Annotated in this window: 54 protein-coding genes and 1 pseudogene (1 of these 55 running past the window's edge); 22 read left to right on the top strand and 33 right to left on the bottom strand. The window is 71.1% G+C overall.

All coding sequences use genetic code 11. The features are described from left to right. A protein-coding gene (locus tag ACIPJI_RS06325; RefSeq protein WP_402244811.1) for a nucleoside deaminase crosses the window boundary here: on the top strand, positions 1–45 show its end. It extends 405 nt beyond the left edge of the window; the window shows 45 of its 450 coding nt (coding positions 406–450); its start codon lies off the left edge, out of view; its stop codon occupies positions 43–45. A gap of 9 nt (positions 46–54) precedes the next feature. Here ACIPJI_RS06325 and ACIPJI_RS06320 read toward each other — a convergent pair whose 3' ends face one another. From ACIPJI_RS06320 to hemL, 8 genes are all read right to left on the bottom strand, one after another. Next, the gene (locus ACIPJI_RS06320; protein WP_307707710.1) at positions 55–570 is read right to left on the bottom strand and encodes an SRPBCC domain-containing protein; all 516 of its coding nucleotides are present in this window, start codon (positions 568–570) and stop codon (positions 55–57) included. A 37-nt stretch (positions 571–607) separates the two neighbouring features. Beyond that, on the bottom strand, positions 608–1,693 hold the full coding sequence (gene ccsB / locus ACIPJI_RS06315) for a c-type cytochrome biogenesis protein CcsB (RefSeq protein ID WP_307707709.1): 1,086 nt from the start codon (positions 1,691–1,693) through the stop codon (positions 608–610). Further along, positions 1,690–3,363, bottom strand: coding sequence for a cytochrome c biogenesis protein ResB (locus ACIPJI_RS06310; RefSeq protein ID WP_356624368.1), 1,674 nt, complete (start codon positions 3,361–3,363; stop codon positions 1,690–1,692). The genes ccsB and ACIPJI_RS06310 overlap by 4 nt, the downstream gene beginning before the upstream one ends. A 4-nt stretch (positions 3,364–3,367) precedes the next feature. Next, on the bottom strand, positions 3,368–4,105 hold the full coding sequence (locus ACIPJI_RS06305) for a cytochrome c biogenesis CcdA family protein (RefSeq protein ID WP_189467105.1): 738 nt from the start codon (positions 4,103–4,105) through the stop codon (positions 3,368–3,370). A gap of 31 nt (positions 4,106–4,136) precedes the next feature. Further along, the gene (locus ACIPJI_RS06300) at positions 4,137–4,736 is read right to left on the bottom strand and encodes a TlpA disulfide reductase family protein (protein ID WP_307707707.1); all 600 of its coding nucleotides are present in this window, start codon (positions 4,734–4,736) and stop codon (positions 4,137–4,139) included. A gap of 68 nt (positions 4,737–4,804) precedes the next feature. After that, positions 4,805–6,052 (bottom strand): hypothetical protein, encoded by a 1,248-nt coding sequence (locus tag ACIPJI_RS06295; protein ID WP_402245762.1) that lies wholly within the window; start codon positions 6,050–6,052, stop codon positions 4,805–4,807. Positions 6,053–6,199: 147 nt separating this feature from the next. Next, positions 6,200–6,847: a histidine phosphatase family protein gene (locus tag ACIPJI_RS06290; RefSeq protein ID WP_307710447.1), complete on the bottom strand. Its 648-nt coding sequence runs from the start codon at positions 6,845–6,847 to the stop codon at positions 6,200–6,202. Positions 6,848–6,993: 146 nt separating this feature from the next. After that, positions 6,994–8,310, bottom strand: coding sequence for a glutamate-1-semialdehyde 2,1-aminomutase (hemL, locus tag ACIPJI_RS06285; protein WP_307707706.1), 1,317 nt, complete (start codon positions 8,308–8,310; stop codon positions 6,994–6,996). Between the two features lie 116 nt (positions 8,311–8,426). Between hemL and ACIPJI_RS06280 the strand changes: the two genes are divergently transcribed. Next, on the top strand, positions 8,427–8,981 hold the full coding sequence (locus ACIPJI_RS06280) for a hypothetical protein (RefSeq protein ID WP_182327717.1): 555 nt from the start codon (positions 8,427–8,429) through the stop codon (positions 8,979–8,981). A 151-nt stretch (positions 8,982–9,132) separates the two neighbouring features. Here ACIPJI_RS06280 and ACIPJI_RS06275 read toward each other — a convergent pair whose 3' ends face one another. After that, complete coding sequence (locus tag ACIPJI_RS06275) at positions 9,133–9,729, bottom strand: DM13 domain-containing protein (RefSeq protein ID WP_356624370.1); 597 nt, start codon at positions 9,727–9,729, stop codon at positions 9,133–9,135. A gap of 273 nt (positions 9,730–10,002) precedes the next feature. Between ACIPJI_RS06275 and ACIPJI_RS06270 the strand changes: the two genes are divergently transcribed. Continuing rightward, positions 10,003–10,878 carry a glycosyltransferase family 2 protein gene (locus ACIPJI_RS06270; protein WP_356624372.1) on the top strand — a complete coding sequence of 292 codons (876 nt, stop codon included), beginning with the start codon at positions 10,003–10,005 and terminating at the stop codon, positions 10,876–10,878. Between the two features lie 82 nt (positions 10,879–10,960). On the opposite strand, the gene ACIPJI_RS06265 is transcribed toward ACIPJI_RS06270, so the two are convergent. Beyond that, positions 10,961–11,542, bottom strand: coding sequence for a TIGR03086 family metal-binding protein (locus ACIPJI_RS06265; protein WP_402244807.1), 582 nt, complete (start codon positions 11,540–11,542; stop codon positions 10,961–10,963). A 95-nt stretch (positions 11,543–11,637) separates the two neighbouring features. On the opposite strand from ACIPJI_RS06265, the gene ACIPJI_RS06260 reads away from it, so the two are divergent. The 3 genes from ACIPJI_RS06260 (at position 11,638) to ACIPJI_RS06250 (ending at position 13,902) form a co-directional block, all read left to right on the top strand. Next, a complete protein-coding gene (locus ACIPJI_RS06260) occupies positions 11,638–12,513 on the top strand; it encodes a helix-turn-helix domain-containing protein (protein WP_356624377.1) in 876 nt (291 codons plus the stop codon). Positions 12,514–12,558: 45 nt separating this feature from the next. Further along, positions 12,559–13,101 carry a GNAT family N-acetyltransferase gene (locus ACIPJI_RS06255; protein ID WP_356624378.1) on the top strand — a complete coding sequence of 181 codons (543 nt, stop codon included), beginning with the start codon at positions 12,559–12,561 and terminating at the stop codon, positions 13,099–13,101. Positions 13,102–13,176: 75 nt separating this feature from the next. Continuing rightward, positions 13,177–13,902 carry a Mut7-C RNAse domain-containing protein gene (locus ACIPJI_RS06250; protein WP_356624379.1) on the top strand — a complete coding sequence of 242 codons (726 nt, stop codon included), beginning with the start codon at positions 13,177–13,179 and terminating at the stop codon, positions 13,900–13,902. Positions 13,903–14,052: 150 nt separating this feature from the next. Here ACIPJI_RS06250 and ACIPJI_RS06245 read toward each other — a convergent pair. Beyond that, a pseudogene (locus ACIPJI_RS06245) lies at positions 14,053–14,613 on the bottom strand (TetR family transcriptional regulator); the annotation flags it as partial. A 155-nt stretch (positions 14,614–14,768) separates the two neighbouring features. Between ACIPJI_RS06245 and ACIPJI_RS06240 the strand changes: the two are divergent. Continuing rightward, positions 14,769–16,271, top strand: a complete 1,503-nt coding sequence (locus tag ACIPJI_RS06240) for an FAD-dependent monooxygenase (RefSeq protein ID WP_402244805.1) — start codon at positions 14,769–14,771, stop codon at positions 16,269–16,271. An 18-nt stretch (positions 16,272–16,289) separates the two neighbouring features. On the opposite strand, the gene ACIPJI_RS06235 is transcribed toward ACIPJI_RS06240, so the two are convergent. Then, positions 16,290–16,829: a hypothetical protein gene (locus ACIPJI_RS06235; RefSeq protein ID WP_402244803.1), complete on the bottom strand. Its 540-nt coding sequence runs from the start codon at positions 16,827–16,829 to the stop codon at positions 16,290–16,292. Between the two features lie 121 nt (positions 16,830–16,950). Between ACIPJI_RS06235 and ACIPJI_RS06230 the strand changes: the two genes are divergently transcribed. After that, positions 16,951–17,715: an SDR family oxidoreductase gene (locus tag ACIPJI_RS06230; protein WP_307707697.1), complete on the top strand. Its 765-nt coding sequence runs from the start codon at positions 16,951–16,953 to the stop codon at positions 17,713–17,715. Beyond that, the gene (locus tag ACIPJI_RS06225) at positions 17,715–18,254 is read left to right on the top strand and encodes a GNAT family N-acetyltransferase (protein WP_356624385.1); all 540 of its coding nucleotides are present in this window, start codon (positions 17,715–17,717) and stop codon (positions 18,252–18,254) included. Before ACIPJI_RS06230 ends, ACIPJI_RS06225 begins: the two co-directional genes overlap by 1 nt. 66 nt (positions 18,255–18,320) lie before the next feature. On the opposite strand, the gene ACIPJI_RS06220 is transcribed toward ACIPJI_RS06225, so the two are convergent. Continuing rightward, positions 18,321–19,514, bottom strand: a complete 1,194-nt coding sequence (locus ACIPJI_RS06220) for an RtcB family protein (protein WP_356624386.1) — start codon at positions 19,512–19,514, stop codon at positions 18,321–18,323. Positions 19,515–19,698: 184 nt separating this feature from the next. Between ACIPJI_RS06220 and ACIPJI_RS06215 the strand changes: the two genes are divergently transcribed. The 3 genes from ACIPJI_RS06215 (at position 19,699) to ACIPJI_RS06205 (ending at position 22,988) form a co-directional block, all read left to right on the top strand. After that, the gene (locus tag ACIPJI_RS06215; protein WP_356624387.1) at positions 19,699–20,550 is read left to right on the top strand and encodes a DUF3558 domain-containing protein; all 852 of its coding nucleotides are present in this window, start codon (positions 19,699–19,701) and stop codon (positions 20,548–20,550) included. A gap of 191 nt (positions 20,551–20,741) precedes the next feature. Beyond that, entirely contained in the window at positions 20,742–21,455 is a 714-nt protein-coding gene (locus ACIPJI_RS06210) for a DUF3558 domain-containing protein (protein ID WP_356624389.1), read from the top strand. Positions 21,456–21,587: 132 nt separating this feature from the next. Then, on the top strand, positions 21,588–22,988 hold the full coding sequence (locus ACIPJI_RS06205; protein ID WP_402244800.1) for a DUF2637 domain-containing protein: 1,401 nt from the start codon (positions 21,588–21,590) through the stop codon (positions 22,986–22,988). A gap of 43 nt (positions 22,989–23,031) precedes the next feature. On the opposite strand, the gene ACIPJI_RS06200 is transcribed toward ACIPJI_RS06205, so the two are convergent. Next, positions 23,032–23,229: a hypothetical protein gene (locus ACIPJI_RS06200; protein ID WP_356624392.1), complete on the bottom strand. Its 198-nt coding sequence runs from the start codon at positions 23,227–23,229 to the stop codon at positions 23,032–23,034. 130 nt (positions 23,230–23,359) lie between these two features. Then, positions 23,360–25,093 (bottom strand): lysine--tRNA ligase, encoded by a 1,734-nt coding sequence (gene lysS, locus ACIPJI_RS06195; protein ID WP_356624394.1) that lies wholly within the window; start codon positions 25,091–25,093, stop codon positions 23,360–23,362. 200 nt (positions 25,094–25,293) lie between these two features. Between lysS and argS the strand changes: the two genes are divergently transcribed. Beyond that, a complete protein-coding gene (gene argS / locus ACIPJI_RS06190) occupies positions 25,294–27,057 on the top strand; it encodes an arginine--tRNA ligase (protein WP_402244798.1) in 1,764 nt (587 codons plus the stop codon). A 30-nt stretch (positions 27,058–27,087) separates the two neighbouring features. Here the strand turns inward: argS and ACIPJI_RS06185 are convergent, their stop codons facing one another. Beyond that, a complete protein-coding gene (locus tag ACIPJI_RS06185; protein WP_402244796.1) occupies positions 27,088–28,518 on the bottom strand; it encodes a helix-turn-helix domain-containing protein in 1,431 nt (476 codons plus the stop codon). Between the two features lie 208 nt (positions 28,519–28,726). On the opposite strand from ACIPJI_RS06185, the gene ACIPJI_RS06180 reads away from it, so the two are divergent. Further along, entirely contained in the window at positions 28,727–29,455 is a 729-nt protein-coding gene (locus tag ACIPJI_RS06180) for a DUF4232 domain-containing protein (protein WP_402244794.1), read from the top strand. A gap of 58 nt (positions 29,456–29,513) precedes the next feature. On the opposite strand, the gene ACIPJI_RS06175 is transcribed toward ACIPJI_RS06180, so the two are convergent. Beyond that, entirely contained in the window at positions 29,514–29,786 is a 273-nt protein-coding gene (locus ACIPJI_RS06175; protein WP_159688898.1) for a DUF1876 domain-containing protein, read from the bottom strand. A gap of 206 nt (positions 29,787–29,992) precedes the next feature. On the opposite strand from ACIPJI_RS06175, the gene ACIPJI_RS06170 reads away from it, so the two are divergent. From ACIPJI_RS06170 to ACIPJI_RS06160, 3 genes are all read left to right on the top strand, one after another. Then, positions 29,993–31,486: a carboxylesterase/lipase family protein gene (locus ACIPJI_RS06170; protein WP_402244792.1), complete on the top strand. Its 1,494-nt coding sequence runs from the start codon at positions 29,993–29,995 to the stop codon at positions 31,484–31,486. A 179-nt stretch (positions 31,487–31,665) separates the two neighbouring features. Beyond that, complete coding sequence (locus ACIPJI_RS06165) at positions 31,666–32,535, top strand: glycoside hydrolase family 19 protein (RefSeq protein ID WP_373465421.1); 870 nt, start codon at positions 31,666–31,668, stop codon at positions 32,533–32,535. A gap of 203 nt (positions 32,536–32,738) precedes the next feature. Beyond that, positions 32,739–35,513, top strand: a complete 2,775-nt coding sequence (locus ACIPJI_RS06160) for an alpha/beta hydrolase family protein (RefSeq protein WP_402244790.1) — start codon at positions 32,739–32,741, stop codon at positions 35,511–35,513. A gap of 10 nt (positions 35,514–35,523) precedes the next feature. Here ACIPJI_RS06160 and ACIPJI_RS06155 read toward each other — a convergent pair whose 3' ends face one another. Then, positions 35,524–35,910, bottom strand: coding sequence for an ATP-binding protein (locus ACIPJI_RS06155; RefSeq protein WP_402244788.1), 387 nt, complete (start codon positions 35,908–35,910; stop codon positions 35,524–35,526). 126 nt (positions 35,911–36,036) lie between these two features. On the opposite strand from ACIPJI_RS06155, the gene ACIPJI_RS06150 reads away from it, so the two are divergent. Then, positions 36,037–36,861 carry a Scr1 family TA system antitoxin-like transcriptional regulator gene (locus ACIPJI_RS06150; RefSeq protein WP_402244787.1) on the top strand — a complete coding sequence of 275 codons (825 nt, stop codon included), beginning with the start codon at positions 36,037–36,039 and terminating at the stop codon, positions 36,859–36,861. Next, positions 36,858–37,094 (top strand): DUF397 domain-containing protein, encoded by a 237-nt coding sequence (locus ACIPJI_RS06145; RefSeq protein ID WP_402244784.1) that lies wholly within the window; start codon positions 36,858–36,860, stop codon positions 37,092–37,094. Before ACIPJI_RS06150 ends, ACIPJI_RS06145 begins: the two co-directional genes overlap by 4 nt. On the opposite strand, the gene hemB is transcribed toward ACIPJI_RS06145, so the two are convergent. The 7 genes from hemB to ACIPJI_RS06110 all read right to left on the bottom strand — a co-directional run bounded on the left by hemB (position 37,078) and on the right by ACIPJI_RS06110 (position 44,800). Further along, positions 37,078–38,079 (bottom strand): porphobilinogen synthase, encoded by a 1,002-nt coding sequence (gene hemB / locus ACIPJI_RS06140; protein ID WP_307707682.1) that lies wholly within the window; start codon positions 38,077–38,079, stop codon positions 37,078–37,080. The two genes, ACIPJI_RS06145 and hemB, sit on opposite strands and share 17 nt — an antisense overlap. A 68-nt stretch (positions 38,080–38,147) precedes the next feature. After that, positions 38,148–39,002: a class I SAM-dependent methyltransferase gene (locus ACIPJI_RS06135; protein ID WP_402244782.1), complete on the bottom strand. Its 855-nt coding sequence runs from the start codon at positions 39,000–39,002 to the stop codon at positions 38,148–38,150. 133 nt (positions 39,003–39,135) lie between these two features. After that, complete coding sequence (locus ACIPJI_RS06130; protein WP_307707680.1) at positions 39,136–40,803, bottom strand: bifunctional uroporphyrinogen-III C-methyltransferase/uroporphyrinogen-III synthase; 1,668 nt, start codon at positions 40,801–40,803, stop codon at positions 39,136–39,138. After that, entirely contained in the window at positions 40,800–41,759 is a 960-nt protein-coding gene (hemC, locus tag ACIPJI_RS06125) for a hydroxymethylbilane synthase (RefSeq protein WP_356624405.1), read from the bottom strand. The genes ACIPJI_RS06130 and hemC overlap by 4 nt, the downstream gene beginning before the upstream one ends. Beyond that, positions 41,756–43,480 (bottom strand): glutamyl-tRNA reductase, encoded by a 1,725-nt coding sequence (locus tag ACIPJI_RS06120; protein WP_402244779.1) that lies wholly within the window; start codon positions 43,478–43,480, stop codon positions 41,756–41,758. The genes hemC and ACIPJI_RS06120 overlap by 4 nt, the downstream gene beginning before the upstream one ends. Then, positions 43,477–44,202 carry a redox-sensing transcriptional repressor Rex gene (locus ACIPJI_RS06115; RefSeq protein ID WP_037774055.1) on the bottom strand — a complete coding sequence of 242 codons (726 nt, stop codon included), beginning with the start codon at positions 44,200–44,202 and terminating at the stop codon, positions 43,477–43,479. Before ACIPJI_RS06115 ends, ACIPJI_RS06120 begins: the two co-directional genes overlap by 4 nt. 322 nt (positions 44,203–44,524) lie before the next feature. Beyond that, positions 44,525–44,800, bottom strand: coding sequence for a glutaredoxin family protein (locus ACIPJI_RS06110; RefSeq protein ID WP_307707677.1), 276 nt, complete (start codon positions 44,798–44,800; stop codon positions 44,525–44,527). A gap of 104 nt (positions 44,801–44,904) precedes the next feature. Between ACIPJI_RS06110 and ACIPJI_RS06105 the strand changes: the two genes are divergently transcribed. The 3 genes from ACIPJI_RS06105 (at position 44,905) to ACIPJI_RS06095 (ending at position 48,535) form a co-directional block, all read left to right on the top strand. Beyond that, positions 44,905–45,846, top strand: coding sequence for an HAD family phosphatase (locus ACIPJI_RS06105; protein WP_307707676.1), 942 nt, complete (start codon positions 44,905–44,907; stop codon positions 45,844–45,846). 376 nt (positions 45,847–46,222) lie between these two features. After that, positions 46,223–47,068 (top strand): ECF subfamily RNA polymerase sigma factor, BldN family, encoded by an 846-nt coding sequence (locus ACIPJI_RS06100; RefSeq protein ID WP_402244777.1) that lies wholly within the window; start codon positions 46,223–46,225, stop codon positions 47,066–47,068. A 270-nt stretch (positions 47,069–47,338) separates the two neighbouring features. Beyond that, positions 47,339–48,535, top strand: a complete 1,197-nt coding sequence (locus ACIPJI_RS06095) for a DUF5667 domain-containing protein (RefSeq protein ID WP_356624410.1) — start codon at positions 47,339–47,341, stop codon at positions 48,533–48,535. Between the two features lie 95 nt (positions 48,536–48,630). Here the strand turns inward: ACIPJI_RS06095 and ACIPJI_RS06090 are convergent, their stop codons facing one another. From ACIPJI_RS06090 to ACIPJI_RS06055, 8 genes are all read right to left on the bottom strand, one after another. Then, positions 48,631–49,818: a lysophospholipid acyltransferase family protein gene (locus ACIPJI_RS06090; protein ID WP_402244775.1), complete on the bottom strand. Its 1,188-nt coding sequence runs from the start codon at positions 49,816–49,818 to the stop codon at positions 48,631–48,633. Positions 49,819–49,833: 15 nt separating this feature from the next. Beyond that, positions 49,834–50,940, bottom strand: coding sequence for an NAD-dependent epimerase/dehydratase family protein (locus ACIPJI_RS06085; RefSeq protein WP_356624414.1), 1,107 nt, complete (start codon positions 50,938–50,940; stop codon positions 49,834–49,836). 198 nt (positions 50,941–51,138) lie between these two features. After that, positions 51,139–51,237 carry a 30S ribosomal protein bS22 gene (locus ACIPJI_RS06080; protein ID WP_003948845.1) on the bottom strand — a complete coding sequence of 33 codons (99 nt, stop codon included), beginning with the start codon at positions 51,235–51,237 and terminating at the stop codon, positions 51,139–51,141. A 122-nt stretch (positions 51,238–51,359) separates the two neighbouring features. Beyond that, positions 51,360–51,572, bottom strand: coding sequence for a helix-turn-helix domain-containing protein (locus ACIPJI_RS06075; protein ID WP_014046653.1), 213 nt, complete (start codon positions 51,570–51,572; stop codon positions 51,360–51,362). 128 nt (positions 51,573–51,700) lie between these two features. Further along, on the bottom strand, positions 51,701–52,504 hold the full coding sequence (locus ACIPJI_RS06070) for a phosphatase (protein WP_356624416.1): 804 nt from the start codon (positions 52,502–52,504) through the stop codon (positions 51,701–51,703). A gap of 97 nt (positions 52,505–52,601) precedes the next feature. Continuing rightward, positions 52,602–53,780 (bottom strand): acetoin utilization protein AcuC, encoded by a 1,179-nt coding sequence (locus ACIPJI_RS06065; protein ID WP_307707670.1) that lies wholly within the window; start codon positions 53,778–53,780, stop codon positions 52,602–52,604. Beyond that, positions 53,731–54,972: an MFS transporter gene (locus tag ACIPJI_RS06060; protein ID WP_402244772.1), complete on the bottom strand. Its 1,242-nt coding sequence runs from the start codon at positions 54,970–54,972 to the stop codon at positions 53,731–53,733. The genes ACIPJI_RS06065 and ACIPJI_RS06060 overlap by 50 nt, the downstream gene beginning before the upstream one ends. A gap of 116 nt (positions 54,973–55,088) precedes the next feature. Next, the gene (locus ACIPJI_RS06055; RefSeq protein WP_402244770.1) at positions 55,089–55,733 is read right to left on the bottom strand and encodes an HAD family hydrolase; all 645 of its coding nucleotides are present in this window, start codon (positions 55,731–55,733) and stop codon (positions 55,089–55,091) included. Between the last annotated feature and the right edge of the window lie 114 nt (positions 55,734–55,847).

Here is a 55,847-nt window from a genome sequence, read left to right as displayed (position 1 = left end):
GTCGCCGCCAGCCCCGGTCTCTGGCAGGAGGACATCGGCGCCTGAGGGGCGCCGCTACGCCGCGGCGTAGGAGTCCCGCAGTTCCTGCCAGCGCTTCGGTGTCCAGGTGGCCCAGTCGGTCGTCGGACTGCCACCGAGGGCGTCGGTGAGCAGTTCGAAGTGGTTGTGCCAGCCGGCCAGACAGTCCAGCAGCACGCCGTCGTCGCAACGCAGTTCGTTGGTGAAGCGCAGCACGGTGCCGTCCGCGCCGTGCGGTTCGAGGTGGAAGCGGATACGGCCGTGGACGGAGACGGTGTACTCGGCGACCCGCTCCACGTCCCAGGCGGTGACACGTCCTTCGGCGACGGTGTGCCGGCCCTCCGCGTCCGCGTTGAGCCAGCGGAGCCGGACCGCGCCGCCGACTCTCGGTTCGAGGACGTCGGCGGCGCAGAGCCAGCTCGGCAGCCCTTCGGGCGTGGCGACGGCGGCCCATACCCGGATCACCGGATGCGGCAGGTGGAGTTCGTACCGCAACAGGTGAGTGCCGTCGTCCCGGGTCTCGACGGTGCCGTGGGGGATTACGTCACTCATGCATCCAGCGTCACCCCTCGGCGGCGCGGGCGCTACCTCACTCCACGCCCGCGTACGAGTGCAGGCTGTTCACGAACATGTTCACGCCGTAGTAGTTGAACAGCCAGCAGGCGAAGGCGATCAACGCCAGGTACGCGGCCTTGCGGCCCTTCCAGCCGGCCGTCGCGCGGGCGTGCAGATAGGCGGCGTAGGCGACCCAGGTGATGAACGACCAGACCTCCTTGGCGTCCCAGCCCCAGTAGCGGCCCCACGCGTCGCCGGCCCAGATCGCGCCCGCGATGATCGTGAACGTCCACAGCGGGAAGACGGCGGCGTTGACGCGGTAGGAGAACTTGTCGAGCGACGCGGCGGCGGGCAGCCGCTCGAGGACCGAGGTGGCGAAGCGGCCGGGCTTGCCGCCGCGGGCCAGCTTGGCCTCGTAGGAGTCGCGGAACAGGTAGAGCACGGTGCCCACGGCGCCGAGGTAGAAGACCGCGCCGCAGAAGATCGCGGTGGAGACGTGGATCCACAGCCAGTACGAGTCCAGGGCGGGGACCAGCTGGTCGCTCTCCGTGTAGAGCCAGGTGACGGCGATGCCCAGGTCGAGCAGCACGGTGGTGACCAGCGGCAGTCCGGCCCAGCGGACGTTCTTCTTGGCGAGGAGCAGCGCCAGGTACACCCCCACGACGACGGTCGAGAACGTCGTGGAGAACTCGTACATGTTGCCCCACGGCGCCCGCTGCACCGACAGGGCGCGGGAGGTGACGCCGGCCGCCTCGATCAGGAAGGCGAGCGTGGTCAGGGACACCGCGATGCGGCCGTACAGGTCACCGCTCTCGGTGCCGCCGTGCGCGCCCGGGCCGTCGGGGACGTCACGGGAGCCGCTCGCGGAGCGGGTGACGACCTTCGGCTTCTCCAGGACGGCGGTGCCGCCGCCCTGGACCTGGATCTTGGGGGCGTCGGCCGGGGTCTTCCGGTCGGGGGCGGTCAGTGCGGCGGCCGTACGGGCCACCTTGCTGCGGCTGCCGAGCGTCCACTCGGCGATGTGCGCGAAGAAGGCCAGCGTGTAGACGGCCATCGACGAATAGATCAGGTAGTTGCTGATCTCCGCCAGATTCGCGTTGGTTGCGGCGGCGAGCGTCACTCCTTGGCCCCTTCGGCAGGAACTTCTACGGGTTCAGGCGCGGTCGGCGCCTGTTCATTGAGGGTCGCGGCCAGCTCCGCCAGCTCCTCGGGGAGCTTCGCGGACTCGGCCCGGCCGAGGCCGGCCATCTCGACCACGGTCACACCGTCCGAACCTCGCACCGCGCGCACCCAGATGCGGCGGCGCTGGATGAACAGTGAGCCGATCAGGCCGGTGATGGCCGCGATCGCGCCGGCCAGTGCCCAGCCGTTGCCGGGCTGCTGAGAGATCTGGAAGCTCGCCCACTCCTTCACCTCGTTCTCGAAGGTGATGGAACCGGCGCCGTCGGGGAGCTTCATGGTCTCGCCGGGCCGCAGACGCTGCTTGAGGATCTCCCCGTCGGCGTCCTTGAACTGCTCCATCTTGCGGGTGTCGAGCTGGTACACGTTCTGGGGCAGGCCGGCGTCGACGCCGAGGCTGCCGTGGTAGCCGGTGAGCGCGAGCACCGGGTACTCGAGCCCGGGGAACTGGGAGAACATGTCGCCGTGTCCCGCGCCCGCGAACGTCGGCACGAAGAAGGCCTGGAAGCCGAGCTGGTCCTTCTTCCCGTTCTTGTCGCGGTAGCCGTCCATCACCTTGATCGCGCCGGTCGAGGTGACGTTGGAGTCGATCGGCAGCAGCGGCACGGCGCCGCTGGAGACGACCTTGCCCTTGCCGTCCCTGACGGTGACGACGGGTGCGTAGCCGTGCGACAGCAGATAGACCTTGGTGCCGTCGACCTCGAGCGGCTTGTTGACCTCGATGACCGACTTCCGCGCGGGACCGTCGCCCTTGGACCAGGTGACGGCCGCCTCGTAGGTGCGCGGGGTGCCCCGCTGCGGGCCGTCCTTCGCGTACGTCCCGGTGAAGCTGTCCAGGCTGAAGCTGAACGGCACGAGTTCGTCGGTGTCGAACAGCGACCCGGACTTGAAGTCGTCGTACTGGATGAGCGTGTTGGAGAAGCCGTCGCCCTCGACGATCAGCTTTCCGCCCTCGGACTTGAACAGCGTCCCCGTGGCGAACGCCACCAGCATCACGATCAGCGACACATGGAAGACGAGGTTGCCCGCCTCGCGCAGGTAGCCCTTCTCCGCGGCGACGGCGTCGCCTGCCGCGTCGGCACGGAAGCGGCGCTTCTTCAGGATCGCGAGGGCCGCCTCGCGCACCTGCTCCGGGTCGGCCTGGGTGCGCCAGGTGGTGTACGCGGGCAGGCGGGTGAGCCGCTTCGGCGCGCCCGGCGGCCGGCTACGGAGCTGGCCGACGAACTGCCAGCTGCGCGGCACGATGCAGCCGATGAGCGAGACGAACAGCAGGATGTAGATCGCGGAGAACCACACCGAGCTGTAGACGTCGAAGAACTGGAGCTTCTCGTAGACCGGCGTCAGGAGGTCGTGCTGCTTCTTGAACGCCTGCACCTTGAGCTCGTCCACGCTGTTCTGCGGGACGAGGGAGCCGGGGATGGCGCCGAGCGACAGCATGAACAGCAGGATCAGCGCGACCCGCATGGAGGTCAGCTGGCGCCAGAACCAGCGGACCCAGCCGACGACGGAGAGCGTGGGCCCGCCGATCGCCTGGTCGGCCGGATTCTCCGTGGGGGCGGTGGACAGCTGCGCTCCGGCGTCGCCGAGGTCGCGCTCTTCGGTCTTGCTCATGAACTCAGATCCCCACCGTGAAGCCGTTCGACCATCCCTGCATCTCCTGCACCAGGGTGTCCCATGCACCTGTGAGCAGCAGCAGACCGGTCGCGATCATCATGATCCCGCCGATCCGCATCACCCATGTGTAGTGCCGCTTGATCCAGCCGAAGGCGCCGAGCGCCTTGCGGAAGGCGACCGCGGCGACGATGAACGGCAGACCGAGACCGAGGCAGTACGCGACAGACAGTACGGCCCCGCGGCCCGCGCTTCCCTCGTTGAGCGCGAGGGCCTGCACCGACGCGAGGGTCGGGCCGATGCACGGGGCCCAGCCCACTCCGAACAGGGCGCCGAGCAGCGGAGCGCCGACCAGGCCGGTCGCCGGCTTCTTGTGGAAGCGGAACTCGCGCTGGGTGAGCCAGGGCATCAGCCCCATGAAGAACACGCCCAGCAGGACCATCAGCACGCCGAGGACCTTGGACAGCACGTCCCGGTGTCCCAGCAGGGTGTTGCCGAAGTAGCCGAAGAAGGCGCCGCCGGAGACGAAGACGACGGTGAAGCCGAGGACGAACAGCGACGCGCCGACGACCATCCGGCCGCGCCGTGCGTCGGCCAGGTCGGTACCGGTGACGCCGGTCACATAGGAGAGGTAGCCGGGCACCAGGGGCAGGACGCACGGCGAGAAGAAGGAGACGAGTCCACCGAGCACGGCGATGGGCAGCGCGAGGAGCAGTGCGCCGCCGAACACCGTCTCGTTCATGCCGGACGCTGCGGCCAGAACTTCCACAGGATCACTTCTCCGCGATCAACGGGTCGATCATCTTGCGGAGTTCCTCGTCGTCGAGCGCCTTGAGCGAACGCGCCGCGATCTTCCCTTCCCGGTCGAGGACGATCGTGGAGGGAATGGCCTGCGGGTTGAGGCTGCCCTTGGGGAAACCGTTGACGATCAGTTTCCCGATCGGGTCGTAGAGGCTCGGATAGCCGACGCCGTAATCCTTCTCGAAGGCGAGGGCGGGGCCCTTCTGCGGGTCGCGGGTGTTGATCCCGACGAACTCGACACCGTCCGCCTTGGTCTCCTTGGCGACCTTCGCGAAATAGGGGGCCTCGGAACGGCAGGGGGCGCACCATGATCCCCAGACGTTCATCACGACGATCTTGCCCTTGAGGTCGGCGATGTCGAGGTGTCCGCCGTCGAGGGTCTGGCCCGCGAGTTTCTTGGGGGCCGAACGCTCGCCCTTGGCGACCGTGTCGATGCCACCGGTCCCGGTGACGAAGTTCGTGTCACCGCCGCCTCCGGACTTCCCACCGTCGCCGCAGGCCGACAGGGTGAGCGCACCTGCGGCGACCAAGGCGGTCAGCAGGGCGGCGCGGGGGGCACGGCTAAGGCTCATGTGAAAAGTTTCGCATGGCCCTGGCGGGGATCTTCCGCACCCCCCTGCGTGCCCGTTAAGGGCTGTTGTCAAGCGGCCTTAAAGAATGCGTTCCAACCGCCCGCCGGCGCCTGACCGGTCCCGAGCGTACGCAGCTTGGCGAGCACCTGCGGATCCTGCACATCGAGCCAGTCGCAGAACTGCCGGAAGGACACCAGCCGTACGTCCTTCTTACCGGCCATGCCTTTGAGCGCTTCCTCCACGGCGTCCATGTAGATGCCGCCGTTCCACTGTTCGAAGTGGTTGCCTATGAAGAAGGGCGCGCGATTGGTCTCGTAGGCCCGTTGGAATCCTGCGAGATACGCGTCCCGCGCCTGCTTCTTCCAGCCCGGATAGCGGGAGGGCATGCCGTTGGTCGAGTTCTTCGACTGATTGGCCAGCATGTTGTAGTCCATGGAGAGGACTTCGAAGGTGTGGCCGGGGAACGGGACGGACTGGAGCGGCAGGTCCCAGAGGCCGAGCTTCTTCCCGGGCCACATCTGGTGGCCGCCGGGCGAGCTGGCGTCATAGCGCCAGCCGAGCCGCTTGGCCGTCGGCAGCAGCTTGTCCTGGCCGAGCAGGCAGGGGGTGCGACCGCCGACGAGTTCCTTGCGGTAGTCGAAGGGCAGCGGGTCGATGTCGTGCCAGCCGCTGTTGGTGCGCCATTCGGTGACGAACTTCACAGCCTGGTCGATCTCGCTCCGCCAGTCAGCGGAGGTCCAGTTGCCGACGGATCCCGAACCGCCACAGAAATGCCCGTTGAAGTGGGTGCCTATCTCATGGCCGTCGAGCCAGGCCTGGCGTATGCACTTCAGGGTGTCCTTGATGTGGTCGTCCGTGAGATAGCCGATGTCGGACGCGCCGATGGTGTTGTTGGGCGGACGGTAGAGCGACTTCTTCGATTCGGGCAGCAGATAGATGCCGGAGAGGAAGAAGGTCATTCCCGCGCCGTGGTCCCTGGCGAGTTCCAGGAAACGGGGGAAGAGGCCGTTGCCGACTTCGCCCGCACCGTCCCAGGAGAAGATCACGAATTGCGGCGGCGTCTGGCCCGGTTCGAGCGGGACGGGCTTCGGCGGCTGGTGCGGCTGCTTTCCCGTGTCGGCGGTGGAACCGTCGCCGATCAGCCGCACGGGGTTCTTGGACGGGGAGGGGCTGCTGCCCTTGCCCTGGTCGACCCCCTTGGCTGGGTCGGTATGTCCGTTTCCGCCGAAGCCGTTGGAGCCGCAGCCCGCCACCCCGATGGCCGCTGCGGCCCCAAGTCCCGCTCCCAGCAATCCCCTTCGGCTGATCTCCCGCATATCGTCCCCATCCACGCTCTCCTGGTCACGAGAGCAGTTGCTCGAACCGGCGAACAAACCGGCACAAGCTGAGATGCGCTGTGGAACTCGCGGGTTCCGGGGAACTCTGCTTATTTTCTTTGATACGGGTGATCGAATACGGATCGGCTAAGCGCCGAATGCCTTGCTCTTCCCCTTCACCGGCTTGGCTCCGGCGAGAAGATGCGGCGGCACGAGATCGCGGGCCGGTTCCGTGTATCCCACGGAGATGATCCGGTTGCCCTGGTACGTGAAGGTGGTCAGCGAGGCGAGCGTGCACTGCCGGCGCCGCGGGTCGTGCCACAGCCGACGGCGCTCCACGAAGCTGCGCACCGTCCAGATGGGCAGCTGGTGGCTGACGCACACGGCCTCGTGCCCGCGCGCCGCGTCCCGTGCCGCGTCCAGCGCCGCCATCATCCGCACGACCTGCTCCACGTACGGCTCGCCCCACGACGGGCGGAACGGGTTGGTCAGATGCCGCCAGTTGCCCGGCTTGCGCAGCGCGCCGTCGCCGACACCGAACGTCTTGCCTTCGAAGACGTTGCCCGCCTCGATCAGCCGCTCGTCCGTATCGAGAGCGAGGCCGTGCCCTTTGGCGATGGGCATGGCAGTCTCCTGCGCGCGCTCCAGCGGCGAGGCCACGACATGGGTGATGTCCCGGCCGGAGAGGTGCTCGGCGACCCGGTCGGCCATCTGCCGCCCGAGCTCGGAGAGGTGGTAGCCGCTGCGGCGGCCGTAGAGGACACCGTCGGGGTTGTGCACTTCGCCGTGGCGCATCAGGTGCACGACGGTGATCTCACCGGCGTCGCGCCGGACGTCCCCGTCCGTCGCCGCGGCGCGCTCCAGCGCCGCCTCGACGGCGCTGTCCTCGGGCGTCAGGGCGCCGGAGCCGTCGCCTCGCGCGGGACGGTGGCTGCCGGCGCTCATGCCGTGGCCTCCGCGGCGGCGCGGGCGGCGGCGGGCAGGGCGGCGGCGATGCGCTCGATCGCCCGCTCGTCGTGCGCGGTCGACACGAACCAGGACTCGAAGGCGGACGGCGGCAGGTAGACGCCCTGGGAGAGCATGGAGTGGAAGAAGGCGTTGAAGCGGAACGCCTCCTGCTTCTTGGCGTCCTCGTAGTCCCTGACCTCGGTCGGGGTGAAGAAGACGGAGAACATGTTGGACGCCGTCTGCAGCCGGTGGGCGACGCCCTCCTTGGTCAGCGCGTCCGTCACCAGGGCCTGGATCTCCTTCGAGACCGCGTTCACCTTGTCGTAGGCGGCGTCGTCGAGGAGCCTCAGCTGCGCGAGACCGGCGGCGGTGGCGACGGGGTTACCGGACAGGGTGCCCGCCTGGTAGACCGGGCCCGCCGGGGCGAGGTGCGCCATGACGTCCTTGCGGCCGCCGAACGCCGCGGCGGGGAAGCCGCCGCCCATGACCTTGCCGAAGGTCATCAGGTCGGGCGCGACACCGTCGACGCCGTACCAGCCGGCCTTCGAGGTACGGAAACCGGTCATCACCTCGTCGGAGATGTAGAGCGCGCCGTTCTGCGCGCACGCCGCCTTGAGGCCCTCGTTGAAACCGGGCCGCGGCGGGACGACACCCATGTTGCCGGGCGACGCCTCGGTGATCACACAGGCGATCTGGCCGGCGTTGGCGTGGAACGCGGCGTGCACGGCCTCGAGGTCGTTGTACGGCAGCACGATGGTGTCACCGGCCTGCGCGCCGGTGACACCGGGCGTGTCGGGCAGGCCGAACGTCGCCACACCCGAACCGGCGGCGGCCAGCAGGGCGTCCACGTGCCCGTGGTAGCAGCCGGCGAACTTGATGATCTTGGGTCGGCCGGTGAATCCGCGGGCCAGCCGGATCGCCGACATGGTCGCTTCCGTACCGCTGGAAACCAGCCGAACCTGCTCGACGGGCTCGACACGGGCCACGATCTCCTCGGCGAGGGCGACCTCTCCCTCGCCCGGCGTGCCGAACGACGTGCCGCGCGCGACCGCGGCCTGCACCGCCTCGATCACGGCCGGGTGGGAGTGCCCGAGGATCATCGGCCCCCACGAGCACACGAGATCGACATACTCGCGCCCGTCGGCATCGGTGAGGTACGGACCGGTACCGGACACCATGAACCGGGGCGTACCGCCCACAGCACGGAAGGCACGGACGGGAGAGTTCACGCCGCCGGGCGTCACGAGGGACGCGCGGTCGAAAAGCGTCTGCGAAACTGGGGCGTCATAGGGAAAGCTCACGGAATCCATGGTCTCAGAGGCTCGGACGTATCTGCGGACAGGTGTTTCACCGCACGTTCGTGGGGGAGGTCACTGTCACGATGATCGGGTTGCGCGGCGGGGGCTGCGAGTGGTCGGGTGGAGATATGCATCGCGGTGGCGGACTGGGCGAGGGGACCGACGACCTGGGTCCTGAGCCTGCCCGGCGTGGAAAGCACCGGCGAGGCGAAGGGGACGAGCCCGCGGGAGGCAGGAGCGGCCGAGTGGGGGTGACCTACAAATACTTCGGCGCGCCCGACGGAGCCACCGCGGCCCGGGTGCCGATTTCGATGCGCCCCGAGGAGCTCGGCGGCGACGAGCTCGGCATGGGCGGAATGTTCACGAAGATCAAGCCGGAGACCATAGCGGCCATGGTTCTCACCGGAATCCAGGGCATGCCGCTGAACAAGGTGCCGCCGCTGGAGCTCGTCGTACTGCACCCCGATTACGCGGTGGTGAAGCTGCCGATGACCGTGGTCGATCCGCTGCGCGGCATCGGCGAGGAGTCGGTGGGGGCGGCGGCGTTCATATGGTCGACGGTCCCCGACCGGGGCGGCCCCAGGGACGCGTTCAACGTGTACCAACTGCTCCACGAATGGCAGGATTTCTCCCACCGGCTGCACGAGGCGGGGCATCAGCCGTACTGCCTGGTCTGGCCCTGACCCGGGATCTCCCGGGCGGCGGGCCGGATGCCCTGACCCCCGCCCCCGGCCGTAATTCCTGACCTGGTCCGGCTCCGGACCTTGGCCCTGGCCCTGGCCCTGACCTGACTCCGTCCGCTCCTGGCCCGCCCCGCAGCCCCTCCGGCCGGCGTCAGGCGCGGCTGAGCTCCGCCGCGCCGAAGGACACGTCGAACCGGTCGCACCAGATGGTCACGCTGCTGTAGCGGGCCGGGTCGATGTCGGCGGGCAGGGCGTAGTTCTGGTCGCCCTTGTTGCCCTTGAGCTTGCCGAGGCTCACATAGGCCCCGTCGTCGAAGACGTGCCAGCCGGCCCGGCCTTCCTTGACCGGCGCGTCGGTCAACCAGACATGCAGGTCGGGGCCGTTGCTCGTGTCCAGGTTCTCCAGCCGGACGGTGTGGGAGCCGTCGGGCAGCCGGAGCAGCCGCACGGTGCCGGACGTCTCGTGCTCGTGGCTGATCAGCTCACCGGACGCCAGCTTCGCGGGCCCTGCCGGTGTCGACGGCGACGCAGACGCCGACGGCCCGCTCGGCGCGGCGGACGGCGACTCGGCGGCCCCGCCCGACGGCGCGGCGCCGACCGACGTCCCCGGCAGCGCCTCCTGCACCGTCTCGTCCTGCCAGATCTTCCACGGCTGGAACCAGTACAGCCCCACGACGGCCGCCACCACGACCACGACCACCACCGCTACACCGGCCGGCCTGCTGAGTACCGAGCGCATGCGTCCCATCCCCGCCTCCTAGAACAGCTTTTACAGGCTTCTCATTCAACGAGATCCCGCACTGCCACGGCGCCGGGAAGTTATGACGGTTCCCTTACGCCACCGCCACGCACCGGCGCGTACTGCCGGCAGCTCTGCCGTTCGGCCGCTCTGCCGGCCGTCCGCTCTGCCGTGCTCGCGCTCTGCCCTCGCCGGAGCCGCGCCACGTCGCGAGGCGTGCCCGGGCGGGCGCTCCGGCGACTGGCATCATCGGCATCCAGCCGACCACTGGAGTTCGCCGCCATGCCACTGCCGCGCATCGGAGTCGTCATCGTGACCATGGGCACGCGACCGCGTGAACTGGACGCACTGATCGCATCGGTGGGCGGACAGGACGTCTCCGCGACGCGGATCGTGCTGGTCGGCAACGCGACTTCGCTCACCGATGTCTCGGCCGAGGTGACCAAGATCCCGCTGGAGGAGAACCTGGGCTGCCCCGGCGGGCGGAACGTCGGGCTGCGGGCCCTGCTCGAGTCGGGGGACGTGGACGTCATCGTCGAACTCGACGACGACGGGCTGCTCATCACCGACGACGTCTTCCGCAAGGTGCAGCAGCTGTACGCGGCGGATCCGGCGCTCGGGATCGTGTCCTTCCGGGTCGCCGACGAGCTCGGCGAGACGCAGCGACGGCACGTGCCACGTCTGCGGGCCGGTGACCCCATGCGGCGCGGGCCGGTGACCGCCTTCCTCGGAGGTGGCCACGCCCTGTCGGCGCCGATGCTCGCCGAGATCGGCACGTGGCCGGAGCACTTCTTCTTCTGCCACGAGGAGACCGACCTCGCCTGGCGAGCCCTGGACGCGGGGTGGAAGATCCTCTACGAACCCGACCTCGTGCTGCAGCACCCCAGGACCTCCCCGGCCAGGCACGCGGTGTACCACCGCTTCACGGCCCGCAACCGGGTCTGGCTCGCCAGGCGCCGGCTCCCCCTCCCCCTGGTGCCGGTCTACCTGGGCGTGTGGATCCTGATCAACTTGGTACGCACCCGTTCCGTTTCCGGGCTGAGCGCCTGGGGTGCCGGGCTGCTGGAGGGCGTGCGCACACCGTGCGGCGGTCGCCGGCCGATGAAGTGGCGCACGGTGTGGCGCATGACCCGACTCGGCCGGCCTCCGGTCATCTAGCCCGCCCCCCGGCCGCCCAGCAGCCTCCGGTCGTCCGGCCTGCGGCCGCGCGCGTCCGGGGAGGGTCCCGCGGGGGGAGCCGCTACGGCCGCCGCCATCCCGGGTCGCGGCCGGTCATGGCCAGCAGGCGATCGAGGTCCGACGCCCCGGCTCCGCCGTCGGGCAGGGGGAACTCCTCGCCGAAGGCGCCCATCTTGCGGCCGGTGGGGGCGAGCTCGGCGCAGGACCGGAGCGCTTCGGCGACGACGACCGGGTCGGGCGTGTACTTCTGCCCGGTGGCGCGGGCGAGGTCCCAGGCGTGCACGGCGAGGTCGTCGAGGGCCATCCGGCCGACGGTGCCGGCCGGCAGCCCCATCGCACCCGACGTGCCCTCCTCGGCGCCGGGCTCCGCCCATGCCTTCACCAGGGCGGCCGTCTCCTTCTCGAAGGCGCCACGCCAGTCGCCGTGTCCGACGTAGTCCGGTGCGACGGAGAAGTCCGCTTCCTTCTTCGCCGCCAGGGCCTGGAAGTTGACCATGACCTGGAACAGGTGGTTCGCGAGGCCGCGCACGTCGTACTCGGCACACGGGGTGGGGTGGTCGAGCTGTTCGTCGGTGATGCCGCACACCACCGGGACGGAGCGCTCTGCGGCCGCTGCGAGCAGTTCACTGAGGGGTTTCGTCATGGCCTCACGGTAGGCACCGTCACCATGGCCGCGTATTGAAGAAACGCGACACCCGGCATGAGGAAACCGACACCCGGCGGTCCTAGGATCGGAGGATGACCGGTCCGCGACGCGACACGAGAGGCATCGTGGAGGCCCGCGAACTCTTCGCGCGGGTCCGTTTCCGGCGACGTGAGCCCGCCCCCGCCCTGCGCCCGTATCTCGAGCACTACTGGCTGATCGACTGGGACCTGACCGAGCCGTACGCCTCCCATGTGGTTCCCCACCCGTCGGTCAACGTGGTCTTCCAGCGGTACGACGAGGAGCCCGCCCACGCCGAGGTCGCCGGCATCGGGTTGGAGCTGTTCACACACAAGCTGGCCGGGCGGGGCCGGGTCTGCGGGGTGCAGTTCCGGCCCGGTGGCTTCCGGCCGTTCGCGCCGGACCGGCCGGTGTCGGACTGGACGGGGCAACGGCTGCCGATCGGTGGCGTACTGCTGCCGGGGCGGGACGAGGAGACGCTGCGCACCGCCGCGCACGCCGTCGTGGAGCCGGATGACGAGGACGCCAGGGTGGCGGCGCTGGACACCTTCCTGCTCGGCCTCGACCCGAGGCCGGATCCCCGGGCGGCACTCGCCATGGAGCTCGTCGAGCGGGTCCGTACCGACCGTTCCGTGCGGCGCGTGTCCCAACTCGCCGACGCGGCGGGCCTGTCGGCCCGGTCCCTGCAGCGTCTCTTCGCCGGCTGGGTGGGCGTGGGGCCCAAGTGGGTCATCCTGCGCTACCGCATCCACGAGGCACTGGAGCGCGCCGAGCAGGCCGAAGAACAGACCGGCGGACCAGCCGGTGCGGCGGCCGGGCGACCGGCCGGCGGTGTCGACTGGGCCGCGCTCGCCGACGACCTGGGATACAGCGACCAGGCGCATCTCGTAAGGGACTTCACGGCGACGGTCGGCGTCCCCCCGTCGGCGTACACAAGGGCAGCGCGGTAGCCGCACGGCCGGGCCGCTGTCGTACCCGGGCCCTACAGTGCGGACATGGACGGCAAAGCGATCCCGGTACGAATCGAGCCCTGGTCCGAGGACGACCTCGATCTGCTCCGCGCGGCGAACGCCCCCGAGCTGATGGACCACCTCGGCGGCCCGGAGACGGAGGAGCAGTTGCTCAACCGCCACCAGCGGTACGTCGACCTGAGCGCCGACCGCACCGGGCGCGGCCGGATGTTCCGCATAGTCCTGGAGACCGGCGGGCGGGGCGGCGGCGAGGCCGCGGGCACGGTCGGTTTCTGGGAGCAGACCTGGGAGGACGAGCAGGTCTACGAGACGGGCTGGAGCGTGCTGCCCGCGTTCCAGGGCCTCGGGATCGCGACGGCGGGGACGCTGGCGGTCGTGGAAGCGGCGCGGGCCGAGCGGAAGCACCGGTTCCTGCACGCCTTCCCGTCCGTCTCCAACGGCCCGTCGAACGCGGTGTGCAGGAAGGCGGGCTTCTCCCTCGTCGGCGAGTGCGACTTCGAGTACCCGCCGGGCAATCTGCTGCGCAGCAACGACTGGTGCCTCGACCTGGGGCCGACGGGCGCGTGAGCCGGGCGTGGCCGGTCAGGCGCGGCCGGGGAAAGCGCTGGCCGCTCCGCCGCGGCCTTTGACATGCTGGGCGCTGTGAACGGACCGGAGATCACCATCGACGTCGCCCCCGAGCTGCGTCTTTTCGTCCCGTCGGACTACCGCCGGGGCCGTACGGCCCTCACCACCGACGGCTCGTCGACGCTCGGCCATGTCGTGGAGTCCCTGGGCGTGCCGCTCACCGAGGCGGGCCGGCTGATGGTCGACGGCCGCCAGGTGCCCACCTCACACATCCCGGGCGCGGGAGAGCACGTCGAGGTGCTCGGCGTGGACCGCCCGCAGCAGGTGCCCGGCGCACCGCTCCGCTTCCTCCTCGACGTCCACCTCGGCACGCTGGCCCGGCGGCTCCGGCTGCTCGGCGTCGACGCGGCGTACGAGAACGAGGACATCGGCGACCCGGCCCTCGCGACGCTCTCCGCCAAGGAGCGGCGGGTGCTGCTCTCGCGCGACCGGGGGCTGCTGCGCCGCCGCGAGATCTGGGCCGGTGCGTATGTGTACAGCGACCGGCCCGATGACCAACTGCGGGACGTGCTCCAGCGTTTTGCTCCCTCGCTCGCGCCGTGGACGCGCTGCACGGCCTGCAACGGCCCGCTGAAGGAGGCCGACAAGGACTCCGTCCAGGAACAGCTTCAGCACGGCACTCAGCGCACGTACGACGTCTTCGCCCAGTGCACGGCCTGCGGCCGGGTGTACTGGCGCGGCGCCCACCACGCCCGCCTCGAGGCGATCGTCACGGACGCGCTGCGCACGTCGGGCGCGTAGGACCGACCGGTTTCGAAGGAGGACCGGCCGGCTTCAGGGCCGCCCCTGCGCCGCCGGCTGTGTTCCTGTCCCCGCCTCCGACACCATGTCGGCGCCCGCTTCCGCCCCTGCTTCCGTCCGCTTCGGCGGTGTCGCTTCCGTGCGCGGCTCCGTGAGATAGCGCTGCACGGTCGGGGCGAGCCAGCTGACGACCTCGTCGCGGGTCATCTCCACGGCGGGCGGGAACCGCAGCACGTACCGGGCCATCGCCATGCCGAGTATCTGGGAGGCGATGAGCGCCGCGCGCCGGGGAGCCTCCGCGGGATCGGGGCACAGAGCCAGGGCGACCGGGCCCAACTGGTCACGGAAGATCGCGCGGGCGCGCTCCGCGGCCGCCTCGTTCGTGACGGCCGCGCGCAGCAGCGCCGTCAGGACCTCGTCCTGTTCCCAGCGGTCGAGAAAGTGCGTGACGAGAACCGCTCCCGCATGCCGGGCGGGGAGCGCGCCCAGCTCAGGCAGCCGCAGGTCGAACTCGGAGGCGGCCGCGAAGAGTCCCTCCTTGTTGCCGTAGTAGCGCATCACCATCGAGGGATCGATCCCCGCGTCACGGGCGATCGCGCGGATCGTCGCCCGCTCGTACCCGTCGGCGGCGAAACGTTCGCGGGCGGCTTCGAGGATCGCGGCCCTCGTCGCGTCCGACCGGCGGGGTGCGCCGGGTGCTTCCGTCGTCATGCCAACAAATGTAGGCCAACAAGTGTTGACAAGCCAGTGGCAGCGTTCTTAAAGTTGCCAACAAGCGTTGACCAACACCTGTTGACCCACAGACGTCGACCCCCGAGCGTTGACCATCGGCGCAGCCCTTCGGGCGCCCGGACCAGGAGGCAGCCATGACCGGCAGGCCCAGCACCGGAAGCACGGACAATCACCGCACCACGCCACGGACCACTCCCGTCACCGAGTCCGCTCCACTCCGCCCCGGCGCCGGGTTCGACACCGATGTACTGGTCGTAGGGGCGGGACCGACCGGGATGCTGCTCGCCGGCGACCTGGCCGCCGCGGGCGTCAGCGTCACACTCCTCGAGCGCCGCCCCCACGAGAGAAGCAACATCACCCGTGCCTTCGGCGTGCACGCACGCACCCTGGAGCTGCTCGACGCCCGTGGTCTCGCCGACGAGCTGGTGCGCCACGGCACCCCGATCACCGGCCTCAGGCTGTTCCGGCGCCTGTCCCTCGACCTGTCCCGGCTGCCCTCCCGCTTCCCGTTCCTCCTCATCACCCCGCAGTACGAGGTGGAGAAGCTGCTGGAGCGCCGCGCCCTGGCCGCCGGCGTCGACTTCCGGTACGGGACAAAGCTCACGGGCCTGGAGCTCTCCGACTCCTCCGTCACCGCGCGGGCGACGGACGCGACCGGCACGCGGACCCTTCGCGCGCGCTACGTGGTCGGTACCGACGGCGTGCGCAGCGCCGTGCGCGACGCCATCGGCCTGCCCTTCCCCGGCGTTTCGGTGATCAGGTCCATCGTGCTCGCCGATGTGAAGCTCACCGAAGAGCCCGCCGACCTCCTCACGGTCAACGGCGTGGGTGACGCGTTCGCCTTCATCGCCCCCTTCGGCGACGGCTGGTACCGCGTCATGGGTTGGAACCGCGGCCGTCAGGTGGCCGACGACGAGCCCGTCGGCCTCGACGAGGTCCGCGACATCGCCCGTCGCGCCCTCGGGACCGACTTCGGAATGCACGACGCCCGCTGGATCTCCCGCTTCCACAGCGACGAACGCCAGGCGCCGTCCTACCGCAAGGGCCGCGTCTTCCTCGCCGGTGACGCCGCGCACGTCCACTCCCCCGCCGGCGGCCAGGGCATGAACACCGGTCTCCAGGACGCGGCGAACCTCTCCTGGAAGCTCGCCTCCGTCGTCCTGGGCCGTGCCCCCGACCCCGAAGTCCTGCTCGACAGCTACGAGTCGGAGCGCCACCCGGTCGGCGCGGCGGTGCTGCGCAGCAGCGGCGCCATCGTGCGCCTCGCCATGGCCCGCACCCCGTTCCGGCGCGCGGCACGCTCACTGGCCGCTGCCTTCCTGAGCGCCGTCCGCCCCGCCTCCGCCAAGGCGATGGGCATGATCTCCGGCATCGGCATCTCCTACGGCGCACCTCGCGGCTCCCACCGCCTCACCGGACGGCGCGCACCCGACCTGCGGCTCGCCGAGGGCCGGCTCTACGAACTGCTCCGCGAGGGCGAGTTCGTCCTGGTGGGCCCTCCCGGCAGCGAGCCCGACGTCCCGCCCGCCCCCGGCCGCGTCATACGGGCCCACTGGACGACGGACCGGCGCACCGCGCTCCTCGTCCGCCCCGACGGCTACATCGCCTGGGCGTCGGGAGCCGGCACACCGCGGTGACCCCGGCAGGCCCGGCCGTCAGAAGATGTACGGGTCCCCGGTGGCAGGGACCAGCACCCGGTGCTCGTCGTTCTCCGGGTTCCGGTCGCTCGCCCCGCCGTTCCACGCGGTGGCGACGTGCAGCACGACCTCGTGCGGGCTGCCCACAGTGCCCAGCTCCAGGCCGACGGTCCGGCCCGGTCCGTCCGCGGGCAGGGTGCCCGTCGCGCACAGCAACTCCCGCTCGGCAGCCCGCAGGCACCCGCGGGGCAGCTTCGGCGTACCGGCCGGCGGCACGGACAGGATGAGCCGCACGGTCACCCCGGCGAGGTCGGAGGGACCGTGGTTCATCGTCGTCACAGAGATCGCGATCCGTCCGCCGGTCAGCGAGACCCGTCCGTGGTGCGCCACGTCGGCCTCCGGCGCGATGCCCGCGACGTTCCCGCCGTCCACACCCCGGCCGCCGATACCGCCATCGTCACCGCCCCCACCGTCGACGCCCGCACTCGCCGCCCCCGCGCCGATCAGCAGCAGTACGGCCGCGGCCCCCGCCGACAGGGCCCTTCGCATCGCATACATGAGCCAGAAGATACCTATTGCCCGAAAATACAGGTGATTGCCCGTGAACTCCGGCGCGTCCTGCCGATTTATTCTGGCGGCGTCGCGATCACCATCGATCACACGCGCGAGGAGCTACGACATGAGCACCGCTGGGACACCCGTCGCCGTCGTCACCGGGGCCAGTAGTGGCATCGGTGCGGCCACCGGGCGCCAACTGGCCGCCGCCGGCTATCACGTGGTCCTCACCGCCCGCCGCAAGGACCGCATCGAGGCGCTCGCCGCCGAGCTCACCGCCGCCGGCCACCAGGCCACCGCCTACGCCCTCGACGTCACTGACCGCCCCGCCGTCGACTCCTTCGCCGCCACCCTCGAGCGTTGCGACGTCCTGGTGAACAACGCGGGCGGCGCCCTGGGCGCCGACCCGGTCGCCACCGGCGATCCGGCCGACTGGCGGCACATGTTCGAGGTCAACGTCATCGGCACGCTCAACCTCACCCAGGCCCTGCTTCCGGCGCTCACCGCGAGCGGCGACGGCACGGTCGTGATCCTCTCGTCCACCGCGGGCCTCAGCACCTACGAGGGCGGCGGCGGTTATGTCGCCGCCAAGCACGGCGAGCACGTCCTCGCCGAGACCCTCCGGCTGGAGATCGTCGGCACCCCGGTCCGGGTGATCGAGGTCGCCCCGGGCATGGTCAGGACGGAGGAGTTCGCGACCACCCGCTTCCGCGGCGACACCGACAAGGCCGCCAAGGTCTACGCGGGTGTGGCGGAGCCGCTCACCGCCGACGACGTGGCGGACACCATCACCTGGGCCGTCACCCGCCCGCCGCACGTCAACATCGACCTCCTGGTCGTCAGGCCCCGCGCCCAGGCGTCCAACTCGAAGGTGCACAGGGAGCTGTGATGACCGACGGCCCGGCCATCACCCGGCTGACCCCGGCCGCGCTGCCCGCCGCTGCCCCCGATCTCGCCGCGCTGCTTCTCGACGCGGTGGACGACGGCGCCTCCGTGGGCTTCACCTCGTCCCTCACCTCCGCACAGGCCGAGGCCTGGTGGCACTCCCTCGCCCCCGACCTCGCCGACGAACGCGTGGTCCTCTGGGCCGCTCACGACGGCGGCCGGCTCATAGGCACCGTCCAGCTCAGACTCGAGACGTCTCCCAACGGCCGGCACCGCGCCGAGATAGCCAAGCTCCTGGTCCACCGCGCGGCCCGTGGGCGCGGCAGCGCCCGCCGTCTCCTCGCCACGGCCGAGGCCTTCGCCGGCGCGTCCGGCCGCACCCTGCTGATGCTGGACACCCAGACCGGCAGCGCGGCGGAGCGCCTCTACCGCACCTCGGGCTGGTCGGTCCTCGGCACGCTCCCCGACTACGCCGCCGACCCTTCCGGCACGCTGCGCCCGACGACGTTCTTCCACAAGTCCCTGCCGGTGGCGAGCGGCTGAGACATGCGGCGGGCCCCGGACCGATCCGGTCCGGGGCCCGCCGGGAAGGCATCGGGCCTGAGGCCCTCAGCCCTTCACACAGACGACCTGCTTCAGCTTGGCGACGACCTCGACCAGGTCCCGCTGCTGGTCGATGACCTTCTCGATCGGCTTGTACGCGCCCGGGATCTCGTCCACGACGCCGGAGTCCTTACGGCACTCGACGCCCCGCGTCTGCTCCTCCAGGTCACGCGCGGAGAAGCGCCGCTTCGCCGCGTTCCGGCTCATCTTGCGGCCGGCGCCGTGCGAGGCCGAGTTGAAGGACGCCTCGTTGCCGAGGCCCTTCACGATGTACGAGCCGGTGCCCATCGAGCCGGGGATGATCCCGAAGTCACCGCTGCCGGCCCGGATCGCGCCCTTGCGCGTGACCAGCAGGTCCATGCCCGCGTACCGCTCCTCGGCCACGTAGTTGTGGTGGCAGCTGATCTCCTGCTCGAAGCTGACCTTGGCCTTACGGAACTCCTTGCGGATCACTTCCTTGAGGAGCCCCATCATGACCGCGCGGTTGTACTTCGCGTACTCCTGCGCCCAGAAGAGGTCGTTTCGGTAGGCCGCCATCTGCGGGGTGTCGGAGACGAACACCGCCAGGTCGCGGTCGACCAGCCCCTGGTTGTGGGGAAGCTTCTGCGCCTCACCGATGTGGTGTTCCGCGAGCTCCTTGCCGATGTTCCGCGAACCGGAGTGCAGCATGAGCCATACGGCACCGGACGTGTCGACGCACACCTCGACGAAGTGGTTGCCGCCGCCCAGCGTCCCCATCTGCTTGGTGGCCCGCTCCCGGCGGAACTTCACCGCGTCGGCCACGGTGTCGAACCGGTCCCAGAGTCCGTCCCAGCCGCCGGCCTGGAGGCCGTACACCCTGCCGGGGTCGACCATCTCGTCGTGCATCCCGCGCCCCACCGGGATGGCCTGCTCGATCCGGGTACGGAGCCGCGAGAGGTCACCCGGCAGGTCGTTGGCCGTCAGCGAGGTCCGCACCGCCGACATACCGCAGCCGATGTCCACACCGACAGCGGCCGGGCAGACCGCACCGTGCATCGCGATCACCGAGCCCACGGTGGCGCCCTTGCCGTAGTGGACGTCCGGCATCACGGCGAGGCCCTTGATCCACGGCAGCGTGGCCACGTTCCGCAGCTGCTGCAACGCGACGTCCTCGACCGTCGAAGGGTCGGTCCACATGCGGATCGGGACCTTGGCGCCCGGCATCTCCACGTACGACATATTTACTCGATTCCCCCGGAACGGCGTGAAACGCAAATGACGTGACCAATGACAGCGAAAGACTCGACAGACCGGCGACCACGGCAGCGTGTGCGATAGACATTGTGTCCATCGGCCTCCGAACGGCGGCAACCAGTTTTCGCCGTGAGAGCGGCGCGGAGCACAGACAGAAGGGAGCCCGGGCGTGCAACGAAAGGCGTACGTGCCCGGCGTGGCGGCGCTTCTCGCGGCGCTCGTGACCGGCTGCACCGCCGGCGACGGCACCGAAGGCTCCGACCTCGACGCCAAGGTCAACGGGGCCAAAGCCTCCGCGGCGCCCCCCGGCAGGTACCGCACGCTTCTCGAGCCGTGCGGGTCCGTCGAGCGTTCCACGCTGAAGGACCTGCTGCCGGGCACCGTGACGCTGCCCGAGGAGCAGCAGCAGAAGGTCTTGCGCGGCACCGCCGCCGTCACCTACGACACGGACCGCCGGGTCGGGTGCAGTTGGAAGGGCGACGCCCCGGACGCCTCCCACCAGCTGCGGGTGGAATTCGAACGTGTCGTCTCCTACGACCCGGCCGTCAGCGACGACGACCGCGCGCAGGAGGTCTTCGAGAAGAAGCAGGGTTCCGCTTCCGTCCCGATCGCGCCCCCGACGGACGAGCCGGAGACGGACAGTGCCTCGCCGTCGGCCACCCAGAGCCCCACGGCCGGGAGTTCGAGCGGCGCCGGCCCGCGTGCCGGAGCATCCACGGACACGGCGGCCGGGGCCTCCACGTCCGCCGGTACGTCCTCCTCAGCTCCCGCTCTCGAGGGTCTCGAGCCCCGGGCGCTCGAAGGGCTCGGTGACGCGGCGTTCCTGGACGATGTGCTCGGCCGCGCCGGTTCCACGGTTCAGCGCCGCACGGTGAGCGTGGTGTTCCGCACATCCAATGTGATCGTCACCGTCGTCTACGGCGAGCAGCCGGCCGTGACCGGAGGAGTGCCCGACAGCAAGGAACTGCAGGAAAAGGCGCAGAGTCTGGCCCGGAAGCTGGCGGAGCAGTTCGACGAGTGAGCGGCCTCGCGGCCCGGGTTCTCCCGTTCGCGCGTTCAACGGTCCGGCCCACAGCTGTGTCGCGTCCGCGTACGGTGGCCTCGCCGGTCCGTCCGGCGGCCGGCCCGACGGACCGACCGCCTCACCGACCGGTTGCCTGACCGATCGACCGAGTACCTGACCGACCGAGTACCTGACCGACTGAAGGAACCATGCACCGTTCAGCCCCGCGACTCACCCGCATACTCGCCTGCGCCGCCGTCCCGGTGATGCTCGTCGTCGCAGGCTGCTCCTCGGACTCCGACAGCGCCCCCAAGGACTCCGCTTCTTCCTCCGCCGCCCCCGAGGCCAAGAAGTCCCCGACCGTCGCTCCCGCCAGGTTCGGCAAGCTGCCGAGTCCGTGCGACTCGATCGCGGAGAAGACGATCGAGGACCTGGTGCCCGGCACCAAGTCCAAGAACGGCACGGCCGGCAAGTCGTCGGACATCGCGCGGCGCGGCAGCTGTTCCTGGAACGGCCTGGACGACAACGGCGTGAAGGGCTCGCAGTACCGCTGGCTCGATGTCTCGTTCCTGCGCTACGACTCCGACGCCTCGCTCGCCGTGAGCGGCGAGCAGCGCGCCGTGGAGTCGTACGCCAAGGAGATCGCGAAGGCCAAGGGCACCGAGGGCGCGAAGGACGTCAAGACCTCGCCGGCCCCGGGTGTGGGCGACGAGGCGACGACGGTCAACTACACGCTGCGCAAGACCGACGAGGACTTCACCTACGCCACCATCGTGGCCCGCACCGAGAACGGTGTGGTGACGCTCACGTACAACGGCACGGGTTACGCGGGCGCGAAGAACCCCTCCGCCGCCGACCTGACGAAGGCCGCCCTCAAGGCCGCCAAGGAGGCAGTGGCCTCGGTCGCCACGGCCAACAAGTAGTACACAAGTACGTAACGCCTGGAGCCCGGAGGACCGGACTCCGGTGGCATGTGCCAGGCTGTGCCCGCCGGTTCAGGATCCGCGCACGGGCCTGTGCGGAAAGCCGGTCCAGGAATTGGGGAGGGGTCGCGGGTGGCCGCGATGCAGCTGACACGCACGCACCGAATACTCATCGGGGTCGTCGTCGCGGGCGCGTTGATCATCGCCGCGATCGGTTTCGCCGGGTCGTACGCCGCCGTGCGCGAGCTCGCGGAGCAGAAGGGCTTCGGCGACTTCTCCCTGGTCTTCCCCATCGGCATCGACGCCGGCATCTGTGTGCTGCTGGCGCTCGACCTGCTGCTGACGTGGATGCGGATTCCTTTCCCGCTGCTGCGCCAGACGGCCTGGCTGCTGACCTTCGCGACGATCGCGTTCAACGGCGCGGCGGCGTGGCCGGATCCGCTCGGTGTCGGCATGCACGCCGTCATCCCGATCCTGTTCGTCGTGGCCGTCGAGGCGGCCAGGCACGCGGTGGGCCGGATCGCGGACATCACGGCCGACAAGCACATGGAGGGCGTGCGGCTCACCCGCTGGCTGCTCTCCCCCGTCCCGACGTTCAAGCTGTGGCGGCGGATGAAGCTGTGGGAGCTGCGCAGCTACGAGCAGGTGATCAAGCTCGAGCAGGACCGGCTGATCTACCAGGCCCGCCTTCAGGCACGTTTCGGCCGGGCGTGGCGGCGCAAGGCCCCGATCGAGGCGCTGATGCCGCTGCGGCTGGCGAAGTTCGGCGTGCCGCTGGCGCAGACCGCCCCGGCGGGCCTGGCGGCCGCGGGTATCGAGCCGGTGCTGCTGCCCCCTGCGCCGGTGGCGCAGACCTCGGCGCAGCCGGAGCTGCCGGTGGGCGGCGAGGCGGAGCCGCCGTCCCGGCGTGAGCCGGACCGTGCGGTCGCGGCCCGGCGTGACGAGCCGGCCTCAAAGGTCCCCGCCGAGGAGGCGTACGAGGGTCCGGGCTCCCACGAGAGCCCGTGGTTCGCGGCCCCGCAGGTTCCGCAGGACGCGTACGAGCGCGCGTACAACCCGACGTACGTGGAAGGCCTGGAGCCCCACCCGGTGCCGGTGCCCGCGGGCCCCGGCCGCACCCGCCCGCTCGGCTCGGGGCCGTCCCCCGACTCGCAGGCGCAGGACGGGCCGTACGAGCAGCAGGGGCCCTACGCCCCGCAGCAGCAGGCCGTGCCCTACCAGCAGCCGTACGCCCGGCAGGAGCCGGCGGAGCCCTACGCGGACGGGGGCGTCGAGGGGCCTTACGACGAGCCCGCGTCCGAGCCCGCCCCCGATTACACGGCCGAGGACAAGGAGTTCGCGGAGCTCGCGTACCCGGTGTTCAGGACGTACGTCAAAGAGAACAACGACTGGCCGAAGGCCGACCACCTCGACATACTGCTCGCCGACCGCCACGGCGTGAACCACCCGCGCAGCGGGGCGCTCCTGCGCCGCCTGATGCCCGAGTTCAAGAACCGTCACCAGGCCGACCTGGAGGCCGAGCACATCGCGTGACGGGGCGGGCCCCCACGTCACCCGCTTCCTGGCGCCCTCCGCGTCACGCCCGCTTCTTGGCGGTCTCCGCCACGAGCGCGAGCGCCACTCCCGCCACGGCGACGGCGATGTAGCCGGCCGCCGGGATCTCCCACCATGTGTGGAGCATGCCCCAGGGCTTGTCGCCGAAGGTGAGGCCGGCCCAGCCCAGTACGCCCTGGACGCCGGTGACCCAGCCGATGATCGCCGCGATTTCCTTCATGCCTCCACCGTCTCCCGGTGCCGTGGCCGCTTCGTCGTGCGCACGGCGGATCCCGGGGTAGGCCGAAGGGTGCACAGACGCCGCAGGGCCCTCACCCCTCACGGGGCGAGGGCCCTGCGGGGCACGGTCGTCAGGCGGCCAGCAGCTTGCGGACCCGGTCCGCACCCACCGCGAGCAGCAGCGTGGGCAGACGCGGTCCGGTCTCGCGGCTGACGAGCAGGCGGTACAGCAGGGCGAAGAACGAGCGCTGGGCGATCTTCAGCTCCGGCGTGGGCTTGGCGTCCGGCTCCAGACCGGCCATCACCTTCGGCACGCCGTAGACGAGCGTGGTCAGGCCGTCCAGGGACCAGTGCGTGTCCAGACCCTCCAGCAGCAGCCGCAGCGACTCACGGCCCTCGTCGTCCAGGGAGGCGAGCAGCTCGGTGTCGGGCTCGGCGCGGACCACGGTGCGCTGGTCGGCCGGGACCTGGGTGGTGATCCAGTTCTCGGCGCGGTCGAGCCGCGGCCGTGCCTCGTCGAGCGAGGAGAGCGGGTTCGCCGGGTCGAGGTCGCTGAGGATGCGCAGGGTCTGCTCGTCGTGGCCGCCGGTGATGTCGACGACGGAGGCGAGCGTGCGGTAGGGCAGCGGACGCGGGGTGCGCGGCAGCTCACCGGCGGCGGTGCGGACGGCCCGCGAGTACGCGGCGGCGTCGGCCGGCAGCGCGCTGCCGTCCTCGACCTTCGCGGCGAGCTTGTCCCACTCGTCGTAGAGCCGCTGGATCTCCTGGTCGAAGGCGATCTTGAAGGACTGGTTGGGCCGGCGGCGGGCGTACAGCCAGCGCAGCAGCGGCGCCTCCATGATCTTCAGCGCGTCGGCCGGGGTCGGCACGCCGCCGCGCGACGACGACATCTTGGCCATGCCGCTGATGCCGACGAAGGCGTACATGGGGCCGATCGGCTGGACGCCGTCGAAGATCTCGCGGACGATCTGCCCGCCGACGACGAAGGACGAGCCCGGGGAGGAGTGGTCGACGCCGCTCGGCTCGAAGATCACTCCTTCGTATGCCCAGCGCATCGGCCAGTCGACCTTCCAGACGAGCTTGCCGCGGTTGAACTCGCTCAGCCGGACGGTCTCGCTGAAGGTGCAGGCGGTGCAGGTGTACGCCAGCTCCGTGGTCCCGTCGTCGTACGAGGTGACCGTGGTCAGGTCCTTGCCGCACTGCCCGCAGTAGGGCTTGTACGGGTAGTACCCGCCGGCGCCGCCGCTGCCGTCGTCCTCCGCGGCCGCGCCTGAGCCCTCCGCGGCCTCGAGCTCGGCCTCGTCGACCGGCTTCTGCGACTTCTTCGCGGGGGCCTTCTTGGTGCGGTACTGGTCGAGGATCGCGTCGATGTCGCCGCGGTGCCTCATCGCGTGCAGGATCTGCTCGCGGTAGGCGCCCGACGTGTACTGCTCGGTCTGGCTGATCCCGTCGTACTCGACGCCCAGCTCGTCCAGGGCGGCGGTCATCGCGGCCTTGAAGTGCTCGGCCCAGTTCGGGTGGGCCGAGCCGGCGGGCGCGGGAACCGAGGTGAGCGGCTTGCCGATGTGCTCCGCCCAGGACTCGTCGATGCCCTCGACCCCGGCCGGCACCTTGCGGTAGCGGTCGTAGTCGTCCCAGGAGATCAGATGGCGGACCTCGTGGCCGCGCCGCCGGATCTCGTCGGCGACCAGGTGCGGGGTCATGACCTCGCGGAGGTTGCCCAGGTGGATGGGGCCGGAGGGGGACAGTCCGGACGCGACGACGACCGGTTTGCCAGGCGCACGTCGCTCCGACTCGGCGATGACCTCGTCCGCGAAACGGGAGACCCAGTCGGTCTCGGTGCTGCTCTGAGCCACGGTCGGCACGTCCTTCTTTCTCGAAGCTTCTCGAAGCTGGCTGAAGCTGGGGCGGAGCTGGGCGGAGCCAGAGCTCCCAGCCATTCTCCCAGACGGAGCCGATCGCTCCGGGCCCTGCGGGGCGCGGCTCATTGTTCCGGGAAACCGCTTGTGTCTCCATGGGATACTTGACAACCGCAACAGACCTTCTCCTATCGGAACGGAAGCTCATGGCCTCGGTCCCTTCCCTCGCCTCGAATGTGCAGCAGCGCCTCGCGGACGCCCTCACGGCAGCCCTGCCGGAGGCCGGTGCCGCCGACCCCCTGCTGCGACGAAGCGACCGGGCCGACTTCCAGGCCAACGGCATCCTGGCGCTGGCCAAGAAGCTGGGGGGCAATCCCCGCGAGCTGGCGGCCGAGGTCGTGGACGCCATCGGCCCGAACGACGTCCTCGGGGACATCGAGGTCTCCGGCCCCGGCTTCCTGAACATCACGATCACCGACGAGGCCATCACGCGGACGCTGGCCGCGCGTGCGGCCGACGACCGTCTCGGCGTGCCTTTCGCCGCGGAGCCCGGCACCACGGTGATCGACTACGCGCAGCCCAACGTGGCCAAGGAGATGCACGTCGGGCATCTGCGGTCCGCCGTGATCGGCGACGCGATGGTGCAGATCCTGGAGTTCACCGGCGAGAAGGTGGTCCGTCGCCACCACATCGGCGACTGGGGCACCCAGTTCGGCATGCTCATCCAGTACCTGATCGAGCACCCGCACGAGCTGGACCACAGGGACGGCGTCTCCGGTGAGGAGGCGATGTCCAACCTGAACCGCCTCTACAAGGCCTCGCGCACCCTGTTCGACTCCGACGAGGAGTTCAAGGACCGGGCCAGGCGCCGGGTGGTGGACCTCCAGGCCGGCGACGAGGAGACCCTTTCGCTGTGGCAGAAGTTCGTCGACGAGTCGAAGATCTACTTCTACTCGGTCTTCGAGAAGCTCGACATGGAGATCCGGGACCCCGACATCGTCGGTGAGTCCGGGTACAACGACATGCTCGACGAGACCTGCCGCATCCTCGAGGAGTCCGGCGTCGCCGTGCGCTCCGAGGGCGCGCTGTGCGTGTTCTTCGACGACGTGAAGGGCCCCGACGGCAATCCGGTCCCGCTGATCGTGAAGAAGTCCAACGGCGGCTACGGCTACGCCGCCACGGACCTCTCCGCGATCCGCGACCGGGTGCAGAACCTCGGCGCGGACACCCTCGTGTACGTCGTGGACGCCCGCCAGTCCCTGCACTTCAAGATGGTCTTCGAGACCGCCCGCCGGGCCGGCTGGCTGAACGACAAGGTCAAGGCGGTCCAGCTGGCCTTCGGCACCGTGCTGGGCAAGGACGGCAAGCCGTTCAAGACCCGTGAGGGCGAGACGGTGCGTCTGGTGGACCTGCTGGACGAGGCGATCGACCGTGCGACGGCGGTGGTGCGCGAGAAGGCCGAGAAGGTGGGCCTGAGCGAGCAGGAGATCGTCGAGAACGGCCGGTACGTGGGCGTCGGCGCGGTGAAGTACGCCGACCTGTCGACGTCCGCGGTGCGCGACTACAAGTTCGACCTGGACCAGATGGTGTCGCTGAACGGCGACACGTCCGTGTACCTCCAGTACGCGTACGCCCGTATCCAGTCGATCAAGCGCAAGGCGGGCGACCGCAGCCCGGTCGCGCACCCGGAGCTCGCGCTCGCCCCGGCGGAGCGCGCGCTCGGTCTGCACCTGGACCAGTTCGGTGAGGTGCTGGCCGAGGTGGCGTCCTCGTACGAGCCGCACAAGCTGGCCGCGTACCTGTACCAGCTGGCCTCGCACCTGACGACGTTCTACGACCAGTGCCACGTGCTGAGCGCGGACAACCCGGCGGAGGTCGTGGAGAACCGCCTCTTCCTCGTCGACCTGACCGGGCGCACGCTGCACCAGGGCATGGCGCTGCTGGGCATCCGGACGCCCGAGCGCCTCTGATCACACGGTCTTACCCACTGGCCGGACGAGTCAGCGAGCCACCCACTCGCCCTTGTCCGGCCAGTAGTCGTACATGGGGCGGCCTTCCGCGGCGCTGGTACGGAACGGCCTGCCGCCGTCGTCGACGCGGACGGTCCCGCTCCGGTCGCCGCTGCTCCAGGCGACCTCCAGGTACCAGCTGACGTCGTGCGCCTCGGTGTGCACGTCGAAGTTGAGAACCTGCGGATCGTTCGACGCCACCTTGTACGGGAAGTCCTTGGCGGGCACGGTCAGGTCCCCGTCCGTTCCCGCGACGGGTTTCACGACGGGGCGGCCCGCGTCGAGGTCGATGTCGAAGGTCTGCGGGGTGACGCCGCTGCCGCACCCCTCGCCCATCGAGTACGCGTTCCAGGCCAGTGCCGCGCCCCGCGCCACGGTCCGCACGTGCACGGCGTTGATGACGACCGAGTCCTCGGTCCTGCCTGTGGCGGTCAGCTGGAGCTGCATACGGCCGGCGTCCACGCCGCCGAGCGCGCGGGCCCAGCCTCGGTAGTCCTGCGGGGGAGGTGGCGGAGGGACGCTGGCCGACTTCCCGTCGAGCACGTAGTACTGCCCGCACGGCGAGGCCCAGTTGTACGAACTGACGCCCACGCGCAGCGGCACACCGCCGGTCCCGGCCGGTGCCTTGCCGTCCCGGGACGGCTCTGCGGACCCGGTCGCGCCGGCGGGGGAGTTGCTCGCGTCCGGGCTGTCGCTCGGTGAGGCACTCGTCGAGGGCGAGGCGGAGCCGGTGGCGGAGGCGGAGGCGGAACGGGACGCGGCGGCCCGCGTCGGTTCGACGGATTGGGCAGGCCCCTCGGCCGTGGTGCCCGTGTCGCCGGAGTCACCGGTATTGCTCGCGACGACTGCCACGGGGACGGCGAGCGCGACGACGACGGCTGCGGCAAGGGCCACGAGGAGGGCCTTGCGCCGGGCGCCCTCGACGGTGCCGGGCCGCGGGCCGCCCTCGACGGTGTCGCCGGTGGCCGGCGGCAGAGCGGGCTCGTCCGCGGCAGGGGCGGAGGCTGCCGGGGACCCGGACGCCTCGGCCGAGACGCCGGCCCTCGCACCCTCGGCCGTGACGTCGGCCCTCGCACCCTCGTCCGTGACGTCGGTCCCGGCACCCGTTTCCTCGTCGGCCGCGACCGGCACGGCGGGCGAACTCGCCGTCTCCACTCCGGCGCGTCCACGCCGGCGGGCCTCGTCCGCGAGGATCCACCGCCTGTGCAGATCGACCAACTCCTCGCGCTGCGCACCGCACAGCCGCGCGAGCCGGTCGACGGAGGCGAACTCGGCCGGAACAGCGTCGCCGTTGCAGTAGCGGTGCAGCGTCGACGTGCTGACGTGCAGCTTGGCGGCCAGCACTCCGTAGCTGAGTCCGGAGCGGTCCTTCAACTGCCGCAGCACGGTCGCGAGCTGCTCGGCCTCCGGCGTCGTCGCCACTGCTGTTCTCCCCCACGTCATGCCGGTGCCACGTCCCGGAACGCCGTTCCGGGCAAGGGCTTTCCACCCAGGTCAGAGTACGCGCAGGCATTCCGGCATCCCCAATGGTCCGGCGGGCGTTGCGGCCGGAATCCGCCCCTCGCCAACCTGTGATCACGCCGCAAGGCATGGACCGAGAACGACCTTATGAACGGGGAGAACCACCACCATGCGCACCAACCTGATCCGCACCACGGCCGTCGCCGCCACCGCCCTGATCGCGGCCCTCTCGCTCACCGCCTGCCAGAGCGACGCCGGTGCCCGGGACGAGGGCACGGCCCTCTCCACGAGTGCTCCCGCCACACAGAAGCCGACCCCGGACCCGACCGCGGCCCCGGCCAGGTCCGCGAGTCCGGCCGGTGACAAGCCGGCAGGCAACGACAAGGGGAACAGCGGAGACAGCACCGGCACCACGGGCTCCGCCGGCGGTGCCGCCGCAGGCTCCGGTGGCGGATCCGAAGACCCGGGCCCGGTCATGACCGCCTGCGGCGCGGACGTGAAGGTCACCTACAGCACGGTGCGCCGGCCCATCAACCACGCGCTGCTCACCATGACCAACACGGGCTCCGAGCCGTGCAACGCGTACCACGCGCCGCTGCTCCGCTTCGACGACGCGCAGGCCGCCACGGCCGTCGACCAGGACAGCAGGCCGCAGGCCGTCGTCACCATCGCCCCGGGCGAGTCCGCCTACGCCTCGATCATGCTGGCGGCGGCGGACGGCAGCGGGAACGACGGTCACACGGCCGCCAGGCTCGCCGTGAGCTTCGCCCCGCGCAGCGGCTCCGGCTCGACCGACGCCGCCCCCGCCGTGATCCGCCTGCCGGCCGACACGTACACCGACACCACCACGACGGTCAGTCACTGGCAGAGCTCGATGGACGACGCCCTCATGTACTGATCGGTGCGGGTGATCGGGGGCTCCGGGACGGCCGGGGCCCCCGATCACCGTCTCCCGCTCACCTCAGGAGCTGGTGGGACTGCCTTCCTGATGCCTGGTCGATCTCCGTGTGCGCCTTCTGCAGGAGCTGGGAAGCGAGGTCCATCAGCGCACGGGCGCCTGCGATCTCCTCACCGACGAGCAGTTGCGGCTGGTCGGAGTGGTGCCTGTTGGCGTTTCCGTGTCCGCGGTACTCCGTCCCGTCACCGAGCCTCACCATGGCGGCCGCCCTGGTCCGGTCGCCGTCCTCCTTGAACTCCATCTCGATGTGCCATCCGACGAGTGTCTGCATGACGGTTCACCTCCAGCGGTACCCCTTCAAGGGTGCGCCGCACGGTCCCTGAACGCGAGCGCGCGCCCAGGGCGGCGGCCGATCGCGCACGCCGTGCGGTTCCTGCCGGTGGGACCGGCCCCCGGCGCGAGGTGCACCTGACGACACCCGCGGTACGGGGGTGCGTCGGCTGCCCGCGGCGACGCCGTCTCCGTAGCGTCACGGGCATGTCGAAAACAACCGTGGTGATCGCCGCCGTCGCCGCCCTCGCGGCCGGCACCCTGACCGGCACCGGCGAGGCCGCCGGCGCGCCCACCGGCCCCTCGCCCGTCGTACGCACGGCGGACGGCGCGGTACGCGGCACCCTCACCGGGACCGCCCGCGTCTTCCAGGGGATCCCGTACGCCGCCCCGCCCGCGCGCTGGAAGGCGCCCCGGCCCGTGCGCGCCTGGCGCGGCGTACGGGACGCGACCGAGCCCGGCGCGGCGTGCGCGCAGTCCGGCGCCATCCCGGTCAAGGGCCCGAAGAGCGACGCCGAGGACTGCCTCTTCGTCAACGTCACGACTCCGCGCGCCGAGGCGCCGGCACCCCGTCCGGTCATGGTCTGGCTGCACGGCGGCGACCACGAGGACGGCGAGGGGGCGATGTACGGGGCGCAGCGCCTCGCGGCAGGCGGCGATGTCGTCGTCGTGACGGTCAACTACCGTCTCGGGGCCCTCGGCTACCTGGGCGACGGCAACTTCGGTCTCCAGGACCAGCAAGCAGCCCTGCGCTGGGTCCGGGCGAACGCGGCGGCCTTCGGCGGTGACCCGCGCAATGTGACGCTGTTCGGAGAGTCGGGCGGCGCCCGCAGCATCTGCGCGAACCTGGTCTCACCCGCGTCGGCGGGCCTGTTCCACCGGGCAGTGCTCCAGAGCGGCCCGTGCCTGGACGACGACGAGACCCTGATCCGCGCCGAGGCCCTGCGTAACGCGCGGCACTTGGAGCGCGAGTTCGACAAGCCCCTGCACACGGTGTCCGCGGCGGAGGTGGTGGCGGCCGACGACGAGGAGACGCGCTACGGCCCGGTGTACGGCACCCGGTTGCTGCCCGACACCCCACGCGAGGCGTTCGCGTCCGGACGCTTCAACCGCGTTCCCGTACTGCACGGCATCAACCGCGACGAGGAGACGTTCCGCGTGTACGGCCTGGAGCTGTCGCGGCAGCGGCTGCTCGACGAGCACGACGTCCGTGCGTACGTGACGGGCGCCTACGGCGCGGAGGTCGCGGAGAAGGTTCTCGCGCGATATCCGGCGAGCGCGTACGGCGGCTCGTACGGGCGGGCGCTCGCGGCGGCCATGACGGACGCCGTCTGGGGACGTTCGGCGATCGCCACCAATGACGCGCTGGGCACGCGAACGCCGACGTACGCGTACGAGTTCTCCGAGCAGGACAACCCGTGGTTCAAGGACTTCCCGCGGGCGAGCTTCCCGGTCGGCGCCCCGCACCTCGCCGAGCTGCCGTATCTGTTCGACCTGGCATGGGCCGAGCCGCTGACGGCGGAGCAGCGGCGCCTGTCCGCCGCGCTGACGGGAATCTGGTCGGACTTCGCGCGCACCGGCCGCGCCCCGTGGAAGCGCTACACGCCGGACGCGCCGCACACCGCGGCCATCTCGTCCGAAGGTGTCCACCCCACGGATCTGGCGAAGGAGCACAACCACCCCTTCTGGAAGGGCCTCTGAGACCGCTGAGCCTCCGGGACTTACCCGGAAGTCACATTGGTCTATACCTTGACTCGATCACGTCAATCGCGCTTGAGTGTGCGCACAGCCCCCCACCGCGGCCGCACCCGGAGAGCAACTACCGCTCCGGGTAAGGCCGTTGCGCTCAAAGGAGTGATCGAGTGCTGAGAACCCGCCTCATGGCACTGCTGACCGCCGTCCTCATGGCCACCGGCCTCGCCGTGGCCCTGACGCCCTCCGCGTCCGCCGCCGGCCCCTGCGACACCGCCCCGAACTGGCAGCAGGGCGCGTGGTACACGGCTGGCAACGTTGTCAGGTACAACGGCTCCTACTACATAGCCGAGCACGACAACCCGGGCTACAGCCCGACGATCAGCACCTGGTACTGGGACCCGTACACCTGCGGCGGTGGCGGCACGCCGTCCCCGTCCGGCTTCGTGGTCAGCGAGTCGCAGTTCAACCAGATGTTCCCGAACCGGAACCCCTTCTACACGTACAGCGGTCTCACCGCGGCCCTGAGCGCCTACCCGGCCTTCGCCAACACCGGCAGCGACACGGTGAAGAAGCAGGAGGCGGCGGCCTTCCTCGCCAACGTCAGCCACGAGACCGGCGGCCTGGTCCACATCGTCGAGCAGAACACCGCCAACTACCCGCACTACTGCGACTGGAGCCGGCCCTACGGCTGCCCGGCCGGACAGGCCGCCTACTACGGCCGCGGCCCGATCCAGCTCAGCTGGAACTTCAACTACAAGGCCGCGGGCGACGCGCTCGGCATCGACCTGCTGAACAACCCGTGGCGGGTGGAGCGCGAGGCGGCCGTCGCCTGGAAGACCGGCCTCTGGTACTGGAACACCCAGAACGGCCCGGGCACGATGACCGGCCACAACGCCATGGTCAACCAGGCGGGCTTCGGTCACACCATCCGCTCGATCAACGGCTCCCTGGAGTGCGACGGCAAGAACCCGGCGCAGGTCCAGAGCCGGGTGACCAAGTACCAGCAGTTCACGCAGATCCTGGGCGTGCCGGCGGGCTCGAACCTCTACTGCTGAGCCGCCGGACCTCATGAACGGGCCGCGGACCGGGGAGACGACGTCCCCCGGCCGCGGCCGCACCATGTCACGGGCCTTCGACCGCACAGATCCGGCCGAAACGTTCCGCGCAGGCAGCCCCCACGATCTTCTCCCCGTCCTCCCGGGTCGAGAGGCACTCGGGACAACCGGGCGCCCGACCCACGGGGTTGAGGAGGGGAACGTTGACACGTGCCCGGAGGATATGGGCCACCGCGACAGCGGTGCTCATGGCGGTAGGGGCGGCGCCGGCAGCGGCGCATGCCGTCCAGCCGCCCGAAGTTCGCCCCGCCACGGCGGCGAACGGCAACGACGGTCTGCCGCCCGGCTGGCGGATCACCCACGACGACGGACAGAGCGCACTGGAGTGGCGCTCGCCGCGTCGCGTGCCCCCGGGTGACGCGCGCGTCGAGTTCCACGCGGACGACAGGATCGTCGGCGTGCCCGAGGCCGGCAAGGACGGACGGACCTTCCGTCTGCCCCTCGACGACGCGCGGACGACCGACCCGGCGGACCTGAAGAACCTGAGCGTGCTCGCGGGCGGCCGCCGTCTGGACGAGGAGCCCGGCGGCGACTCCGGCGCCCGCGGGACCGCACCGACCGCGAAGCCGCCCGCCGAGTTCCCTGCGGGGGCCGTCGACCCTGGCCGGCCGGGCACCTACCGGACCACCACCGGCGAGTACACGCTCGACCCGGTCCGCCTGCCCGGTTTCGCGGCCCCGGTCGAGATGCGCGCCGTAGTGGTCGCCCCGAAGGGCGCATCCGGCAAGCGCCCGCTCGCGCTGTTCCTGCACGGCCGGCACGCCACCTGCTACGTCCCGGGCAAGGACGACGAGGTGACGATCGACTGGCCCTGCGCCAAGGGCGCGAAGCCGATCCCCAGCCACCGTGGCTATCTGCGCGACCAGGAACTGCTGGCCTCCCAGGGCTATGTGACCGTGTCCGTCTCCGCGAACGGCGTCAACGGCCAGGACGGGGACGCCGAGGACGGCGGCGCGCAGGCGCGCTCGTCCCTGGTGCGGTCGCATCTGGCCCGCTGGGCGGACTGGGCCGCGAAGCCCGCCACCGCGCCGAAACCGGTACGCGAGGCCCCGAAGGCCGACCTGTCCCGTGTCCTGCTCGTCGGCCACTCGCGCGGCGGCGAGGGCGTCAACCGCGCGGCCATGGACAGCCTGTATCCGCCCGCCCCCGCCCAGGACGGCTACCGCGGCAAGGTGCGCTGGCACATCCGCGGGACCGTGCTCATCGGCCCGACGATCTTCGGCCACAACCCGGTTCCGGACGTCCCGTCGCTGACGATCCTGCCGGGCTGCGACGGTGACGTCTCCGACCTCCAGGGCCAGGTGTACGCGGACGGGACGCGCGGCGTCAGCCGGGGCAAGGCCCTGCACAGCGCGGTCTACATGGTCGGCGCGAACCACAACTACTTCAACAGCGAGTGGACCCCGGGCCAGGCCCAGGCCCCCGCCGACGACGACTTCTGGCCGGACCCCGAGCAGCCGGACCCGGTCTGCTCGCCGGGGACCGCGACCCGGCTGACCGCCGACCAGCAGCACCGGGCCGGCGCCACCTACATCGCCGCCGCCGCACGGCTGTTCGTCGCCGGTGACGACCGGGTGCGCGAACTGCTCGACGGCACGGGCCGCCGGGCCCCCTCCGCCGACCCCGCCCGTGTACTGACCCACGCCGTGGGGGCGAACCGCGGCGCCGGGTTCCTCCCGGACGGGCCTGTGACCGTGACCGGCGGCCGGCTGTGCAACGCCGTCGACCCCGAGACCCCCTGCCTGGATGCCGAGACAGGCTCCTCGCCGCACTTCGCGCACTGGCAGCCCGAGCGCGAGACCGGCCGCCGCGCGGTGGCGCTGGACTGGTCCGCACCTGGCTCGGCGGTGACCGTCAAGCCGGCGAAGCCGCTCTCCCTCAAGGGCGCAGACAGTCTCGCGCTGCGCGTCTTCGTGCCGCCCAACACCACCGGCACGCAGCTGGACGTGTCCGTCACCGACGCCTCCGGCAAGCGGGCGAAGCTGGGCCACGTCCGGGTGGACGGGCTGCCGGGCAGCGACCGCACGGCCTCCTACTGGGCGCGCGAGGTGCGCGTACCCCTCACCGCCGCCGCACGCGCCGGGCTCGATCTGCGCCGGGTCGCCGCCCTGGAGCTGACCCCGCGCACCCGCTCCGGCAAGGCGTGGCTGATGGACGCCTGGGCGTGGAGCCCCGGCACGCCCGCCGTCCGTGAGGCCCCGCTGACCCGGATCGACCTCGGCCGGCTCAAGGTCAAGGAAGGCGACTCGGGCGTCCGCACGTACCAGGTGCCCGTCCGCGTGTCCGGCAAGGGCAGCGGCACGGTGCGCGTGTACGTCATCGACCCCGCCACGGGCCGGGCGAAGGACCGGCTGGTGACGGTCCGGCCGGGCGCCGGCGGCATCGACGTGCCGGTGACGGTGAAGGGCAACACCCGCTACTCGTGGGACACCTCCCACGAGGTACTGGTGAAGGCGGTCCGCGGGACCGTCGTCGGCTCGGCCGCTGGAGGCGTCACGGCCGAGAACGACGACCCGATGCCGGAGATCTCCCTGAAGCCGGTCGCCGACAAGGTGACCGAGGGCAAACCCCTGACGTGGCGGATGTCCCTCTCGGCCCCCGCCGACGTGGAGCTGACGAGCACACTCCGGTTCATGCCCGTCACCGGTCGTCCCGAGCTGTCCACCAAGGACGTCGACCGGCAGTGGCTGCTCGACATGTTCGGGGAGGTCCCCGACGGTGAGGTCCCGCTGTCCCGGCTGGAGTGGCCCTACCTGTGGGCCTCGGTTCCGCCCGGGAGCACCGGCGCGGAAGTGACCGTGCCCACGGTGGCCGACGGAGTGACCGAGCCGGCCGAGTACGTGAGCCTCCAGCCCACCGACGACGAGGGCGCGCCGCACGGACCCGCCCTCACCGGCACGGTGGTCGACGCCCCGTAGGCACCGGGCCTCACGGCCGGGTGAACGCGCACCACACCACCTTGCCGGGGTCGCGCCGGCCGACACCCCAGGTGTCGGCCAGCGCGGCCACCAGCAGCAGGCCGCGCCCCGACTCACCGTCCGGGATCCGCACGCCGGGCCTGCCGCCCCCGCTGTCGTGCACCTCGACGCGCAGCGTCCCGTCCTCCGACAGCCGCAACCGCAGCAGATACCCGCGGCCAGGCGGCACACCGTGCACCAGCGCGTTCGTCGCGAGCTCGCTCACGCAGAGCGTGATGTCGTCCGCCCGCGCGCCCCATCCCCACGCGTCGAGCGCCGCACGTGCGAACTCCCTTGCCACGCCGACCGATCGGCGTTCGCGACGGCAGAACACCTCGCGCAGTTCCTTGTGTTGCATCGTCCTGTCCACAGGGACGAGATTCGCGCTGCGGGCTGCGACGGCAGCACTCCGCCGACCCGTACGTTTCATCTGTACGGGTCGTCCAGGCGTAACGTACGGGCGGGTCCGGGGAGTTGGTGAGGTATGCACCCCAGGAGACGCCACCGGAAGAACGCGTCGGCGATGCGGCTGGTCGGCCGCCAGCTCGCCCGCTTCCGTGAGGCCGCGGGCCTCACGCAACGCGAACTCGCGACGGAGTTCAACCTCGCCGAGGAGACCGTCGCCTCCATGGAACAGGGCCGCCGCCCGCTGAAGCCGGACCTCGCGCAGAGATTCGACGACCGCCTCGACACGAAGGGCGCGCTGTCGGTCGCGGTAGAACACATGCCGGAGGTGGACCTGATCCCGGCGTGGGCGGAGGAGTACATGGACCTGGAGCGGGAGGCGATCGCGCTGTCCTGGTACGACAACCAGGTCGTGCCGGGCCTGCTCCAGACCGAGCGCTACGCGCGGGGGGTCTTCCGCAGCCGGGTGCCCGCGTTCAGCGCGGACGAGATCGAGGCCCAGGTCACCGCCCGCGTCGCTCGCCAGAAGATCCTGGCACGCACCCGGCCGCCGACGATCAGCTTCGTGATGTGGGAAGCCATCCTGAGGGACCGGATCGGCGGCGACGAGGTGTACGAGGAGCAGGTGCGCCACCTGCGGGCCTGCGCCGAACTGCCGGGCGTCTCGATCCAGGTGATGCCGTTCGGCCGCCCGAGCCATGCCGGGCTCGACGGCCCGTTCACGTTGCTGGAGACACAGGACCACCAGCTCCTCGGATACGCCGAGGGCCAGCGCGGCAGCCAGATGCTCACCGACCCGGACGAGGTCAGCATCTTGGTGCAGAAGTATGCGATGCTGCGAGCACAGGCCCTCAACCCCGAGGACAGCGCGGGCCTGTTGGACCGGCTGCTGGGAGAGAGATGAGCACCGCACTGAAGTGGTTCAAGTCCAGCTACAGCGGCAGCGAGGGCGGGCAGTGCCTCGAAGTGGCCTACACCTGGCGCAAGTCCACGCACAGCGGCGACGAGGGCGGGGCCTGCGTCGAGGTCGCCACTCACCCCGCCGCGATCCACGTCCGCGACTCGAAGAACCCCGGCGGCCCGAGCCTCACGCTCGCCCCGGCCGCCTGGGCCTCGTTCGTCAGCGACCTGCGCTGAGCCCCTGGGCGACCTCGGTCGCCCAGTAGGTGAGGATCATGCTCGCGCCCGCGCGCTTGATGCCGAGCAGGGCCTCGGCGATCGCCTTGTCCCGGTCGATCCAGCCCTTCTCCGCCGCGGCCTCGACCATCGCGTACTCGCCGCTGATCTGGTACGCCGCGACCGGCACGTCCACCGACTCCGCGACCTTCGCCAGGACGTCCAGGTAAGGGCCCGCGGGCTTGACCATGACCATGTCGGCGCCCTCCTCGAGGTCGAGCGCCAGCTCGCGCATCGACTCGCGGACGTTGGCCGGGTCCTGCTGGTAGGTCTTGCGGTCGCCCTTGAGCGACGAGCCGACGGCCTCGCGGAAGGGGCCGTAGAAGGCGGAGGAGTACTTCACGGTGTAGGCGAGGATCGACACGTCCTCCTTGCCGATCGTGTCGAGCGCGTCGCGGACCACGCCGATCTGGCCGTCCATCATTCCGCTCGGGCCGACGACGTGGACGCCGGCGTCCGCCTGGACCTGCGCCATCTCGGCGTAACGCTCGAGGGTGGCGTCGTTGTCGACGCGGCCGTCCGCCGCGAGGACCCCGCAGTGGCCGTGGTCGGTGTACTCGTCCAGGCACAGGTCGGACATGATCACGAGCTCGTCGCCGACCTCGGCCTTCACGTCCCGGATCGCGACCTGGAGGATGCCGTCCGGGTCGGTGCCGGCGGTGCCGAGCGCGTCCTTCTTCGCGTCCTCGGGCACGCCGAAGAGCATGATCCCCGCCACGCCTGCCTCACGGGCCTCCACGGCGGCCTTGCGGAGCGTGTCGCGGGTGTGCTGGACGACGCCGGGCATGGCCGAGATGGGCACGGGCTCGCCGATGCCCTCCCGTACGAACGCGGGGAGGATCAGGTCGGACGGGTGCAGGCGCGTCTCCGCGACCATGCGCCGCATCGCGGGGGTGGTCCGGAGCCGCCGGGGGCGGGCACCGGGGAAGGATCCGTACGCAGTCATACGGCCACGCTACGCCTGCGGGAAGGGTGCGAATGCCGACAGGGCGTCGGTGCGACGGGCCGGGGCCCCTACGGCTTCGTCGCGGTGACGATCCAGGCGGCCGACTCGTAGCGGACGCCTTCCGGGGTCAGATGGCCTTCGATGTCCGCGCCGAGCGACCGCAGGGCCCGTTCCCTGTCCTGCGCGTCGAGCCCTTCGAGCGCCCACTCGAGCATGCCGGAGACGAAACGCCGGGCGTGCTCGGCGTCGCGTCCGAGGTTCATGGGCAGCGCGCGCCCGTCGAAGTGCGGCGAGTCGAATCCGGCCGCCACCAGCACGTCGCCCACGACGTCCGGGTCGGCCATGGAGAAGGGGCCCGGCGCGCCGGGAGGCGGCAGGGGAAGCTCCCGGCCGACCGCGACGGCGCCCAGGAAGGAGCTGAACCATTCGTTGCGCTCGGGCTCCTGCCAGACCAGCAGTGCCAGCCGCCCGCCGGGCCGCAGGGCGCGGGCGATGTTGCGGAACGCGGTCACCGGCTCGGCGAAGAACATGCACCCGTTGCGGCTGACGGCCACGTCGAAGGCGCCTGCGGGGAACGGGCACGTCTGGGCGTCGCCCTGCTCGTAGCGGACGCTGTCGAGCCCTTCGCGCTCCGTCTCCTGCCTGGCGGCGCGCAGCATCGCCGCGGACAGGTCGATGCCGAGCACGGGCCCGCCGACGGTGAGCCGGGCGGCGGCGCGGGAGGTGAGGCCGTTGCCGCAGCCGATGTCGAGCACCCGCTCGCCCCGCTGGAGCTTCGCGGCGTCGAGGAACGGGCGCTGGTAGGCGTGGACGGCGCGGTCGAAGTCGTCCGCGTGTGCCGCCCAGTAGGCGCCCTCGTCGCCGTCCCAGGCTCGGGCCTGTTCGGCGTTGGACGGATCGACGTGGAGAGTGCTGGCGCTCACAGGGGGTCACCCACTTGCCTGCCCGGAAGGATCCTTGTGTTTCCGGTGTACCCCTGCCGGGCCCCGCCTGTCGAACGTACGGAGGCGGGGCGGGTGAGGATGTCCCCGCCCGCCCCGCCTCCGATCACGTCGCTCAGGTCGTCGTGCGACGCCTCCGGCCGCCCGGACGGCGCTCCGACGGGCGCGTCACGTGCTCGCCCGCCTCGACCGCAGCGGCGCGGCGGGCCGCGCCGAACTCGGCCAGCGCCTCGGCCAACCGGTGCACGGACGGCTCGGGGGACAGGACGTCCACCCGCAGCCCGTGCTCCTCCGCGGTCTTCGCGGTGGCGGGACCGATGCAGGCGATCACGGTCACGTTGTGCGGCTTGCCGGCGATGCCGACCAGGTTCCGCACCGTCGAGGACGAGGTGAAGAGCACGGCGTCGAAACCGCCGCCCTTGATCGCCTCACGGGTGTCCGCCGGCGGCGGCGACGCCCGGACCGTCCGGTAGGCGGTGACGTCGTCGACCTCCCACCCGAGCTCGATGAGGCCCGCGACCAGCGTCTCGGTCGCGATGTCGGCGCGCGGCAGGAAGACACGGTCGATCGGGTCGAAGACCGGGTCGTAGGGCGGCCAGTCCTCCAGCAGACCGGCCGCGGACTGCTCACCGCTCGGCACGAGGTCCGGCTTGACGCCGAAGTCCACCAGCGCCGCCGCCGTCTGCTCGCCGACCGCCGCGACCTTGATCCCGGCGAAGGCGCGGGCGTCGAGCCCGTACTCCTCGAACTTCTCCCGCACCGCCTTCACGGCGTTGACGGAGGTGAACGCGATCCACTCGTAACGGCCGGTCACGAGGCCCTTGACCGCGCGCTCCATCTGCTGCGGCGTGCGCGGCGGCTCGACGGCGATCGTCGGCACCTCGTGCGGCACGGCGCCGTAGGAACGAAGCTGGTCGGAGAGCGAGGCCGCCTGCTCCTTCGTACGCGGAACGAGCACCTTCCAGCCGAACAGCGGCTTGGACTCGAACCACGCGAGCTGCTCACGCTGGGCCGCGGCGCTGCGCTCACCGACCACGGCTATGACCGGCTGGTGGCCGTCGGGGGACGGCAGCACCTTCGCCTGCTTCAGGGTCTGCGCGATCGTGCCGAGCGTCGCCGTCCAGGTCCGCTGCCGCGTGGTCGTGCCGGCCACGGTGACGGTGAGCGGGGTGTCCGGCTTGCGGCCCGCCGCGACCAGCTCGCCGGCCGCCGCGGCGACCGTCTCCAGCGTGGCGGAGACGACGGCGGTGCCGTCGCTGGCGCCGACCTCGCTCCAGCAGCGGTCGGAAGCGGTCCGCGCGTCGACGAACCTGACGTCGGTGCCCTGCTCGTCACGGAGCGGGACACCCGCGTACGCCGGCACGCCCACCGCGGTCGCCACACCGGGCACGACCTCGAAGGGGATCCCCGCCGCGGCGCAGGCGAGCATCTCCTGACCTGCGTCGGCGTCCAGGCCGGGGTCACCGGTCACCGCACGGACGACCCGCTTGCCGCCCCGTGCGGCCTCCATGACAAGATTGGCCGCATCCCTGAGTACGGGGATTCCGGCGGTTGTTGATACGTCGTCAACAACCGTCAGTTCAGGCGTGCTCACGTTCGCCCGCGCATGACCGCGAACGACGTCGAGCACCTGCGGCTCGGCGACCAGCACGTCGGCGCCGGCAAGCGCCTCGACGGCGCGCAGAGTCAGCAGACCGGGATCGCCGGGACCGGCACCCAGGAAGGTGACGTGCCCGTGTCCGTGTGCCGGAAGGGGCGGACGGTTGGAGGTGGTGGGGCTCAAAGTGCTCGCTCCCCCATAAGACCAGCCGCACCCTTGGCCAGCATCTCGTCCGCGAGTTCGCGTCCGAGCGCCGCCGCGTCGTCGTGCGACGTGGGTACGGGACCGGTGGTGGACAGCTGCACCAGCGAAGAGCCGTCGGTCGTGCCGACGACGCCGCGCAGGCGCATTTCGGTGAGTTCCTGGCCGTCGCCCAACAGGTCGGCCAGCGCACCCACAGGTGCGGAGCAGCCGGCCTCCAGGGCGGCGAGCAGGGATCGCTCGGCGGTCACGGCGGCCCGCGTGTGCGGGTCGTCGAGCTCGGCCAGCGCGGTGATGAGGTCCGCGTCGGACGCGGAACACTCGATCGCCAGTGCCCCCTGGCCGGGAGCGGGCAGGACGAAGTCCACCGACAGGAAGTCGGTCACCTCGTCGGTCCTGCCGATGCGGTTGAGTCCGGCCGCGGCGAGCACGACGGCGTCGAGCTCCCCGTTCCGTACAAATCCGATGCGGGTGTCGACGTTGCCCCGGATCGGCACGGTCTCGATCGTCAGGCCGTGCGTGCGGGCGTACGCGTTCAGCTGCGCCATCCGGCGCGGCGAACCGGTCCCGATCCGGGCGCCGTTCGGCAGCCTTTCGAAGCTGAGGCCGTCGCGTGCGATCAGCACGTCGCGCGGGTCCTCACGCTTCGGCACGGCCGCGAGCACCAGCTCGTCGGGATGGGTCGTGGGCAGGTCCTTCAGCGAGTGAACGGCGAAGTCGACCTCCCCGCGCGCCAGCGCCTCACGCAGCGCGGCGACGAACACGCCGGTACCGCCGATCTGCGCGAGATGCTCCCGGGACACGTCCCCGTACGTGGTGATCTCGACGAGCTCGACGGCGCGGCCGGTCAGCCGGCGCACCGCCTCGGCCACTTGCCCGGACTGGGCCATGGCCAGCTTGCTGCGCCGGGTTCCGAGCCTCAGTGCCCTCTCGGTCATACTCGCCCTCGGTTCTTGACATCTGCGTCATTCAGGTCGGCCCGGCTGACGGAGGCGACCGTCTCCGGGTCGAGGTCGAAGAGTGTCCGCAGCGCGTCCGCGTACCCGGCGCCGCCGGGTTCTCCGGCCAGCTGCTTGACCCGCACGGTGGGCGCGTGCAGGAGCTTGTCCACCACGCGGCGCACGGTCTGGGTGATCTCGGCCCGCTGCTTCTCGTCGAGTCCGGTCAGCCGCCCCTCGAGGCGCGCCATCTCGCCCGCCACCACATCGGCGGCCATGGTGCGCAGGGCGACCACGGTCGGCGTGATGTGCGCGGCACGCTGGGCGGCGCCGAAGGCGGCGACCTCGTCGGAGACGATCGAGCGGACCTGGTCCACGTCGGCGGCCATGGGCGCGTCGGCCGAGGCCTCCGCGAGGGACTCGATGTCGACGAGGCGTACGCCCGCGAGGCGGTGGACGGCGGCGTCGATGTCCCTCGGCATCGCCAGGTCCAGCAGCCCGAGCCGTACCGGCCCGGTGCCGTGCGCGGTGACCGTGCGGTCCGCCTCTCGCGGGGCACGTGAAGCGTTGTCGACCCAGGCGCCGTGCTGGGCGAGGGAGTCGTCGAGCCCGACGGGGCACTCGGCGGCGTCCGCGACGGCGGGCTCGGTGCCCCGGGCAACATCCGCGGCGCCCAAGGCCACGGCGCTGTCCGCGACCTGCTCCACGGCGGAGACCGGCGCGTCGGCATCGGCGGCGGCGGGCGGCACCCCGGGAAGGCCCGCGAGGTCGTCGTGGCGTCCGGGCAGCTCGGCCACCCGGCCGTCACGCGCCGCGACGGCGGCGAGGCGGGCGACGAGGCTTCCTTCGGGGGCGCGCAGGTCCTCGGGGACCGCCGCGCCGGGCACCATGTGCTGCGCGAGCGCCGCCGCGACCGACTCGGCCGTCAGCACCAGGCCCGTCGCGCCGGTGCACGACACGGCCACGTCGGCCAGGGCGAGCTCGGCGGGCACGTCCGACATGCGCACGGCGCGCGCGCTCACACCGCCCTCTGACAGCACCGCGGCCAGCCGCTCCGCGCGCTCCATGGTCCGGTTGGCGACGACGAGTTCCCGCACACCGAGGCGCGCCAGCGTCGTGGCGGCCAGCGAGGACATCGAGCCGGCGCCGATGACCAGCGCCTTCCGGTCCCGCGCCCAGGTCTCGACCGGCTCGCCCGCGGCGAGCTGCTCGAGACCGAAGGTGACGAGCGACTGCCCGGCCCGGTCGATCCCGGTCTCGCTGTGGGCGCGCTTGCCGACCCGCAGTGCCTGCTGGAACAGGTCGTTGATCAGTCGCCCGGCGGTGTGCAGTTCCTGCCCGAGCGCCAGCGCGTCCTTGATCTGGCCGAGGATCTGCCCCTCGCCGACGACCATCGAGTCCAGGCCGCAGGCCACCGAGAAGAGGTGGTGGACGGCCCGGTCCTCGTAGTGCACATAGAGATAGGGAGTGAGCTCCTCGAGGCCCACGCCGCTGTGCTGGGCGAGCAGTGTGGACAGCTCGGCGACACCGGCGTGGAACTTGTCCACGTCCGCGTACAGCTCGATGCGGTTGCACGTGGCGAGCACCGTCGCCTCGGTGGCGGGTTCCGCGGCCAGGGTGTCCTGCAGAAGCTTGATCCGCGCGTCGGTGGGCAGGGATGCCCGCTCCAGCACACTCACGGGTGCGCTGCGGTGGCTCAGCCCTACGACCAGGAGACTCATGCCGGCATCACCGCGGACATGTCACCGTCGGGGCCCTTGCGGTTCGCGGCCTCGGCCTCTTCGCCGGCCTTGCGCTGCTCGTGGAAGGCCAGGATCTGGAGCTCGATCGAGAGGTCGACCTTGCGCACGTCCACGCCGTCCGGCACGGACAGCACGGTGGGCGCGAAGTTCAGGATGGAGGTGACGCCGGCGGCGATCAGGCGCTCGCACACCTGCTGCGCGGCACCGGCGGGCGTGGAGATGACGCCGATCGAGACCCCGTTGTCGCTGATGATCTTCTCGAGCTCGTCCGTGTGCTGCACCGGGATGCCGGCGACGGGCTTTCCGGCCATGGCCGGGTCGGCGTCGATCAGCGCGGCGACCCGGAAACCACGGGACGCGAAGCCGCCGTAGTTGGCGAGCGCGGCGCCGAGATTACCGATTCCTACGATCACAACCGGCCAGTCCTGGGTCAGGCCCAGTTCACGGGAGATCTGGTAGACGAGATACTCCACGTCGTAGCCGACGCCCCGGGTCCCGTACGAGCCGAGGTAGGAGAAGTCCTTGCGCAGCTTCGCGGAGTTGACACCCGCGGCCGCCGCGAGCTCCTCGGACGAGACCGTGGGTACGGAACGCTCCGACAGCGCGGTCAGTGCGCGCAGGTACAGCGGAAGCCGGGCGACGGTGGCCTCGGGGATTCCTCGGCTACGGGTCGCCGGTCGGTGATTTCGGCCAGTTGCCACGGTGCTCCTGGGGGATGAGCGAGGCTGCAGGCGGCCGTGTGTCCCAAGACCGCCCCGTCGACAGCAGGCTATGTCTTTGTGAACGCGTGCACAAAGATGGTGTCCGCTTTGTCCGTCCAAAGTGACCGGGGTCACGCGATTCGGCGGCCGGATCGAGGAACCGCGAACCGATCGTGACCGTTGGGCTACCGAAGGGCGCAAAATCGGACACTCTCCTCTCGAATACGCCCCCGAGACCGCCTGATTCCGCCTACTGTGCCCTGCGCTCAGCGCCTGCCGATAGGGCCGCGACGGCGCGCCGTGGACTTCCGTGGACGCGGGACTATCCACCCAGCGCGCGCCGCAGCCGGGCGGCGTCCACCTTCCAGAAGGTGTGCTGCTCGCCGTCGACGAGCACCACGGGGATCTGCTCCCAATAGGCGCGGTGCAGCTCCTCGTCCTGGTTGATGTCCTTCTCCTCCCAGGCCACGCCCGCCTCGGCGCACACCTGCTCGACCACCGCGCGCGCATCGTCGCAGAGATGACACCCGGGCTTCCCGATGAGGGTCACCGTGTGTTCCCCGGAGTTCTTCTTCGTACGCCGCAGCAGTGGACTCATGAGCCCATTCTCGCCGGTCCTCTTAACAGCGCGGTTGCGGAGTGTTCACGCCGACGCATCCTGGCGCGTCGGGAAGTGCCGAACAGACTGGCTATGCTCACGCCATGGCCGCACTGGGATGGCTCACCCCGCGCAGGCGCTCCGCCACGGCACGCAGCGTGCTCGCGGGCGAAGCCGCAGCCGAGGCAGCAAGGAAGTCCTCGCAGACGATCGAGGCACTCGAGGCACAGGACGTCACCGCCCCTGCCGTGGAACCGGTGTTCCCCGTCGCGGGCGACGAGCGCGCCGCCGCCTTCTTCGACCTCGACAACACGGTCATGCAGGGCGCCGCGATCTTCCACTTCGGCCGGGGGCTCTACAAGCGCAAGTTTTTCCAGCGCCGCGAACTGGCGAGGTTCGCCTGGCAGCAGGCGTGGTTCCGGCTCGCGGGCGTCGAGGACCCCGAGCACATGCAGGACGCCCGCGACAGCGCCCTCTCCATCGTCAAGGGCCACCGCGTCTCCGAGCTGATGAGCATCGGCGAGGAGATCTACGACGAGTACATGGCCGACCGCATCTGGCCGGGCACCCGCGCGCTCGCCCAGGCCCACCTCGACGCCGGCCAGAAGGTATGGCTGGTCACGGCGGCGCCCGTGGAGACCGCGACGATCATCGCCCGCCGCCTCGGCCTGACCGGCGCGCTCGGCACCGTCGCCGAATCCGTCGACGGCGTCTACACGGGCAAGCTCGTCGGCGAACCGCTGCACGGCCCGGCGAAGGCCGAGGCGGTGCGCGCGCTGGCCGCGGCCGAGGGCCTGGACCTCTCCCGCTGCGCGGCGTACAGCGACAGCCACAACGACATCCCGATGCTGTCCCTCGTCGGCCACCCGTACGCGATCAACCCGGACACCAAGCTGCGCAAGCACGCCCGGCAGCGGGAGTGGCGGCTGCGCGACTACCGCACCGGCCGCAAGGCGGCCAAGGTCGGCATCCCCGCGGCGGCCGGGGTGGGCGCCCTGGCGGGCGGCACCGCCGCCGCGGTCGCGCTCCACCGCCGCCGTCGCTGACGCGCGGCCCTTCACCGACGGCCGGCGGCCGTCGCACGCTTCCGAACACGTGCTCCCTGCGCGTGTCGGCGGCCGATTCACGGGTGTCACCCCTGCGATCCCCCGGCCAGTCCTCTTGTCACGGCCCGGCCACAACTCACCGCCCGACAAGACAGATCACGACGCAATTCGATCAACAAGTGCTCACAATGTGCGACCAGTTGCGACGCATAGACGTAACAGAAGCGACGGAAACGACGATTTGAGCAACTGGGTGTAGCGCTGCCTGTACGAAGCGTTATTCTCCTCAGACGCATGACGGACCACCCCACCAGTCATCACGACGGGTGAACGGTCCCGCACTGCTCGTGATGGAAGCTCTGCCTCTGGGAGTCCCGTGTACCCACACGTCGGGGTTGACGCCTCGGGCCTGGCTACGCTGCGCGCAGCGGTCCTCGACCACTTGCGCGGCCTTGTCCCCGCCGCGTACACCGTCCCCGCATTCGCCACCCCCGGCCTCGCCGGCGGCCCGGCCGCACCGTGCTACGCCCTGACCGACGGCCTGCAGAAGGGTCCCGCGCGCAGCGCCGTCGACGAGGGGCGGCGGTCGGCCGACGGACGTGCTGCGGGCAGAAGGGCGGGCCGGGGCAGCTCAGGCGCCCATGCCGCCACCCGCCGGCCCACCGCCGACAGCGACAGCGCCCGCATGATGGAACTGGTCGAGCGCGCTCAGGCGGGCGAGGCCGAGGCCTTCGGCCGGCTCTACGACCAGTACAGCGACACCGTCTACCGCTACATCTACTACCGCGTCGGCGGGAAGGCCACGGCGGAGGACCTCACCAGTGAGACCTTCCTGCGCGCCCTGCGCCGTATCTCCACCTTCACCTGGCAGGGCCGGGACTTCGGCGCCTGGCTCGTCACGATCGCCCGCAATCTGGTCGCCGACCACTTCAAATCGAGCCGCTTCCGCCTGGAAGTGACCACCGGCGAGATGCTCGACGCCAACGAGGTCGAGCGCAGCCCGGAGGACTCGGTCCTGGAGTCCCTCTCCAACGCCGCGCTGCTCGAAGCCGTCCGCAAGCTCAACCCCCAGCAGCAGGAGTGCGTCACCCTCCGCTTCCTGCAAGGCCTGTCCGTCGCGGAGACGGCCAGGGCGATGGGCAAGAACGAGGGCGCGATCAAGACCCTTCAGTACCGGGCGGTCCGCACCCTCGCCCGGCTGCTGCCCGACGACGCACGCTGAGCCGTTCTCCCTGCGACAGAGCTCCACCGTCCCCACACTCCCCCACGGCCCCCGTCCCCAACTGACAATCGGTGACGCCTCGATGACGCACTGGTCCGATCATCTTTCGCGCGTAACCCAAGTGCCGCGACGCTCGTTGTGCGGAATGCAGGCTCCCTCTGGACGTGCCATGCCCGCAGCCACTCACTCGTTCGTGTGGATGTGCTCAAGGTGTGCAACCCTCCAGACCCTCAGGGGAGTCGATCGTCATGACGAGAGGAGGTGCCGCCAGTGATCGCGAACGTTTCGGCGCACCGGCGGGCGAACGCCTTCGCCCAGGCCTTGGAAGACCAGGCGGCCGAACAGCCCGACGAATCGGTCGAGTCCGTCGAACCGCCCGAGCACGAACGGCTGTTGACCCTGGCCCACGGTCTCGGCGAACTGCCGAAGCCGCAGCTTGACCCCGAGGTCAAGGTGGTGCAGCGGGCGCAGCTCGTGGCGGCGATGGAATCGCTGCTGCAGGAAGGCAGAGGGGGTGCGTCCGCGGGCCCTACGGTGCCCGAGCAGCGGACCTCCGGCCGCGGCGCGCACCGGGCGTCCCCGCTCCGGAAATTGCGACCGCGTTCCCGCTGGTCGAAGGGGCTCGCCGCGGGCGGGCTGACCGTCGGTGTGGCGGCCGGAGCGCTCGGCGGAGTGGCCGCTGCGAGTTCCGACGCCCTCCCCGGTGACTCGCTGTACGGGCTGAAGCGCGGCATGGAGGACTTCAAGCTCGGCCTCGCGGACGGTGACTCCGACCGCGGTGAGCTCTACCTCGACCAGGCGTCGACCCGCCTGAGCGAGGCCCGCCGACTGATGGAGCGCGACCGGGGCGGCGCACTGGACCACGAGTCCCTGAGCGAGGTCCGCCGCACGCTCAACGGCATGCGGCACGACGTCACCGAAGGCCACCGCCTGCTCAGCGCCGCATACGAGCGCGACGGGTCGCTCGCCCCGATGGCCGCGCTCAATTCCTTCTCCCGCTCGCACCGCGGCACGTGGGAGGGACTGCGTGAGCGGCTGCCCGCCCAGCTGACCGACGTCGGCGACGACGTCGACTCCGCCTTCGACGCCATAGACGAACAGGTCGGCCCGCTCGAGTCGATGCTGCCCCGCACCCCGGAGAAGCACCGCGACTCCCAGGGCCCGGGCGCTTCACAGGACTCGGGGCGCACCGCCGACCCGGACCGTACGGCGCCGAGCTCGCCCGGCGCCGACGGCGGGCACGGCGGCGGGGACACCCGGCCCAGCGCGTCCGGCTCCACCTCGGGTTCACCGAACGACGGCCTGCTCGGCGGCAACACCGGTGGTCTCCTCGATCCGCCGGAAGAGGCGGCGAGCCCCTCCCCGTCCGGCAAGGGCTCTCAGCCGCCGCAGCCGGAGATCACCATCCCGCCGCTGCTGCCGGGCATCCTCCCGGGCCTCGGTTTCGAGGCCGAGGACGACGGCTGACGACCGGCGGGAGCACCGCGCGCAGCTGAGGGGTGGGTCCCGGTCGGGACCCACCCCTCACGGTGTCCATGGCGCTCCGGCAGCGCCGGGCACGGCTAGAAGAAGACCGAGCGGCGCTGCACCAGCAGCTTGTAGAGCGTGTGCTGGATCTGCTCCCGCACCTGGTCCGTCAGGTTGAACATCAGCATCGGGTCCTCCGCCGCCTCCGGCGGGTACCCGTCCGTCGCGATCGGCTCCCCGAACTGGATCGTCCACTTCGTCGGCAGCGGCACCGCCCCCAGCGGTCCGAGCCACGGGAACGTCGGCGTGAGCGGGAAGTACGGGAAGCCCAGCAGCCGCGCCAGCGTCTTCGCGTTGCCGATCATCGGATAGATCTCCTCCGCCCCGACGATCGAACACGGCACGATCGGCACGCCCGCCCGCAGCGCCGTGGAGACGAAGCCTCCCCGGCCGAAACGCTGAAGCTTGTAACGCTCGCTGAACGGCTTGCCGATGCCCTTGAAGCCCTCCGGCATCACACCGACGACCTCGCCGCGCTGGAGCAGCCTCTCCGCGTCCTCCGCGCACGCCAGGGTGTGACCGGCCTTCCGGGCCAGCTCGTTGACCACCGGCAGCATGAACACCAGATCCGCGGCCAGCAGCCGCAGATGGCGGTCCGCGGGATGGTTGTCGTGCACGGCGACCTGAAGCATCAGCCCGTCCAGCGGCACGGTGCCCGAATGGTTCGCCACCACCAGCGCCCCGCCCTCCGACGGGATGTTCTCGATGCCCTTGACCTCGACGCGGAAGTACTTCTGGTACATCGGCCGCAGCATCGACATCAGGACCTGGTCGGTGAGCTCGGCGTCGTAGCCGAACTCGTCGACCTCGTAGTCGCCCGTGATGCGTCGCCGCAGGAACGCCAGCCCGCCGGCGATCCTCCGGTCCCAGTCGCTGTCCGCCGTCCCCGGCGTCTCCCCGGCGGCCGTCAGGGGGGCTCCGGCGGCCTTCCCGTCCTGCGGGGAGCCACCGGCGCCACCGGCACCACCAGCGTCACCGGAAGCGCCGGAAGCCGCGGAGAGCGCGCCGCGGACCGGCTCGGCGGGGGCTGCCGGACCGGCGTCCGGGCCCGTACCGCCGTCACCGGTCTGCGGGCCCGGCAGCGGGCTCAGCGCGGCGTCCCGCACCGCCGCCGCATCCGCCTTGCGCCGGCCGCCGGACGCGGGGCGTCGGCGGGCCGGGCGCTGCGCGCCGCCGCCGCGCGACCGGTCGTCGTCGAACGGAATGACCTTGGCGTCCGCCATCGTCGGCTGCGCTCCTTATCCGGGCTGTCCGCTGCTGTGCGTCGTCTGGGTGACCGCTCGCCCGGCGTCCGCGACGGGCGTCCCGTCGAGGGCGTCGATCGACAGGGCCGACGCGACCCGGTCCACCGCCTCGGCGAGCGCCTTGGGCGGCAGCAGCCCCGGGCCACGACTGCGCGCGAAGTCCGCGAACGTCTCCGCGGTCGTGTATTTCGGCAGGAAGCCCAGTGTCTCGCGCATCTGAACGGTGCTCACCACCCGTCCGTGCGTGAGCAGCCGGATCTGCTCGGGCGAGAAGTCGGTGAAACCGACCGTCCGCAGCGCCGAGCCCACCCAGGTGACCGCGGGGAGCAGCAGCGGCATCGTCGGCCGCCCCAGCCGCCGCGAGCACTGCGACAGCGTCAGCACACCGTCCCCCGCGATGTTGAAGGTGCCGCTGTTGAGCGTGCCGCGGCGCGGCTCGTGCAGGGCGATCCGCAGCACGTCGATCACGTCGTCCTCGTGGACGAACTGAAGCCGGGGGTCGTAGCCGAAGACGGTCGGCATCACCGGCAGCGAGAAGAACTCGGCGAGCGGCGAGTCCGCGCACGGCCCGAGGATGTTGGCGAAGCGGAGCACGCACACCGCCACGTCGGGCCGGCGACGGGCGAAGCCTCGTACGTATCCCTCGACCTCGACGGCGTCCTTGGCGAATCCACCGCTCGGCAGCGACTTGGGCGGGGTGGTCTCCGTGAAGACCGCCGGGTCGCGGGGGGCGGAGCCGTACACGCTCGTACTCGATTTGATCACCAGCCGCTTGACGGTCGGTGACTTCTGGCAGGCGCCGAGCAGCTGCATGGTGCCGATGACGTTGGTCTCCTTGACGGCCGTACGGCCGCCGGCGCCCAGTGGCGTCCCGGTGACGTCCATATGGACCACCGTGTCCACGGCGTGTTCGGCGAGGACCCTCGCGATGGCGGGCCGACGGATGTCGGCACGCACGAACTCGGCCCCGCCCAGATGGTGTCCGGGCCCCTCGGCGTCGACCCCGATCACCCGGTCCACCTCGGGATCCCGCTGGATCCGCCGTACGAGACGGCCGCCGAGCTGCCGGGCCACTCCGGTGACGAGCACGACCTTGCCCAAGATCAGCGCCTTCCCTAGCTCCTGGCGTCACCGTAGCGCGTCACCGTTGCGCTGTGATGACCGCACGACGGACTTTTGCCACGTCGTGTCCACCAGTGCTCCACCCGTGCTCCGTACGGTGCCCGTCCCGGGCCCGGACAGCACCTCGGCCCCTCCACCGGACTGGTGGAGGGGCCGAAGGACACGCTCAGCTGCCGCTTACTTCTTGTTGCGACGCTGAACGCGGGTGCGCTTGAGCAGCTTGCGGTGCTTCTTCTTGGCCATCCGCTTACGCCGCTTCTTGATAACAGAGCCCACGACTACCCTCGCTCACTTCTCTTCACTCGGTGCGGGGCGTCTGGGCCCACACGACCTACGTCGGCCTAGCCTACCTGCCGCCGAGTGAGGGACGTAATCCGAGGGCGGCCGCCCCTCCTCCGTTACGCGGATTCCACCCCCACGAAGGATTCGCGGAGATACTCGTGAACCGCTTGCTCCGGTACCCGGAAGGACCTCCCCACCCGGATCGCCGGCAGATGACCACTGTGCACCAAGCGGTACACGGTCATCTTCGACACCCGCATCACCGAGGCGACTTCCGCCACGGTAAGAAACTTGACCTCGTTGAGAGGCCTCTCGCTGCCAGCAGCCATGACCCACCTGTACCTTCCGCACCCGACGCGCACCGGCTTCCCCTCCGGTGACTCTTCGTCGCTGTGCGCTCACTGCCCAGACTAGGGGCGGGTGATGCGAGTGGGGAAGAGGAGCAGCGGTCGGCCCCCTACTGTGACAGACACGCCCGATTGAGCACATAGCGCGTCAACGGCCGGTAGAAATCGGACCGTACGGCGTCATCAAGCGGAACGGCGACCGATACCTGCCCCTCCGCCTCACCGACGAACAGCGCCGGATCGTCCGTGTCCGCCAGTCCGATGGCCTCGACACCCAGTTGACCTGCTCCGCAGACCCAGCCGTGATCACCGACGACGAGGTCGGGCAGCCGCCCGCCGGCGTCCGCGGCCGCCCCCAGCGCGACCCTGACCGGCAGCGGGGAATGACTGTGGGCCCCCGCGCCTCCGGCGCCCGCCTCCCGGAGCCGCGCCACTCCCCGTACGTATTCGAGCCGGTACGTGCGTACGCCGAACCGGGTCGTTATGTCGACACATCGCCCCTGCGCGGGTGTGAGTACGGAACACCCCGCCGCCGACAGCGCGTCTGCCAGATCGGCGTAGAACCCGAGCAGCCGGTGCGGATGTCCGGTGCCGAACAGCACCGCCCCGCCCTGCGCGGCCACCGCGCCCAGCCGCTCCGCGAACGCGGCGAGCCTGCCGAGGGTCCGCTCCGGGTCGATGACGTCCGCCCCGGTCACATGCTCGGGATCGGCAGAGACGCCGCACCTGTCCGCCATGAGGGCGATGACGTCCCGCACACTCCAGGCCCACCGCGGGTCCAGTCCGATGGTGACCCGCGGATCGCGGGCGACGAACGCGCGATAGCTCCGCAGACTCGTCTCGCGGGAGGTGGCGACATCACCGGCCAGCCGGGACGCCAGCAGATGCGCCCGCAGCGCCTCGGTGCTCAACACCCTCCCGATGCTGACGCAGAGAGGCACCCACCACGCGAGAACGACGAACAACCCGCACAGTCGGCCTAACGGACGCTATGCGCCGGGGCGACCGGCGTCAGGCGAGCAGCCCCCGCAGCGGGAACACCGCCCGGCGTGTCGCCAGCACTGCCTGGTCCAGCCGGTCAGCGGGGTCGTAGCCCTCTTCCCAGCCACGCCAGGCCACCGGCCACCGGCCGTCCGTCATCCGCGCCGGAGCCAACTGCCGCGTCCGCGCGTACACCTCGTCCCGCCACGACGAAGGAATCACCGACTCGGGCTCGACCGGCTGGTGCGCCGCGATCCCCACCAGGTGCGTCCACGACCGGGGAACCACGTCGACGACCGCGTAACCGCCGCCGCCGAGCGCGACCCACCGGCCGCCCTCCACATGCTCGTGCGCCAGCGTGTGGCACGCCTCCTGGACGGCACGCTGCGCGTCGAGCGACACCGCCAGGTGCGCCAGCGGGTCCTCGAAGTGCGTGTCCGCCCCGTGCTGTGTCACCAGGACCTGCGGCCGGAAGTCGGCCACCAGCTCGGGCACCACCGCGTGGAACGCCCGCAGCCAGCCCTGGTCCCCCGTGCCCGCCGGCAGCGCCACGTTGACCGCGGAGCCCTCCGCCGCACCGGCCGCGCCCGTCTCCTCCGGCCGGCCGGTCTGCGGGAACAGCGTCTGCGGATGCTCGTGCAGCGACACCGTCAGGACCCGCGGGTCGTCCCAGAACGCCGCCTGCACACCGTCACCGTGGTGGACGTCCACGTCGACGTAGGCCACCCGTTCCGCGCCGAGCTCCAGCAGCCGCGCGATGGCCAGCGACGCGTCGTTGTAGATGCAGAACCCGGAGGCGCTCCCCGGCATCGCGTGGTGCAGCCCGCCGGCGAAGTTGACCGCGTGGGCGGCCTCTCCGCGCCACACGGCCTCCGCCGCGCCGACGGACTGCCCGGCGATCAGCGCCGACGCCTCGTGCATCCCCTCGAACGCCGGGTCGTCGACCGTGCCGAGCCCGTACGACTGGTCCGCGGTCTTCGGGTCGGCCGACGCCGTCCGTACCGCGTCCACGTAGTCCTCCCGGTGCACGAGCCGCAGCGTCGACGCCCCGGCCGGCTTGGCGGCGACCACCCGCATCGCACGGTCCAGCCCGTAGGCCCGCACCAGCCCCATGGTCAGTGCGAGCCGCACCGGATCCATCGGATGGCCGGAACCGAAGTCATACCCGGTTACCGCCTCGTCCCACATCAGCAATCCGCGGCCGCTCATGACCGACACCGTATCGGGCGCTCCCGTCGCCGAACGATCCGGCGTACACCAGCGTCAACAACACGAGCGCCATCGGTACGAGCATCGCCCCGCGGTAGCTCCAGGCGTCCCCCAGCGCCCCCACCAAGGGCGACCCGATGAGGAACCCGACGTAGTTGAAGACGTTCAGCCGCGCCACGGCCACATCGCTCCGGCCCTCGAACAGCCGTCCCGCCGCCGCGAAGGTCTGCGGCACGATCACGCACAGGCCGAGCCCCAGCACCGTGAAGCCGGCCATGCCGGTCCACGCCCCTGGCGCGGCCGCGACCATGGCGAATCCGGCCGCCGCCAGCACCGCCCCGCACCGGACGACGGCCACCGCCCCGAAGCGCCGCACCCCGAGGTCCCCGACGGCCCGGCCCACCAGGGTCGTCACCATGTAGGCGTTGTACGGCACGGTCGCCAACTCCTCCGAGCTGCCGAGGACGTCCTGCAGATACTTGGCGCTCCAGTTGGAGACGGTCGAGTCGCCGATGTACGCGAAGGTCATCACCAGCGCGAGCGGCAGCAGCATCCTGAACGCCACCCGGCCGCCGTCCCCGGCCGCGCTGTCCTTGCTGCCGTCGCCGGTCGCCCGGTCGCGCGACGGGCGCTCACCTCCGAAGTACCACCGGCTGCCCACCAGCGCCGCAGGCACCAGCACCACGACGACCGGGAAGTAGGAGACGACGAGCGCCAGGTCCCAGTGCGCACCCGCCCAGGCGAGCGAGGCACCGACGATCCCGCCGAGGCTGTACGCGGCATGGAAGCCGAGCATGATGCTGCGCCCGTACGCCGCCTGGAGCCCGACGCCCAGCATGTTCATCGACGCGTCGAGCGCGCCCACCGACAGCCCGAACGCCCCGAGCGCGACGGCCACTTGCCACATGGCGTCGCCCGCGGCCACACCGAGCAGTGCCAGCAGCACCACCGGCTGGGCCCAGCGCAGCACCGCACTCACGGGCGCCCGCCGCACGATCCGCTCGGTCAGCACGCTGCCCACCCCGGCAAGGACGGGCACCGCCGCGAGGAACAGCGGCAGCAGGGCGTCGGATATCCCGTACCGCTCCTGGATGGCGGGTATTCGGGTCACGAGCAGAGCGAACGCGACACCCTGCGAGAAGAAGCTGAACGCGAGGGAGGCCCGCCCGTGGCGCAACCGCGGTTCCGTCATGGCCGCACAGCGTATGCCCGGGCCCTACCGGGCGGTAGACGCCTCACACGAGGAGTCGTACGACCCCGCGTCACGCAAGCGACGGCTCCCGAACAGCCGGCGTCGCCCGAACAGCGTCACGCGAGCAGCGCGGGCAGCTCCGCCATCGTGGCGAAGTGCCCGTCGGTGCCGGCCAGTTCGGCCGCGGGGGTCATGGCGGTGAAGCCGTACACGTCCATCCCGGCCGCAAGCGCCGCCTGCACGCCGAGACGGCTGTCCTCGACGACCACGCACCGCTCGGGCGCCACCCCCATCCGCTCGGCGGCATGGAGGAACAGATCGGGTGCCGGCTTGCCCCTGCCGACGTCCTGGGCGCTGAAGACGGTCCCTTCCCTGAACCACCGGTCCAGCCCGGTCGTCCGGTGCCCGACCCGGATGCGCTCATGGCTGCCGGACGAGGCGACGCAGTAGGGGACGGCATCGGCACGGAGCTTCTCCAGCACTTCTGTCACTCCGTCGACGGCCGCCAACTCCCGCTCGAACGCGGCGAAGACGCGACCGTGGAACGTCTCGTCGAAGTCCGCCGGCAGGTCCTGCCCGGTCCGCTCCCGGACGAGGTCGTGCACCCGATGCATCGCGGCGCCCATGTAGTCCCGCAGGGACTCCTCGTACGTGGTGGGGTGCCCGAGCTCGGTGAGATAAGCAGCCAGGATGGTGTTGGACAGGGGCTCGCTGTCGACGAGCACTCCGTCGTTGTCGAAGATGACGAGGTCGTAGCGCATGCGGCCGACCTTAATCGACCCCTGAACGCAGGAAAGCCCCGCACCAGAGGTGCGGGGCTTTCCCACAATGATTGTTCGGCGGCGTCCTACTCTCCCACAGGGTCCCCCCTGCAG

The sequence above is a fragment of the Streptomyces sp. NPDC086835 genome (assembly GCF_044745705.1).
In the GTDB taxonomy this organism is placed as follows: domain Bacteria; phylum Actinomycetota; class Actinomycetes; order Streptomycetales; family Streptomycetaceae; genus Streptomyces.
This window is presented reverse-complemented; position numbering and strand designations above follow the sequence as displayed.

Coding starts and splice junctions, on each gene's coding strand:
- ACIPJI_RS06320 (WP_307707710.1), bottom strand. CDS start 570: ATGAGTGACGTAATCCCCCACGGCACCGTCGAGACCCGGGACGACGGC.
- ACIPJI_RS06310 (WP_356624368.1), bottom strand. CDS start 3,363: ATGAGCAAGACCGAAGAGCGCGACCTCGGCGACGCCGGAGCGCAGCTG.
- ACIPJI_RS06305 (WP_189467105.1), bottom strand. CDS start 4,105: ATGAACGAGACGGTGTTCGGCGGCGCACTGCTCCTCGCGCTGCCCATC.
- ACIPJI_RS06300 (WP_307707707.1), bottom strand. CDS start 4,736: ATGAGCCTTAGCCGTGCCCCCCGCGCCGCCCTGCTGACCGCCTTGGTC.
- ACIPJI_RS06295 (WP_402245762.1), bottom strand. CDS start 6,052: ATGCGGGAGATCAGCCGAAGGGGATTGCTGGGAGCGGGACTTGGGGCC.
- ACIPJI_RS06290 (WP_307710447.1), bottom strand. CDS start 6,847: ATGCGCCACGGCGAAGTGCACAACCCCGACGGTGTCCTCTACGGCCGC.
- hemL (WP_307707706.1), bottom strand. CDS start 8,310: ATGGATTCCGTGAGCTTTCCCTATGACGCCCCAGTTTCGCAGACGCTT.
- ACIPJI_RS06280 (WP_182327717.1), top strand. CDS start 8,427: ATGCATCGCGGTGGCGGACTGGGCGAGGGGACCGACGACCTGGGTCCT.
- ACIPJI_RS06275 (WP_356624370.1), bottom strand. CDS start 9,729: ATGGGACGCATGCGCTCGGTACTCAGCAGGCCGGCCGGTGTAGCGGTG.
- ACIPJI_RS06270 (WP_356624372.1), top strand. CDS start 10,003: ATGCCACTGCCGCGCATCGGAGTCGTCATCGTGACCATGGGCACGCGA.
- ACIPJI_RS06265 (WP_402244807.1), bottom strand. CDS start 11,542: ATGACGAAACCCCTCAGTGAACTGCTCGCAGCGGCCGCAGAGCGCTCC.
- ACIPJI_RS06260 (WP_356624377.1), top strand. CDS start 11,638: ATGACCGGTCCGCGACGCGACACGAGAGGCATCGTGGAGGCCCGCGAA.
- ACIPJI_RS06255 (WP_356624378.1), top strand. CDS start 12,559: ATGGACGGCAAAGCGATCCCGGTACGAATCGAGCCCTGGTCCGAGGAC.
- ACIPJI_RS06240 (WP_402244805.1), top strand. CDS start 14,769: ATGACCGGCAGGCCCAGCACCGGAAGCACGGACAATCACCGCACCACG.
- ACIPJI_RS06235 (WP_402244803.1), bottom strand. CDS start 16,829: ATGTATGCGATGCGAAGGGCCCTGTCGGCGGGGGCCGCGGCCGTACTG.
- ACIPJI_RS06230 (WP_307707697.1), top strand. CDS start 16,951: ATGAGCACCGCTGGGACACCCGTCGCCGTCGTCACCGGGGCCAGTAGT.
- ACIPJI_RS06225 (WP_356624385.1), top strand. CDS start 17,715: ATGACCGACGGCCCGGCCATCACCCGGCTGACCCCGGCCGCGCTGCCC.
- ACIPJI_RS06220 (WP_356624386.1), bottom strand. CDS start 19,514: ATGTCGTACGTGGAGATGCCGGGCGCCAAGGTCCCGATCCGCATGTGG.
- ACIPJI_RS06210 (WP_356624389.1), top strand. CDS start 20,742: ATGCACCGTTCAGCCCCGCGACTCACCCGCATACTCGCCTGCGCCGCC.
- ACIPJI_RS06200 (WP_356624392.1), bottom strand. CDS start 23,229: ATGAAGGAAATCGCGGCGATCATCGGCTGGGTCACCGGCGTCCAGGGC.
- argS (WP_402244798.1), top strand. CDS start 25,294: ATGGCCTCGGTCCCTTCCCTCGCCTCGAATGTGCAGCAGCGCCTCGCG.
- ACIPJI_RS06180 (WP_402244794.1), top strand. CDS start 28,727: ATGCGCACCAACCTGATCCGCACCACGGCCGTCGCCGCCACCGCCCTG.
- ACIPJI_RS06175 (WP_159688898.1), bottom strand. CDS start 29,786: ATGCAGACACTCGTCGGATGGCACATCGAGATGGAGTTCAAGGAGGAC.
- ACIPJI_RS06170 (WP_402244792.1), top strand. CDS start 29,993: ATGTCGAAAACAACCGTGGTGATCGCCGCCGTCGCCGCCCTCGCGGCC.
- ACIPJI_RS06165 (WP_373465421.1), top strand. CDS start 31,666: ATGGCACTGCTGACCGCCGTCCTCATGGCCACCGGCCTCGCCGTGGCC.
- ACIPJI_RS06155 (WP_402244788.1), bottom strand. CDS start 35,910: ATGCAACACAAGGAACTGCGCGAGGTGTTCTGCCGTCGCGAACGCCGA.
- ACIPJI_RS06150 (WP_402244787.1), top strand. CDS start 36,037: ATGCACCCCAGGAGACGCCACCGGAAGAACGCGTCGGCGATGCGGCTG.
- ACIPJI_RS06145 (WP_402244784.1), top strand. CDS start 36,858: ATGAGCACCGCACTGAAGTGGTTCAAGTCCAGCTACAGCGGCAGCGAG.
- hemB (WP_307707682.1), bottom strand. CDS start 38,079: ATGACTGCGTACGGATCCTTCCCCGGTGCCCGCCCCCGGCGGCTCCGG.
- hemC (WP_356624405.1), bottom strand. CDS start 41,759: ATGACCGAGAGGGCACTGAGGCTCGGAACCCGGCGCAGCAAGCTGGCC.
- ACIPJI_RS06120 (WP_402244779.1), bottom strand. CDS start 43,480: ATGAGTCTCCTGGTCGTAGGGCTGAGCCACCGCAGCGCACCCGTGAGT.
- ACIPJI_RS06110 (WP_307707677.1), bottom strand. CDS start 44,800: ATGAGTCCACTGCTGCGGCGTACGAAGAAGAACTCCGGGGAACACACG.
- ACIPJI_RS06105 (WP_307707676.1), top strand. CDS start 44,905: ATGGCCGCACTGGGATGGCTCACCCCGCGCAGGCGCTCCGCCACGGCA.
- ACIPJI_RS06090 (WP_402244775.1), bottom strand. CDS start 49,818: ATGGCGGACGCCAAGGTCATTCCGTTCGACGACGACCGGTCGCGCGGC.
- ACIPJI_RS06075 (WP_014046653.1), bottom strand. CDS start 51,572: ATGGCTGCTGGCAGCGAGAGGCCTCTCAACGAGGTCAAGTTTCTTACC.
- ACIPJI_RS06065 (WP_307707670.1), bottom strand. CDS start 53,780: ATGAGCGGCCGCGGATTGCTGATGTGGGACGAGGCGGTAACCGGGTAT.
- ACIPJI_RS06060 (WP_402244772.1), bottom strand. CDS start 54,972: ATGACGGAACCGCGGTTGCGCCACGGGCGGGCCTCCCTCGCGTTCAGC.
- ACIPJI_RS06055 (WP_402244770.1), bottom strand. CDS start 55,733: ATGCGCTACGACCTCGTCATCTTCGACAACGACGGAGTGCTCGTCGAC.